Raw genomic sequence first — 41,704 nt, 5'->3', positions numbered from 1 at the left:
GCCGATGCTGAGGATTCCTGAGCCGAAGACCGCGCATCTTGATCGTGGGCTTGAGGGTGGGGGACCAACGTGATGGTCATCGTCGATGACCGGGGGGCGTCGTCGAGGGAAGACCGACAACCTCTGACCTCGAAGGACCCCGAACCCCATGGCATTCAGCAAACTGTCCGCAACGACCACCAGCCTCGTCGCCGGCGGCGCGGCCGGCGTCCTCGGTGTCGCGCTGCTGACCAGCGGTGGTGGCACCTTCGCGGCGTGGTCCGACTCCAAGACGGTGGAACCCGGGACGATCCGGTCCGGGTCCCTGAAGATCGACGGTGCCTTGACCGGCACGTGGACCGACGCGGGCGTCAAGATCCCGGACATCGCGGCCTACAAGATCGTGCCCGGCGACACCATCACCTACACCGTGAAGATCCCGGTGAAGGTGGAGGGGGACAACCTGAACGCGAAGATCACCACCAACATCGGTGACATCGGCGACCATGGGCTCGCGCAGTACCTGACGTCCCAGGTTGCGGTGGAGGGGCCGGGCACCTCCACCACGACGATCGTCGACGGGGACTCCGCTGCCGATGGGCAGCTCCAGATCGAAGGCGTCGGGACTGGTACCTACACGGTGGCGGCAACGATCACGTTCAACGACTCCACGGAGAACCTCGCTGGTCAGGGCGAAAGCCTGAACCTCGGAAAGCTGGCCGTCACGCTCGAGCAGGTGCTCTGATCGAGCGTTGATCCTCGGTCGGTCACCATCATCTCGATAGCGAAGGGCGAGTCATGGCACGCGCGGAGGTGAGCGCCTCGCCCGGTGCACGGCACCGGGCGGGTGCTCGCCGCCGCACGTCCGGCATCCTCGCGCCGGCCCGCCGGTCACGCTCCCGCCGGTCCGGCGGCCGGTCGGTCCTGGCGATCCTGGGGCTCGCGCTGCTCACCGTCGTCGTCGCACCGTCCGGCACGACGATGGCGCGCTGGCAGGACTCGGCCACGCTCGCGCTGTCGACCATCCAGGCCGACAGTCCCGGAATCACCGTCACCGGGAAGCCTGACGGCACGTTCACCGTCACGAACACCTCGGCTCGAACCCTCCTGGACTGGTCGGTGGCCTCACTGAGCTTCGACGTCCGGGGCGCCGAGGGCCGGGCCTTGGACCACGGAGGGCCCGGCAAGGGCTGGGACCACAAGAACTCGTTGATCAAGGTCAGTGCCATGGGTGCGGGTGGCGATTGCACCCGCGAGATCGCCAAAGGACACGCCGGCCTGGACGAGGCGACCGAGTTCATCAGTTCCCAGAGCTCGCCCCTGTCGGCCGGAGCCTCCGCGAAGGTGTGCATCGAGGTCATGAACGGCAGCCTCGACCGGTGGATGGCGGATCACGACGTGACCGTCACGCTGTCGGTCGCCGCCGATTCCCACCCGGCGGGGTGGACCGCGGCCGGATCCGGCGTCGCGTCCTACGGGGTGACCGGCGGGGACGAGGAACCGTCGTCGAGCGACGACGAGTCCACCGGAAACGATCGGGATGAGCCGAGCGGCCACGAGCAGACCGGCGAGGACGCGGACCGCGAGGCCCGCGCCGCCGCCGCCGTACCGGGTGCGCTCGCGGCGGACACGACGACGACCGGGGTGGCCGACCCCACGCCCACCCCCACCGCCGACCCGACGCCCAGCCTCGCTGCCGAGGCACCGGCCGCGCCGGCGACGGACGTGGCTCCCGACGTCGCCCCCGCGACCACCAGGTCCGGCGACCGGACCGCCGCCGCCGAGAACCGGGCGTCCGACGCCACCGAGACGTTCAGCACTGCCGACAACACTGAAGTTCCCGGCGCTCAGGCCGATGAGTCGGGTGTGGTGACGGACGAGAAGGTGACGACCCCGGCGGCAGGTCGATGATCCGGGTGCTGCGCGCCGTCGGCAGGGTCCTGGAGGCGGCGGTCGTGGCGGTGGTCATCTTCGTCCTGCTGGCGGTGGTCGTCGTGCCGCGGGTGATGGGGTGGACCCCGCTGACGGTGCTCTCCGGATCGATGGAGCCCGCCATCCCGGCGGGGAGCCAGGTCGTCGTCGTCCCCGTCGCAAACGTCGACGCGGTGGCCGACATCCAGCTCGGTGAGGTCGTCACGTTCATGCCGCTGCCGGGCGACCCCACCCTGGTCACCCATCGCGTCATCTCCCGGGCCTTCAGCTCGGACGGCACGGTGACGCTGACCACCAGGGGCGACGCCAACAGCGCCGCCGATGATCCGATCGCGGCCAAGCAGGTGCGCGGCGTCGTCCGGTACTACGTCCCCTACGTCGGCCACGTCGCCAACCTGCTCAGCAACCAGCAGAAGAACGTCGGCGTCACGGCCGTCGCCCTCGCCCTCATCGCGTTCGCCGTCGTCCAGCTCGTGCGGTTCACCCGGACCCGCAACGCCGCACCCACCGCACCCGTAGAGCCGGCTGCACCTGCTGAGCCAGCTGCACCCGCTGAGCCTGCCGCACCCGCTTTACCCGCTGAGGAACCGCTGCCCGACACCCGGCGCGCCCGCCGGATCGCCGCCGCACGCCGCGAGGGGACCTGATGGCCCCGGAGACCCCGGCCAGCCGCCCCGGCCACGAGCGGCGCGGACAGTGGCCGGTCCCGGGGCCGGTCCGCGAGTACACGCCGTACATACCGGACGTCACGCTCTCGATGCACCAGCCGGTGCTCACCCGGCAGCTGCCCTTCGCGGCTGTCCTCCTGCTCCTGGTGGTCTCCTACCTCCTCAGCCGGCCGGCGGTGTTCGCCGAGACGCGGGTGGTCGGCGGGGTCGCCATCGCCCTGGTGGCCATCACGCTGGCCCTCACCGTCCCCTGGCACCGCGCGGCCCCCCGGTGGGCGGCAGCGGTGCCCATCCTGGACATCGTCGCGGTCGGGTTCCTGGAGTCCGGCGGGCTCCGGGTCGGCGCCATCCTCATCCTGCCGGTGCTGTGGATGTCCACCGCCTTCGGCACCGGCGGCATCATCGCCTCCGTCGCCGGCGGCACCGCCGCGATCTGGGTCGGGACCATGCTCGCCGACCAGCCGGCCGCGGTGTTCGACATCCCGACGTTCATCCTGCTCCCGGTCATCCTCGCGGCCACGGGCCTCTACCTCAACGTCACGGAGCGGCTCTCGGCGGCCCGCCAGGCGCTGATCTCCCGGCAGAGCGTCCTCCTCGCGGAGACGCTCGACGATTCACGCCGCCGGGAGCAGATGTTCGCCACCATCCTCAACACCATCGACGTCGACGTCATCGCGCTCGACGAGACCGGCCGCATCAACATGGTCAACCGGGCGCACAACCAGACCTGGAACGGCAGCCTCGCCGTCGGGGACACCATCGACGACCTGCCGCCCGAGCACCGCGGGTACCGCTCCGACGGCGTCACCGCCCTCCTCGTGGAGGAGGAGCCGTTCACCAAGGCGGTCCACGGCGAGGCGATGACCGCCGAGCTGCTGTGGTGGGAGCGGGGCGAGCACGAGCGCATCGCGCAGCGGACCACGGTCAGGCAGCTGCGGGACGGTGACGGCGGCATCACCGGCGCCGTGATCGCCGCCCACGACCTCACCGCCGAGCTGCACGCCCTCAACCAGCTCGAGGACTTCGTCTCCTCCGTCACGCACGAGCTCCGCACCCCACTGACCTCGATCCTCGGCTACCTCGAGCTGACGATCGACGACGACCGGACCCCGCCGGACCTGCGGGACCAGCTCAAGATCGCCGAACGCAACGCCGAGCGCCTCCTCGGCGTGATCTCGAACATGCTGACCGCGGCCCACACCCGCCGCGGCAGCATCGAGCTCGGACGCGAGGAGTTCGACCTGCGCGACGTCATCGCCGAGGTCATGGAGAACCAGGCGCTGCGGGTGGAGCGTGCGGGCCTGACCATGGGCAGCCACGGCGAGCGGGCGTGCCCGGTCTGGGCCGACCGGGCACGCCTGACCCAGGTCGTGGAGAACCTCGTCACCAACGCCGTGAAGTACTCCAAGAAGGGTGGACACATCGAGATCGGTGTCGAGTGCGACGACGACGCCGTCCGCCTCGAGGTCCGCGACGACGGTATCGGCATCGCGGAGTCCGAGCAGGACAAGATCTTCGACCGCTTCTACCGGGCGGACGCCGTGCGGAAGTCCTCCGTCTCCGGCATGGGCCTGGGGCTGAACATCAGCCGCGGCATCGTCCAGACGCACCACGGCACCATCGAGGTGCGCAGCAGCAAGATCGGCGTGGGGACGACGATGGTCGTCAGCCTCCCCGTCTCCGGCAGGGCGGCCTCGTGAACATCGAGCTCGCGGAGATCGAGATGCTCGTGGGATCCGCGGTCCTGCTGAGCGGCGTCCTGTTCATCGCCGACTCCTGGGGCCGACGCCGTGACACCTCCGACCAGATGTGGGCCCTGGCCCTCATGAGTGCCGTCGGCGCCAGCCTCGCCGGGGTCTTCTGGAGCCTCCACCCCTCGGCGTGGACCCTGGCCTTCCACCATGCCGGCCTGGTGACGGCCGTCGGCTCCGTGTGGAGCGGGGCGCGCGCCGCCGAGGGGCGGAACCCGTTCACCTGGTTGGCCGTGGCCCCGGCCGTGCCGGTCGCGCTGGTGGTCGTCCTGCTCGGGCCGGACGCGGCGCTCCACACGAGCCTCCCGGTGCTGCTGGTCGCGGTGGCCGCCGCCGCGGTGGGCACCGGGGTCCTGGTGTCCCGGGGCAGCCTGCGCACCCGCCGCGGTGGCCCGGTGCTGGGCACCGCGATGTTCCTGCTCGGCGCCTACTCGCTCTTCCGCCTCGCCCTCTACCTCACGGTGGGACCGACGTCGGAGGTCTACCACGCTCTCGCCGGCTCCACGGTGACCGCCCTGCTGACCGGGCTCGCGTTCATCGCCGCAGCCTTCGGCATGGTGATGCTCCGCTCGGCACACACCCCCGACGCCGGCACCGAGCGTTTCGACTGGCTCACCGGGGCGCGCCTGCCCCATGCGTTCGCGGTCCGCGCCAGACAGGTGCTGGCGGAGAGCGACCGGATGGGGCACACCGTGACCCTGGCGCGGATCGAACCCGAGGACGTCGCCGCCATCGACGTCGCCTTCGGGCGCGGCGCGGGGGCGGTAGCGCTCGCGACCGCCGGTGAGATCACCGCGATGCTCGAGCCGGCGGGGGCCGTCCTCGGGCTCACCACCACTCACGGCTTCGAGGTCCTCCTGCCGGCCATGCAGGCCTCCGACGGGCACCGGTGGGCGACCACCCTGCGCAAGGCCCTCATCGACACGCCGCTGGACGTCACCGGCGGGCACCTGCGCCTGACCATCAGCGTGGGCCTCGCCTCGAGCTCGGTGCACGGGTACTCCCTCGCGGCGCTGCGCGCCGGCGCCGAGGCCGCCGTCGGCGAGGCGCTGTCCGCCGGCGGGAATCGTGTCCGGGTCGCCGAGCTGCCCGTGGCAGCCCCGGCATGACCGACCTCGGCGGGAACGCTCCCGGGTCCTGGGGCGGGGTGGCCGGCGCGCTGGGGGTCGGCACGCTCGGCGTCGCGCTGCTGGCCGGGGCCGGCCCGGCGCCGCTCACCGACGGACCGGACGCACCCAGGGTCCGGGACGCCGTCGCGAGCGTCAGCCGCGCCGGGCAGCGGGAGCCGATCGAGCTCGGCCGGCTCGGCGACCTGCGGATCCAGCTCGCCGCGCCGGATGGCACCTGGACCGTGAACGGCACCGAGGTCGACCTCGACACCTATCGTCTGGTGCCGGGTGCGGTGCTGACCTACTCGGCGGACGTGGGCGTGCACGCCGACGAGCCCGCGGTCGCGGCGCTGAGTGCGCGGGCCACCGAGTCGTTGCCGGCCTCCGTCCTGGTGACCCACCTCGGCGTCGACGTCGACGGCGGGGCCGTGCTGGGCGACAGCACCGTCGTCGCCCTCGACGGGGAGGCGACGGTACGGGTCTCCCTGGACGTGGCGTTCGGACCCGGGGCGGTGGGCCGGACGCTGCAGGGCGCGACGCTCGCCATGCCCGAGGTGGTGGTGCGCGTGCAGCCGGCGGGGACCGGACTGATCGAGGGCGTGGTCACGCTGGACGGTGCACCCGCCCCCGGGGCGACGGTGCTGATCGAGGCGCAGGGCGCCGGTGCCTTCGCGCCCGTGTGCGACCCCGTCCTCGTCGACGGGCACGCCAACCCGAAGACCACCGGCAAGGCCGGCACGTTCGACTGGCCGGTGGTGGACGGGACGTACCGGATCACGGCCGTCTCCGGCGCCCGCGTCGCGTCGGATGTCGTCCGGGTCCTCGGTGGCGTCGCCGCCCCGGTGCTCGCCCTGACCGCCGGGGCCGTGGGCGGGGTGCCCACGGCCTGTGCCCCCGCGGGTCCCGGCGCGGTCGGCGCGGACCCCGCCGGGATCGACGAAGCCCAGCCGGCCGGTGTCCCCGCCTCCGGCGTGGGCACGAGCAGCGCGGGCCCGGAGGGGCTCTCCGGCCCCGCCGCCGGCGGCGGCGGGGCAGCACGGGGCGGGACCGGCCACGCCGGGAACGGGCAGGCCACGGCGTCCGTCCCGGCGGGGGAGCTCGGTGTCGTCGACCAACCCGGCGTGATCCTGACGCTCTCCGCCCTGATCGCGCTGCTCCCGCTCACGTGGTTCCGGCGCCGAACCCGCCGACTCACCCCCACCTCACCCCTCACCCCCGAGGGTGAGGACGGGACTTCATCACGCCCTCACCCGGAAAACCGGAGCGTGGTCCGGCAGTCGCTGGTGAAGTGAGATCGGACAGGACGCGGAGGCTGTGGCGGATGCCGTCGAGATGGCGGGCGGTACCGGACGTGACGGGGAGTGCGGGATGAGCGGGCAGATCGTGATCGACAGGACGGCCCAGCGGGCGCTCGACGAGCAGGCCGGGCCGCAGGGTGCGCGGGAGTTCGTCGCCCGGTACCTGGCGACCCTCGACGACCGCCTCTACCTGCTGCGCGCCGCGCTGGCCGCGCAGGACACGGCCCGCGCGCTCGTCTCGCTCCGCGGCCTGCAGAGCACGTCGGCGATGGTGGGGGCGGCCGACCTGGCGGAGCTGGCCCGTCAGGCCGAACCTTCGCTGCGGCACGGGAACTTCAAGCCGGTGCGCGACCTGCTCCCCGAGATGGTGGAGCTCGCGTCGAGGACGGCGACCGCCCTGCGGTCGACGGCTCACCTGGCGGGCGTGAGCCGGTAGCCGACCCCCCGGACCGTCTCGATGAAGCGAGGGGCCGCCGCGTCGTCCCCGAGTTTCCGGCGCAGGTTGGCGACGTGGACCTCGACGGTCCGCGTGTCGGCCTCGGACACGGCGGCACCGGTGATGTAGTCCTCGCCCCAGAGCCGGCGGACCAGCTCGGGCTTGGCGAGCACCCGGTGCGGTGCCTCGAGCAGTGCCTCGATGATGAGGTACTCGCTCTTGGTGAGGTGGACGGGCTCACCGTCCAGCTCGGCCAGCCGCGCCGGAGTGTCCAGCACCAGGGCGTTGTGTGCCAGCACCCCGTCGCGCCGGACCCCGGGCCAGCCGGGCGTCGCGGCCTCCGCGGGCACCGACGGGGTGTAGGCGGTCGGCGCGGACGGGCCGGACGCCATGCCCGGTAGCCGGATCGCGCGTGGCCGCCGCAGCAGCGCCTCGGTACGGGCGCGCAGCTCGCGGGGTCGGAACGGCTTGGTCAGGTAGTCGTCCGCCCCCGCCTCGAGGCCGAGCAGCGTGTCGATCTCCTCGTCGCGCGCCGTGAGCATGACGATGTAGGTGCTCGAGAAGGTGCGCACCCGCCGGGCCACCTCGAAGCCGTCGATGTCGGGCAGCGAGAGGTCCAGGGTCACCACCATCGGGTCGGTCTCGCGGACCAGCTCTACCCCGGCGAGCCCCGTGCTCGCCGTGTGGACCGTGAAACCCGCCTGACCGAGCACGGAGGCGATCAGACCTTGGATGTCCTCATCGTCCTCGACGATCACGGCGGTCCGTATCTCGCTCGCCTCGCTCATCTCTCCCTCGCCCCGATCATCCTCCGACGCTAGCAAGCCCCGGTGAACCGTGCCGAGGCATGATGAGTGAACCATGAGCCAGCACCCGCCCACGCAGGGGTACGCCCCGACGTTCCCGCTCCGCACCGTGGTGCTCGGCACCTTCCTCCCCTCGCTCGTGTTCGAGGTCGGGGTCGGGGCCATGATGCCGATCATCGCCCCGACCGCGACGGGGCTCGGGGCGAGCCTCGCGCTCGCGGGCGTGGTCGCCGCGCTGCTGCCGGTCGGCCAGATCCTCGCCGACATCCCCGCCGGGGCGCTGGCCTCCCGCATCGGGGACCGAGCGGCCATGATGACCGCCGGTGCCGTCGCGCTCGTGGCCTTCGCGGGCGCGGCGCTCGCGCCGAACCTCCTCACGCTCGGGCTGGCGGTGCTCTGGACCGGGGCGGCGTCCTCGGTGTTCAACCTGGCCCGGCACTCCTACCTCACCGAGATCACCCCGCCGCTGCGCCGGGCCCGGGTGCTGTCCACGCTCGCGGGCGTGCACCGCATCGGTATCTTCCTCGGCCCGTTCGTCGGCGCCGGCCTGATCCTCGCCGGCTCGGTGCGCAGCGCGTACTGGCTCGGTGCCGCGGCGGCGGCCGCGGCGACGGTGACGCTCGCGCTGGTGAGCGAGGACGGCGGGGGCACCCGCGCCACCCGCCGGGCGGCGCGGTCCGCGCGTCGGGCGGCCCGCGTGGCCGCCCCCGGTCCGCCCCTCCTCCAGGTGCTCGCCGAGCACCGCAAGGTCTTCCAGACCCTCGGGATCGCGGTGCTCCTGGTCGGCGCGGTCCGCGGCGCCCGGCAGACGGTGCTGCCGCTGTGGGGCGAGCACCTCGGCCTCGACGCGGCCACCACCTCCTTGGTGTTCGGCCTCGCCGGGGCCGTGGACATGCTGCTCTTCTACCCGGCCGGGAAGGTCATGGACCGGATGGGCCGGCTGTGGATCGGGGTGCCGTCGATGCTCATGATGGGCGTCGGCATGGTCGTCCTGCCGTTCACGACGACGGTCGCCGGGATGTCCTGGGCCGCCGTCGTGCTCGGCCTGGGCAACGGCATGAGCTCCGGGATCCTCATGACGCTCGGCGCCGACGTCGCGCCGGCCCCCGGTCGGGCCCGGTTCCTCGGCGTCTGGCGCGTCTTCCAGGACGGCGGCGCCGCACTGGGGCCGCTGGTCGTCGCCGCCGGGGCGGCGGTCGGCTCCCTCGCGGCCGGGATCTGGGTCACCGCCGGACTCGGCACCGCGGCCTCTGCCGCGCTCGCCCGCTGGGTGCCGCGATGGTCCGTGCACGCCAACCGGACGACACGCCGTCGGGCGGGGCTGCTGCCCGAGCGCGAGCGAGAATGACGCCGTGCCCTCCTACCGCGTGCGCCTGACCATCGGCCGCCTCCACCCGGGCGTCTCCCCCGAGCGGCTGCTGCCCGCGGCCGCGGCGGCGGCCGCGGAGACCGCGACGGTCGAGGCGAAGGATGTCGGCATCGTCGCGGGCCGGCCCGAGATCACGGTGCGGTTCACTGCGCCCGACGACCGCGAGGCCCACGGGATCGCCGCTCGTGTCCACCACCGGGCCGAGGACCTGGCCCAGGTGAGCGGCCCGGCCGTGGCCCGGCGGCGCGGCGCCCGCTGGGAGCCGGTGTAGGAGCCGCGGGCCCGCTCCACGCCGGGGTCCGGCCCCGACGGCCCCACGGCGGCCTATCCTGGGGGCGGAGGTCCGCCATGGCAGCGCAGCCCACCCTGATCGGCTCGGTCGTGCGCGCCCTGAACCTGCTCGACGCGGTCGGGGCGTCGGGTGCACCGGTGCCTGCCAAGAAGCTCGCCCACGCGGTCGACATCCCGCTCTCGACCGCGTACCACCTGTTGCGCACCCTGGTCCACGAGGGCTACCTCGTCCGCACCCCCGCCGGGTACGAGCTCGGCGACCGGGTCGACTCCCTCGCCGGCGGCACGGCCCAACCGCGCCGGGTACGCCGCGTGCTGGAGCAGCTGCACGACGAGCTCCACGCCGCCGCCTACCTCTCCGTCCTCGACGACGGCGAGATCCGCCTGGTCGAGATCGTCGACTCCCCGGCCGCGCCCCGCGTGGACCTGTGGGTCGGCTTCCACGACGCCGCCCATGCCACGGCCCTGGGCAAGGCGGTCCTGTCCTCCCTGCCCGAGCCGGACCGGCGCGAGTACCTCCGGACCCACCCCCTCGTGGACCTCACCCCGCGCACGGTGACCTCCCGGCAGGTGCTCGAGCGCGAGCTCGCCGACGCCGGGGCCGTGGCGGTCGACCACGAGGAGTACGCCGTCGGGACGGTCTGCCTGGCGGTGCCCGTGCCGGGCTCGGCGCAGGCGGTGGCCGTCTCGGTCCCGGCCCGGCGCGGCCCGGCCGTGCTCGCCCGGACCGATGCGCTGCGCCGCGCCGCACGGCTCGTCGCCCTCGCCGACGGCCCGCCTCGACCGGGCGGCCCCCGTATCACCATCTGAGAATCTCGCCCTTGTCCCACCGCGGGTCGGTGGCAGGGTGGAAGCCACAGACATCACGCCAATGGAGGCAACCATGTCGACCGATGTGTCCCAGCCGGCACCCGTCCCGGCCCGAACCGACGCCGGTTCACCGGCGCCCGACCTGCCGGACGAGGTCCGGATCCGGCTCTACGAGACGATGGTGCTCTCCCGCACCTACGAGGAGGCGATCCTGCGGGAGTACCACGCGGACAAGGGCCCCGGTTTCGACATCGGCAAGGGCCTGGTCCCCGGCGAGATGCACCTCTCCGCCGGGCAGGAGCCCGTCGCCGCCGGTGTCTGCGCCCACCTCACCGGCGACGACGCCGTCAGCGCGACCCACCGCCCGCACCACTTCGCCATCGCCCACGGCGTCGACCTCGACGCGATGACCGCCGAGATCTTCGGCCGGGAGAACGGCCTCGGCCGGGGCCGGGGCGGGCACATGCACCTCTTCGACCCCGCCGTGCACTTCTCCTGCTCGGGCATCGTCGGCGAGGGCTACCCGCCCGCGCTGGGCGCGGCCTTCGCCTTCACACGTCGCGGGACCGGCGGGATCGCCGTCGCCGTCGGTGGCGAGGGCTCCGCCAACCAGGGCGCGTTCCACGAGTCGCTCAACCTCGCCGCCCTGTGGAAGCTGCCGGTCGTGTTCGTCGTCGAGGACAACGAGTGGGGCATCTCGGTGGCCCGCACCGCCTCGACGGCCGTCACCTCCAACGCCGACCGCGCCGCCGGCTACGGCATCCCCGGCGAACGGGTGGAGGACAACGACGTCGACGCCGTCTACGCCGCCGCCGGCCGCGCCGTCGCCCGTGCCCGGGCGGGGGAGGGGCCGAGCCTCATCGAGGTCGCCACCCTGCGCCTGTGGGGCCACTTCGAGGGGGACGCCCAGGGGTATCGCCCCGAGCTGGCCGACGTCGCCTCGTTCGACCCCATCCCGCGCTACGAGGCCAGGCTCCGCGAGGCCGGCGTCCTGGACGACGCCACCGTCGCCCGCGTCAAGGACCGGGCCACCGACCGCGTCGAGGCCGCCGTCGCGTTCGCGAAGAGCGGCGCCGTCCCCGACCCCGCCGACGTCATGAAGTACGTCTTCGCCGAGGAGATCCGATGACACTCACCGACACCGCCACCCAGTCGGCCACGCGCCGGCTCAACACGTCCAAGGCCATGGTCGAGGCCATCGCCCAGGAGATGGAGCGCGACGACTCGGTCGTCTACCTCGGGGAGGACGTGGGTGCCTACGGCGGCATCTTCTCCTCCACCACCGGCCTGCTCGAGCAGTTCGGCAAGGACCGCATCATCGACACCCCGATCTCCGAGACCGCGTTCGTCGGCCTGGGCATCGGCGCCGCCACCGAGGGCATGCGCCCGATCGTGGAGCTCATGTTCGCGGACTTCATGGGCGTGTGCCTGGACCAGCTCTACAACCACATGGCCAAGATCCACTACTTCTCCGGCGGCAACGTCAAGGTACCCATGGTGCTCACGACGGCGGTCGGCGGCGGGTACTCCGACGGCGGGCAGCACTCCCAGACACTGTGGGGCACCTTCGCCCACCTGCCGGGCATGAAGGTCGTGGTCCCGGCCACCCCGGCGGACGCCAAGGGCCTGATGGCCTCGGCGATCCGGGACGACAGCCCCGTCGTCTACATGTTCCACAAGGGCATCATGGGGCTGCCGTGGATGGCGAAGAACCGCCGCTCGATCGACGTCGTCCCCGAGGGGGAGTACCTCGTCCCGATCGGCAAGGCCAACGTGGTCCACCCAGGGGCCGACGTCACCGTCGTCACGCTCTCGCTCTCGGTGCACCACGCGCTCGACGTCGCCGAGCGGCTCGCCGGGGAGGGCATCGGCGTCGAGGTGCTCGACCTGCGCTCACTGGTGCCGCTGGACCGTGAGGCGATCCTGGAGTCGGTGGGCAAGACGGGCCGCCTCGTCGTCGTCGACGAGGACTACCTCTCCTTCGGCCTGTCCGGCGAGGTGGTCGCGACCGTCGCCGAGCACGATCCCACGCTGCTCAAGGCGCCACCCGTGCGGGTGGCCATGCCCGACATCCCCATCCCGTACGCGCACGACCTGGAGTACGCGGCGCTGCCGCGGGAGGACCGCATCGAGGCCGCCATTCGGAAGGTGCTCGGATGACCGACGTCCTCTTCCCGCCGCTGAACGAGTCCGTGCCCGACACCGAGGGCGTCCTGGCCACCTGGTACGTCGCCGAGGGGGAGACCGTCGCGGCCGGTCAACTCCTCGGCGAGGTCCAGGTGGACAAGGTCGACGCCGAGATCACGGCCCCGGTGGCCGGGACGGTCCACCTACTCGTCGCCGAGGACGAGGCGGTCAGACAGGGGGCGCCGATCGCGCGGATCGAGTAGCCGCGCGGATCGGGTAGTACGGGCCGGTTCCGGCGGGATCAGCCCCCGGTTCCGGCGGGACCGGCCCCCCGACGACTCGACCCCCGACGACGTTGCGCAGCGGGCGACCAGCCACCAGCGCGGACAGGTTCTGCGAGATCAGCCCGTCCGAGCCGACCGGCCGGCCGCCCGCCGCGTGCGGGGTGATGAGGAGGCGGGGGGCGTCCCACAACGGGGAGTCGGCCGGCAGCGGCTCGACGGCGGTGACGTCCAGCGCCGCCCCGGCGAGCCGACCGCCGGTGAGCGCGGCGACCAGGGCGTCCTCGTCCACCGTGGCGCCGCGGCCGACGTTGACCACCAGGGCGTGCTCGGGCAGGGCCGCGAGGCGCTGTGCGTTCAGCGCCTTCGCGGTCGCCGGCGTGGCGGGCAGCACCATGACGAGGATGTCGGTCGTCGTGAGCAGCTCCTCGAGACCGTCCTCGGTGACCACCGGGAAGCCGCCGCGCGCACCGTCGCTGCGAGCCACCCCCGTCACCTCGGCACCGAGGGCGCGGAACAGGCCGGCCAGACGCTGACCGATCGAGCCGAATCCCCAGATCACGACGCGGGCGCCGAGCAGGGTGGTGACCTGCCCGGCCGGGTGCAGGGGCTGCGTCCCGCCGAGCTCGTCGGCCCACCGGTGGGCGCGCTGCGCATCGCGGGACTGGGCCAGGCGCCGCACGAGCGCGAGCGTCAGCGCGATCGTGTGCTCGCTGACCGTGGCGTCGTGCAGGCCACGCCCCGAGGTGATGAGCGTCCCCGCCGGGAAGCCGGCCGCCACCACGGCATCCGGGCCGGCCATGAGCGCCTGCACCCAGCGCACGCGCGGCAGGTCGCGGGCGAGGGCGGCGATGGACGCGGGGGAGCTGCCCCAGACGACGACGGCCTCGGCGTCGCGGTGCTCTGCGGGCACCGGGTCGTTGGGGCCGTACGGCACGGCCTCGACGCCGTCCGGAAGCGTGATGTCGAGGTCGACGCTCGTGGGGAGCAGGATCTTCATGGGTGTCGCCATCCTTCGGTGTTCGCCTCCGGCGCGGTGGTCCCCGGCGTGGTGGTCCCGGGTGCGGTGGTCTCGGTGGGGCGCCGGGCCCGCCTGCTCGCGCGGTATTCGTGCACGTACCCCCACGCGATGCCGACGACGCCCATCGTCAGGGCGGCGAGGCAGACGTCGAGCGCACGGTCGGGCAGCCTGCCGGCCTGGATGAGCACGAAGACGACGATGGTCGCGACGGCCCACCCCAGGGTGCCGGTGACCGTGAGCGTGACGGCGTTCACCCGGGCCGGTGGCGGGTCCGCCCGGCGGTCGAACAGGTGCAGGTCGGGCATGCCCAGATCGTAGGGCAACGCGTTCGGGACACAGCGGGTCTGCCGCGGCCCGGGACGATGCGCTCCGGACCGGGCCCGGGACGGTCGGGGCCGCCGGGCCCGAGACGGCCGGGGCCGCGCGGCCGAGACGATGCGGGCCGTGCGGCCGAGACGATGCGGGCCGTGCGGCCGAGACGTCCCGGGCCGCGCGGTTGAGACGGACGTCCGTGGCGCTCGGGCGTTGTGGGACCATCGTGCGCCGTGAGCACCTCTGCGCCGAGCGCGCCCCCCACGAACACGTCCTCGGACTGGAAGAACACCTCCTCGGGCTGGCTGGACCGCACCTTCCGCATCACGGAGCGGGGTTCCACCGTCGGTCGCGAGGTCCGCGGCGGCATCGTCACCTTCTTCGCGATGTCCTACATCCTCGTGCTCAACCCGCTGATCCTGTCCACCCCGGACAGCACGGGCGCCTTCCTGGGCGGCGGCACGGACGGTCCGAACCTGCCCGCCGTCGCCGCGGGCACCGCGCTCGTGGCCGGCCTCATGTCCATCCTCATGGGCGCCGTCGCCAACTTCCCGCTCGCGCTCGCGGCCGGGCTCGGCATCAACGCCCTGCTGGCCTACACGATCGTCGGTATGCCCGGCATGACGTGGGGCGACGCGATGGGCCTCATCGTCCTCGAGGGTGTGGTCATCCTCGTCCTGGTGCTGACCGGGCTGCGCGAGGCCATCTTCAAGGCCGTCCCCACCCAGCTCAAGGTCGCCATCTCGGTGGGCATCGGCCTCTTCATCGCCCTGGTCGGGCTCGTCAACGCCGGCATCGTGCGCGCCGGCGGGGGCACACCGCTCGGGCTCGGCGTCAACGGCTCCCTCACCGGGTGGCCGTCGATCGTGTTCGTCGTCGGGCTCTTCCTCATCGGCATCCTCATGGTCAAGAAGGTGCGCGGGGCGATCCTCATCGGCATCGTCGTCGCCACGGTGCTGGCCGCGATCGTCGAGGCGGCCGCCGATCTCGGGCCGCTCGGCGCGGAGAACCCCGGCGGCTGGGGCCTGAGCGTCCCCGCACTCGAAGGCTCCCTCGTGCAGGCGCCCGACTTCGCGACGTTCGGCACGTTCTCGCTGTTCGGTGCGTTCGAGAAGATCGGCCCCGTCGCCGCACTGCTCCTCATCTTCTCCATCATGCTGGCCGACTTCTTCGACACCATGGGCACGATGGTCGCCATCGGTGCCGAGGGCGACCTGCTCGACGAGGACGGCAACCCGCCGAACACCAGCCGCATCCTCATCGTCGACTCGATCGCCGCGGCGGCGGGCGGCGCGGCCGGCGTCTCGTCCAACACGAGCTACATCGAGTCCGCGACCGGCGTCGGCGACGGCGCCCGGACCGGCTTCGCCTCGATCGTCACGGGCGTGGCGTTCCTGCTGGCGACGTTCCTCTCCCCGCTCGCGGCCTTCGTGCCGTACGAGGCCGCGACGCCGGCGCTCGTGATCGTCGGCTTCCTGATGATGCAGCAGGTCACCGAGATCTCCTGGCGCGACATCACGATCGCCATGCCGGCGTTCCTGACGATCGTGCTCATGCCGTTCTCCTACTCGATCACGGTGGGCATCGGCGCCGGGTTCATCGCCTACGTGGTGCTGTCCGCCGCGAAGAAGGGCGGCGCCCGCCAGGTGCACTGGCTCATGTGGATCGTCGCGGCGCTGTTCGTCGTCTACTTCACGCTCGGCCCGATCCAGCAGGCACTCGGCATCTGACGACCCCCGGGCGGGCAGCCCGCCCGCCCGGGCCGGCCGCCGACGGCGCGGAGCCGGCATGTGACGCTTACCTCTGGTAATTAGCAAAGGTAATGACCTAGACTAAGCGACGATGACTGCTGCGACTGCTCCCCCGACACCCAGGACCGAACGGCGCCCCGACCTCGCCACGAACGTGCGCATCGCGGTGCTGCGACTCTCGCGGCGCCTGCGCACCGGGTCGACGCTCGAGGTGACCGAGGCGCAGCACTCCGTGCTCTCCGCGCTCTACCACCTCGGCCCGATGACGGCCGGGAAGCTGGCCGAGCACGACCACGTGCAGCGCCCCTCCATGACGCGCACCATCGCCTCCCTCGAGGAGCGCGGCCTCGTCTCCCGCGGGACCGACCCCGCCGACAAACGCTGCGTCGTCGTCGCCGGGACCGACGCCGGGCTCGATCTCGTCAAGGAGATCAAGCGACGACGCAACGCATGGCTCGACAAACGGCTCGCGAAGCTGACGCCCGCGGAGCGCGAGACCCTCGCGCAGGCCGCGACCATCCTGCGAAGGATGGTGGAGGATTGAGCAAGACCTTCTACTCGCTCCGCTACTTCAACTACCGGCTCTGGTTCGTCGGGGCCCTGGTCGCCAACATCGGCACGTGGATGCAGCGCGTGGCCCAGGACTGGCTCGTGCTGGCCATCCTGCCCAACGGCTCCGGGCTCGCCGTCGGCATCGTCACCGGCCTGCAGTTCCTGCCCGTCCTCCTGCTCAGCCCGTACGCCGGACTGCTCGCCGACCGGCTGCCACGGCGTAAGATGCTCATCGCCACCCAGAGCTCGATGGGCGTCCTCGCGGCCGCGCTCGGCGTCCTCGTGCTCACCGACCAGGCGGCGCTGTGGCACGTCTATGTGTTCGCCTTCCTGCTCGGCGTGGCCAGCGCGCTCGACGCACCCGTGCGGCAGACGTTCGTGGCGGAGATGGTGCCCGCGCAGGACCTGCCCAACGCCGTCGGGCTGAACTCGACCTCGTTCAACATCGCCCGCCTGATCGGCCCGGGGGTTGCCGGACTGCTCATCGCCGCCGTCGGGCCGGGCTGGGTGTTCCTCATCAACGCCGTCTCCTTCGGCGCCACGATCTTCTCCCTGACGTTGATGCGCGGGACCGAGCTGCACGAGCTGCCGCACACCACGCGAGGCAAGGGGCAGGTGCGTGAGGGCCTGGCCTACATCAGGCGGCGGACCGACGTCATGGTCATCCTGCTCGTCGTGGGCGTGGTCGGTGCGTTCGGGCTGAACTTCCAGCTGACGTCCGCCGTCATGGCGCGTGAGGAGTTCGGCAAGGGGGCGGGGGAGTACGGCATCCTCGGTTCGATCCTCGCCATCGGCTCGCTCGCCGGGGCGCTGCTCGCGGCGCGGCGCAGGCGCCCGCGGGTGCGGCTCGTGATCGCGGCGGCCTTCGCCTTCGGCGTCGCCATGGGGGTCCAGGCGCTCATGCCCACGTACGAGCTGTACGCGCTGCTGTCCATCCCGGTGGGGTTGTTCTCGCTGACGATGATGACCGCGGCGAACACCACGGTGCAGATGTCCACCGAGCCCGCCATGCGTGGGCGGGTCATGAGCATCTACATGATGGTCTTCCTGGGGACCACGCCGATCGGGTCGCCGATCGTGGGGTGGATCTCCGAGGCGTTCGGGCCGCGCTGGTCCGTGGGTGTGGGGGCCATCGCCTCGATCGTCGTCGCCGTGGTGGCGGCGCTGTGGGTCAAGCGGTCCTGGCACATCGAGGTGCACTACTCCCGCACCCGACCGCACCTGGTGCTGGACGGGCCGGGCGAGCGGAACGAACGGGCCGAGGAACGGGCCGAGGAACGGGCCGAGCGTGAGCTGACGGCGCTGGCCCTGGCGAGCGAGGACGCACAAGAGCGCAGTGCCTCCGCCTGACCGCGGGGTGTGGGACGCCCGGTTGCGCCCCGAGCGGGGCTGTCGGTGGCGCCGCGCTGCCGGTGGCGCCTACGAGGCGGCGACCTGGCACTCCACCGGCGTCCTGCCGAAGAGCATGATCTCGTACCGTGCGGCGCCGCCGGCGGCGACGCTGGGGATACGCCCGTGGCCGGCGGCCACCTCCGCGCCGTCCTCGTCCACGCAGACGGCGGCGACGGGCACGGCGGTCCGCTCGCGCGGGTAGCTCGAGGTCACCGTCCCGCGCAGGACCGGGTTGATCGGCTCGTCGAGGATGGTGCTGCTCCGCGCCGTGATCGCGGGCTGGTCGAGAGAGGCCTCGACGGACGTCACGGCGTGCTGCGCCTCGATCGAGGCGACGGTCGTGCCCGGCGGTGGGAAGACGTCCAGGACGAACGGCGTCGACCCGCCGCCCGCCGCGCGCACCTCCGTCACGTCCTGGGTCAGGATCTGGCCCGCGTCGTCGTGCGTGGTGACGGTGACGCTCACGTACGCCACGTGCGGGTCGTCGTTGCGGACGGTGCCGAACGCGACGTCGTGCTGCTCGGTGTCGACGAACCCGAGATCGGTGACGGTGGACGTCCGCGCGGGGCCGGCCCGGTGCGCGAACAGCTGGACCGAGCTCGCGGCCGCCGCCGGGGAGGGGTCCGCCGCGGCGCCGGAGACCTGCTCGGCCACGAGCACCGACGGCCCGCCCGAGCTGCACCCGGCCAGGAGAGCGAGCGCGATCAGCACCGTGGTGGCGGCGGCGTGCGGGGCCTGGTGCATCGGCGAGTCTCTCGGGCTGGTGGTGGGATCTCTCCCTCACAGTCTTCGGCAGACCGCACGAAGATGTGACGCGAATCCCCCCGTGAGCGGGCCCGATCGGAGCGGTCAACCCAGGTGCTCGACCACCCAGTCCACGCACGCCGTCAGCGCCGCGACGTCGGCCGTCTCGACGGCGGGGAACATCCCCACCCGTAGCTGGTTGCGGCCGAGCTTGCGGTACGGCTCCGTGTCGATCACGCCGTTCGCCCGCAGGGTCGCCGCCACGGCCGCCGCGTCCACCTGCTCGGCGAGGTCGACCGTGCCCACCACCGGTGAGCGGTGTGCCGGCTCGGCGACGAACGGCGTCGTGAACGCGCGCCGCTCCGCCCAGTCGTACAGCACCGCCGCCGACGCCGCCGAGCGCGCCGCGGCCCAGGTGAGGCCCCCGTTCTCCAGCAGCCACTCCACCTGCTCCGCGAGCAGCACCAGCGTGGCCACCGCCGGGGTGTTCAGCGTCTGGTCCAGGCGTGAGTTCTCCACCGCGAGCTGCAGGTTCAGGAAGTCCGGGACCCACCGCTGCGCGGTGAGCTCCGCGATGCGGGTGAGCGCGGCGGGGGAGACGACGGCGAGCCACAGCCCGCCGTCGGCCGCCAGCACCTTCTGCGGGGCGAAGTAGTAGACGTCGGTCTGCGCCAGGTCCACCGCCACGGCACCCGCGATCGACGTCGCGTCCACCACCGTGAGGTCGCCGCCGCCGCCGAAGCGCCGCACCGGTGAGACGACGCCGGTGGAGGTCTCGTTGTGCGGGTAGGCGTACACGTCGACGCCGGTAACGGTGACGCACTCGGCCAGGCCGCCGGCCGGGACCGTCCGGCTGTCCGACGCCTCGAGGAACGGGGCCCGGTCGGTCGCGGCGGCGAACTTGTGGCCGAACTCCCCGAAGTCGGCGTGCTGGGCACGGGTACGTACGAGGGAGAACGTGGCCGCGTCCCAGAACGCCGTCGACCCGCCGTTGCCCAGGATGACCTCGTACCCCGCCGGCGCACCGAGGAGCTCCGCGAGGCCCACCCGGATGCGGCGCACCAGATCCCGCACCGGTGCCTGCCGGTGGGAGGTGCCCAGCAGCGTGGGCGCCAGCGCGGCGAGCATCTCGACCTGGGCGGGGCGGACCTTGCTGGGGCCGCAGCCGAGGCGGCCGTCGGTGGGGAGGAGGTCGGTGGGGATGACGAGGGTCTCCATGACCGGGATCATCCCACCGCGCGGCGGGCGGGCGCTGCGGTGTCCGCCGGCCGAAGGCTTCGGCCGGACCAGGCGGACGGACTCTCGCCCAGCGCCCCGCCGCCGTCAGAGCTGCCGGCGCACCTCGAGCACGTGTGCCGACCACCCGGCCGTGCGCGCGCACATGTACATCGCGCTCATGAGGTTCGGTGCCACGCCGGCGTGGTCCAGCAGGATCGCGCCCCAGAACAGCGCGTTGGGGCGGGTGGCGGGCTCACCCGCCGGTGCCCGCACGGCGAGCGCCTCCCGGGCCGCGCGGACGAACTCGTCGGCGACCTCGACGTGGCGCGCCCCGAGCCGCACGCAGGCGTCCCGCAGGAGCATCACCCGGTTGTCCAGCGGCAGGGCCACGTCCCCGAAGCCCGGCAGGCTCGGGTGCGTGGCGAGGTAGTCGGACACCACCGCGGCGCAGTCCCCGTCGCGTTCGGCCCGCTCGACCAGGGCGAGGCCGCGGGCGACGGCGCCGCCACCGAAGGGGCCGCTGGCGACCGCGACCGCCGCCGCCAGGCACGAGGCGACGTCGGTGCCGACCTCGGCGGCCAGGCGCGCCGTCCGGGTGGAGGGGACGAGCCCGTTCTCCGCCATGACCAGCCAGAACATGTCGAGGGCGGCCACGGCGACCGGGTCCGCCGCGCCCCGCCAGCGGACGAGGAAGCGTTCGGCCGCGGTGCTGACGAGGTCGATCTCGCGCTGCGGGACGGCGGGCACCTGGTCCCCGCGCGCCGACTGCGCGACGAAGCTGCACGCCATCACCGAGGCGCGGACGAGGTTCTCCCGAACCTCGGCGGCCGGGATCTCGTGCAGCGGCCGGAAGGACCACACGGCGGTCAGCTGCGCGAGCGCGGACTGCACGTCGACCCGCACGTCGCCCGTGCGCACCGGCAGGTTGAACGGCTCCGCCGGTGGCAGCAGCGGCGTCCGGACACCGTCGACCAGCAGGCCCCAGACCTCGTCGAACGGCGTCCCGACGAGCGAGGAGACATCGACCCCACGGTAGGCGGGCATCCCGGAGGCCTCGTCGGGCGTGAAGATCGGTACCGCGCCGGCACGGTCAGGGGGAGGGGATGTGAGCGTCATCACGCGCACCATAGACACGTCTCGATCGCCGGGCGAAATCGTCGCGGCCGCCGGTGCGGGGCCCGGCCGCCAAGCCGCCTGAGCGCATGTGCGCCGACCTCTCTATCCTGGACGCAGAACGGCGCCGCATCGGGCGTGGTGCCACGCCATCGTCGCCGCAGACCAGAGAGAACGGGGAACGCGTGAGCGACCTGATCGACACCACCGAGATGTACCTGAAGACGATCTTCGAGCTCGAGGAGGAGGGTGTGCCGGCGCTGCGCGCCCGTATCGCGGAGCGCCTGGGGCACTCCGGCCCCACGGTCTCGCAGACCGTGGCTCGGATGGAGCGAGACGGCCTCCTGGTGCTCACCGACAACCGCCGGCTCCGGCTGACCGAGGCCGGCCAGGCCAAGGCGACCAGGGTGATGCGCAAGCATCGGCTGGCCGAACGGCTGCTCACCGACGTGGTCGGCCTCGAGTGGCCCTTCGTGCACGAGGAGGCCTGCCGGTGGGAGCACGTGATGAGCGAGCGGGTCGAGCGTCGGCTCCTCGAACTGCTCGACCACCCCGACTTCGACCCGTACGGCAACCCGATCCCGGGCCTGGCCCAGCTGGGCGAGGCGGGCCCCGCCCGGGCCACCCCGGTGCGCTCCCTGGCCGACGTCGTCGCAGAGACGAGCCGCGACGACCCGCCCACCGAGCCACGAACCCTCGCCGGGGAGTCCCTGGTGCGTCTCGATGTCGAGCTCACGCGTATCGGCGAGCCGCTCCAGGTCGACGTCGAGCTCCTCGGGCGGCTGGCCGACGCCGGGTTGCGCCCAGGCATCCGGGTCGAGGTGGCGGTCCGCGGCGACGGACATGACGTCGTCTCGCTGCGCGCCCCCGGCGCCGAGGTGGTGCTCGACCTGCCCGACGAGATCACGCGGCACCTCTACGTCCGTCCGTGACCGGGACACCCGGCAACGCCGCAGGTCAGGCTGTGACGTGCCGCACTCCCGTTATCGGGATGTGACATTTGGGGGTGTGTGGCTCTACTGTCGGGGGTGCTCGCCGGTTGGTGGCGGGTCTCCGGGTTGTTGTTCGAGCCCTGCCGGGCCCGGGGTGTGTGATGTGTGCCGGCAGGGACGGGGGACCCAGGTTCGTGGTTCCGGAGGTCCGCTCTTGTGGGGCGGGGTTTTCGGGGTCTTGGGGTGTAGTACCGGTCGGCCTCCTTGGGGGGTGGGGCGGTGCCGGGTGTGGTTGCCCGAACCCGACAGCTCACCTCGTAGGGCGGCCATTGGAGAGGTTTTCTCTTGAGCAGCACGGTTTCTGCGCGGCATCGCGCGGCGCGTCGTCCGGTGATGGTGTGGTCGGGATCGGCGGCGCAGGTGCGTCGGTCGGTGGCGGTGGTGGCGTCTTCTGGTCTGGTGTTGACGATGGCGGGTACGGCCGCGTCGGCGGCGGAGGTCTCGGCCCTGCCGCGGGTGGATGTCTCGGCGGCGGTTGCCCCGGCCCTGTCCGTGTTGGCGACGGCGTCGGTGTCGGTGCCGGCGGAGTTGACCTGGTCCCTGGCCGGTGAGGTCGCCGCGGAGGCGACCCCGGCCCCGGTGGTCCGCCGCACGGTGGTGGTGGCCGCGCGCACGGGTGCGCGTGCGCCGCTGGCCGATGCCCAGGCCGCGGCCCCGGCCCAGTCGGCGGCTCCCGCCCAGGAGGCTGCCGCGGTGCCGGCACCGGTCGCGTCGGCGTCCGCGATCGTGGACTATGCCCGCCAGTTCGTGGGGACCCCGTACGTGTACGGCGGGTCGACCCCGGCCGCGTTCGACTGTTCCGGGTTCACGTCCTACGTCTTTGCCGCGTTCGGGATCTCCTTGCCGCGTTCCTCCTCCGCGCAGGCGGGTGCGGGGGTGGTCGTCTCCGCGGACCAGGCCCGCCCCGGTGACCTGGTCTGGTGGCCCGGCCACATCGGGATCTACACCGGTGGCGGCAACCACATCGCCGCCCGCAACCCCGGCACCGCCCTGTTCGAGGGCCCCATCCCACACTCCTCCCCCACCTTCATCCGCGTCGCCTGACCCCACCCGACGCCATGGCGGCCCCACCCGGGCCGCCATCGTCGCCCGGCCGACGGTGCCGTCATCGCCGGCCGGCCGACAGTCACGCACCGGGCGCGGGGTCGGGCGCGCCGTCGCACACTGTCCTGGCTTCACCAAGACCACCCCGTAGGATTCCCCTGTGATGTTCAAGTCCGTGGGCGACGTCCGCCCGTACCCGGACCACGGGCTCGTCAGCCCACGCGACTGGGCCGCCGTCCCTCCGCGCCAGGTGCGACTCGACCAGCTCATCACCACCAAGAGCCAGCTGGACCTGCGGTCCCTGCTCTCCTCGGACTCGACGTTCTACGGCGACCTCTTCGCGCACGTGGTCTCCTGGCAGGGCAACCTCTACCTCGAGGACGGCCTGCACCGCGCACTCCGGGCCGCCCTCCAGCAACGCCTCGTGCTGCACGCCCGCATCCTCGAGCTCGACGCTGACGGGCGTCGGACCAACTGAGCACTACCGTGTCCGCATGATCGCCACCGCCACCTCGGACGCCGAGCGGCGTCGCCAGGCCAGAAGGCACCGACTGCAGCAGCGGCAGACCATCATCTTCGGTGGACTGATCACCGCCCTGCTCCTCGTCGGCCTCATCGCCCTGGCGATGTGGAGCGGCGTCCTGCCCGCGCCGTTCGGCCGCGACTTCTCGCGTCCGGCGCCGAAGGCCGATGCCGTCGTCGTGCCGTGCGTGCCCGAGGGTGCCATCCCGGTGGCCTTCACCGAGATCACCGCGAACGTCTACAACGGGACCGACCGCGCCGGGCTGGCCGGGGAGACGGGGCAGGCGCTGGTGCAGCTGGGGGTCGTCGTCAACCAGCAGGCGAACTGGCCCGACCCGTATGAGGAGGCCGTCCTGATCAGGGTCGGGCCGCTGGGTGTCACCGCGGGCTATTCCGCGGCGAGACTGTTCCCGGCCGCCACCGTCACGCTCGACTCCACCCGGACGGACGAGACCATCGACGTCGTGCTCGGCTCTGCGTACACGGCGATGGCCGCGCCCGAGGAGGCGGCCGCGCTCGACCCCGCCGCGCCACTCGCCTCCCCGGAGGGCTGCACGCCCGTCGAGACGCAGCCCGCCGAGGAACCCGCCGCCACGTGACGGTCGTCGGATTCCTCGGCCTGCCACTCGCCCACATAGCCGTCGGGCTCGGCACGCCACCCGCCCGGCCGCACGGGCGCCGTCGGGTCCGGGCCGCGCCGGCACCGCCTACGGCTCCCGGCGGAGCTCACCCGCCAGCTCGGCACCGGCCGGCGCGGACGCCGGGCTGGCAGCCTCCTGGACCGTCCCGCGGGCCCGCGCGATCTGCCGCATCACGTGGTAGACGATGATCGCAGCGGCCGACCCCAGGGCGATGCCCTCCAGCCGCACGTCGCCGATCACCCAGGTGTAGTTGGCGATGCCGATGATCAGCGCGATGGCTGCGGTGTTGAGGTTCACCGGGTCGGAGAAGTCGACACGGTTCTGCACCCAGATGCGCGCGCCGAGCATGCCGATCATGCCGTAGAGCACGGTAGCGGCCCCACCGAGCACGCCCACGGGTATGGTCGCGATGATCTCCCCGAACTTCGGCGAGAGGCTCAGCAGCAGCGCCGTGAGGCCCGCGACCAGGTAAGCGGCGGAGGAGTACACGCGGGTGGCCGCCATCACGCCGATGTTCTCGGCGTACGTCGTCGTGCCCGAGCCGCCGCCGGAGCCGGCGAGCACGGTGGAGAGACCGTCGGCGATGAGTGCGCGGCCGGTGACGTCGTCGAGGTCCCGGCCCGTCATCGCGGCGACGGACTTCACGTGACCGACGTTCTCCGCCACGAGCACGAGCACCACCGGCAGGAACAGGCCGAGCGTGGCCGGCTCGAACGTGGGTGCGGTGAAGTCGGGCAGCCCGACCCACCCGGCCGCGGCGACGGCGTCGAAGTCGACCTCACCGCGCACGATGGCGGTCGCGTACCCCACGAGCACGCCGACCAGGATGGACAGTCGCCCGAGCAGGCCGCGGAACAGCACCGTGCACAGGATGATCGCGGCGACGGTGACGGTCGCCGTCGCGGGCGCTGCCTGCACGTTGCCCCAGGCGCTGGGCGCCAGGTTGAACCCGATGAGCGCGACGATCGCGCCGGTCACGGTCGGCGGCATGATGACGTTGATCCACCGCGCGCCGGCGACGTGCACCACCACGCCGATGAGCGCGAGCAGGATGCCGACCGAGATGATACCGCCGAGCGCGGAGGACATCCCGAACAGGTCGGTCGCCGCGGTGATCGGCGCGATGAACGCGAAGCTGGAGCCGAGGTAGCTCGGCACCCGGCCGGCTGTGATCACCAGGAACAGCAGCGTCCCGGTGGCCGAGAAGAACAGCGTCGTCGCCGGGTCGAACCCGGTGATGAGGGGCACGAGGAACGTCGCCCCGAACATGGCGACGACGTGCTGCGCACCGATGCCGATGGTCGCCGGCCAGGACAGCCGCTCGTCCGGTGCGACGACCTCACCCGCCCCGATGTGCCGGCCGTCGCCGTGCAAGCGCCAGCCACGCCGTACGGTCCCGACCTGCTCCGGCGCGTTCTTCCCCGATGCGCCCATGGCGCCTCCCGTCGTCGTCTCCGCGCCCGACGGGCCCGGTCGGGAGACAAGGGTAGTGAAGCGTCCAATACGCTCGCGCCATGAAGCCATTCCTGCTGCTCGCCTCGCGGCCCGAGGACGCCGTCGCCGACACCGAGTACGCGGCGTTCCTGCGTTACGGCGGGCTCGCCGAGCGCGAACTCGTGCGCGTCCGGCTCGAAGCGGGGCCGATGCCGCGGCTCGACCTGACCGACTACTCGGGCATCGTCGTCGGCGGCAGCCCCTTCACCGGGTCGATCCCGATCGAGCACAAGAGCGACACCCAACGCCGGGTCGAGGCCGAGCTGGACGCGCTGCTCGACGACGTCGTCGCCGTCGACTTCCCGTTCCTCGGGGCCTGCTACGGCGTCGGCACGCTCGGCCGGCACCAGGGTGCGGTCATCGACGGCACATACAGCGAGCCGATCGGCGCCCCCCTGATCGAGCTGACCGACGCCGGTGCCGCGGACCCGCTGCTCGACGGCCTGCCGCCGACGTTCCGTGCCTTCGTCGGGCACAAGGAGGCGATCACGCGCCTGCCCGGGCACGCCGTCCGGCTCGCCGGCTCGGCCGGCTGCCCCGTCCAGATGTTCCGCGTCCGCTCGAACCTGTACGCCACCCAGTTCCACCCCGAGCTCGACGCCGAGGGGCTGCTCGAGCGGATCCGGGTCTACCGCGACGCGGGGTACTTCTCGCCGGAGGAGCAGGACGAGGTGGAGCGCGCTGCGGTGCGCCACCCGGTGTCGGTGCCGGCGCACATCCTGCGCGCCTTCGTCGAACGCTACGCGCGGGACCGAGGAGGCGACCGCGTGCTCGCGTGACACCGGGCAGATCGTCGTGGGCTGCGCACGGGACCGAGGAGATCGCCCGGGCCGTCCGCGCCACTCGTGTGCCTCGGCTCTCGACCTGACCGAGCTCGCCGCGGTGCGCTGCCGCTGGGGAACTGCGCCGGATCGTCGCCGGATACCGTGCGGGACGGCGGCGCAGGGTCACCGGATACCGTGACGGCAGCCGGAGAGAGAGTTGGCCCATGAACCTGCCCGAGGACCTGCTGGCCGTCCGGGCCATCGCTTTCGACGTGGACGGCACGCTGGCCGGCACCGACCACCGGATCAGCCCTCGTACCCTGCGGGCGCTCGCCGATCTCGATGCCGCCGGGATCGAACCCATCATCATCACCGGCCATATCCTCCACGCCGCGACCCGCATCCTGGCCGACGCCGGGATCGACGGCTACGCGGTCGGCTCCAACGGCTCCATCGCCGCCGACACCCGCGACCCCGTCCCGCTGTACACGTCGATGATGGACGTCACCGAGGTGGCGGCGGTGGTCGGGTTCTGCCACGGCCGGGCGATCGAGCCCGCCCTGTTCACCCCGGACGCCATGGTCGTGGAGTCGGGCAGCGTGATCGACGGGCTGCTGCGCACCGCGGACCCGCTCTCCGTGACGCTCGCCGTCCCGCACGAGAAGCTGCCGCTCACGGAGACGACCAAAGTCGCCGTCTTCGGCGACACCGTCACGCTGGACGCCCTCGACGGCGAGATCCGGTCCACGTTCCCCCGGATGGTGCGCTCGATGGACACCGCGTTCGAGATGAGCGCGGTCGGTACGGACAAGTGGGCGACGCTCGCGGCGGTGCTCGAGCGGATCGGGATCACGCCCGAGCAGGTCGCCGGCGTGGGGGACGGCGAGAACGACGTCGTGTGGCTCTCCCGCATCGGGTTCCCGATCGCGATGGGCAACGCCCGCGGGCCGGTGCGTGCCGTCGCCCGGCTTCAGATCGGTCACCACGGGGACGATGCGGTGGCCGAGCTGGTCGAGTCGATCGTGGCCGCGCGCGAGACGAAGCCTGGACCCAGGGGCTGAGATGTGCCGGCACCGGCCGGCCCGAGCGGTGCCTGCCGGCCACCCGTGACGGCTCGGCCGGCGTGCGGCCACCGCCCGCACACGACGAAACCCCCCGCTCGAAGCCCTTCCGGGCCCCTCACAGAGGGTTCTGTCACTACGAGGGCCTGAGCTTCGTCAGCACCCTTCGGCGGTAGCGGTGGGATTTGAACCCACGGTGGCTTGCACCACACAGCATTTCGAGTGCTGCACCTTCGGCCGCTCGGACACGCTACCTCGCCGGGCGATGTTACCTGCCGCCGTCGCCGCCGCCCAAACCTGCGGCGAGTGCCACCGGTCACCCGGCCGTCAGTCGGTCAGCGTGAGCTCGCCCCAGGTGCGCAGCAGGGGCCGGATGTCGGAGTCGTTCAACAGCACGAGCTCGACCTGGGCCAGATCGGGGAGCGGTTCGTCAGCCCGCTCCACGAGCACGATCTCCCTCAGGAGCTCACGCACGTCGTGCTCGGGCGCCAGGTACACCTCGGACTCGCGCACCCCCGCCGGGTCCACCCGCACGAAGGCCCACCAGCCGTCGGCGGCCAGCGGCGGCTCCGCGCCGGCGAAGGCCAGCGGTACCGCCCACCCGTCCGTCTCGGTCACGGACAACCTGATACGCCGGTGCCGGCCGGACCGGCTGAGCACCTCGAGGATGCCCTCGTCCTCCCCGTCCCACGCCACGTCGGCGCCCGTGAGGTACGACGTCACCACATCGCGGCCGCGCACGTACAGCTCACTGGCGGCCGTGGCCCGCTCCGCGTCCATACCTGGACGGTAGAGCGGTCCGGCGGATCCGGCATCACGGCACACCGAATCGTTACCTGCCGGCGGATTCCCGCCGCCGTGACCCGTTTCCGGCGCCCACGGTCGTAGCCTGTCGTGGTGAGCGAAGCGACCGAGGATGCCTTCCAGCCCGACCTGCGCCGCCACGGCCACCACACCGTCGAGGCGCTCTTCCCCGGTGGGGTGCCGGTGTCCCGGTTCGTCGTGAAGCCCGCCCCGTTCCCGCCCGGGCCCGCGGACCTGCCCGCCGACCCTGACGACGTCGCGGCGGCCCTGGCTCCGGCGCTCGGCGTCCTCCGCGGCCGCAGGGTCACGGCGCTCACGGGGGCGGGGCTGTCCACGGACTCGGGCATCCCGGACTACCGCTCGCCCGGCTCGCCACCACGGCACCCGATGACGCACCAACAGTTCCTCTCCTCCCCCGCGTTCCGCCGCCACTACTGGGCACGCAACCACCTCGGCTGGCGCCACCTCCTGGCCGCAGAGCCGAACGCCGGGCACATCGGCCTCGCACGGCTCGAGCACGCCGGTGTCCTGACCGGTCTGATCACGCAGAACATCGACCTCCTGCATCTCCGCGCAGGGTCGAACCGTGTGGTCCACCTCCACGGCCGATACGACACGGTCCTGTGCCTGCGGTGCGGCGCCCGGTTCACCCGGGCGGAGCACGATGCTGCGCTGGTGGCGCTGAACCCGGGCTGGCGGGAGCGATTCGGCGGCGTCGCCGACGTCGAGGTGGCACCGGACGCCGACGCGGTCCTGGAGTCCACGGCCGACTTCGTGATCGCGGACTGCCCCCGGTGCGGCGGCGTCCTCAAGCCGGACGTGGTGTTCTTCGGCGACAACACCCCGCGGGAGCGGGTGGCGCGGGCCTACGCGTTCCTGGACGACGCCGAGGCCCTCCTGGTGGCCGGGTCGTCGCTCGCGGTGATGAGCGGGCTGCGTTTCGTCCGCCGCGCCGCGAAGGAGGGCAAACCCGTGGTGATCATCAACCGCGGCCCCACGCGTGGGGACGAGCTCGCGACCGTGCGCGTGCACGCCGGGACGTCCGCCGCACTGCCGGTGCTGGCCGGGCAGCTCGCCGGATAGGCGGCTCCTACCGGTCCCGCCAGGAGTGCCGCGGCGCGTAACCGAGCACCCGCCGGGCCTTGTCGATGGACAGCAGGGTGTCGTTCGTGCCGAGGTCGCCGCGCACCGGCACACCGGGGAACTGCTCGGCCACCAACTCGGCGTCGGGCCGGGTCATCACCGTGTCCGGGGAGGCGATGATGAACACGTCGTGCCCGGTGACGTCGAGCTCGAGGGCGCGGAGGACGGCCTGAGCGCCGTCACGGGCGTCGATGTAGCCCCACAGGTTCCACCGCCGCAAGGCGGCGTCGTCGTCGAACGACGGGAACGCGGCGTAGTCCTCGGGGTCCATGACGTTGGAGAAGCGCAGCGAGATGATCTTCAGCGACGGGTCCCACCGCACGAACTCCGCCGCCATCGTCTCCTCGAGGTGCTTGACCAGGGAGTAGCTGGACTCGGGCCGGGCCGGGTACTCCTCGTCCACCGGGACGTACGGCGGCGGCGTCTCGAACGGCAGCCCGAGGACGGTCTCGCTCGAGGCGTGCACGACGTTCTTGATGCCGAGCCGACGGCACGCCTGGAACACGTTGTGGGTGGCGAGGATGTTGTTGCGGAACGTGGCGGTGTCGCTGTGCATACCGGCCGCCGGGATCGCCGCCAGGTGGACGACGGCGTCGACCCCGTCGTGCTGGTCGTCGACGCCGGCGAGCGCGTCGACGACCTGGCCGTAGTCCGTGAGCTCGATCCGGACGAAGCCCGGGCCACGCTCCCCGACGGCGTCGAGGTTGACCACCGTGTGCCCCTGGGCCCGCAGCGTGGCGACGACGGCCTTGCCCAGCTTCCCGGATCCCCCGGTGACGGCGATACGCATGCTCGAAGGCTACCCCGGGCCTGGTCAGGGGCCGCGGCGGGGTCGTCAGCGGATCCGCAGCGGGAGCGTGGCGAACCCGCCGGCCGGGTACGCCGCCCGCGCCGGCTCGCCCGAGCCGGCGGGCTCCACCGCCGTCGTCCCGGCGAAGAGCTCCTCGAGGAACACCCGCAGCTCCAGGCGCGCCAGCGGTGCGCCTGGGCAGTAGTGGACGCCGTGGCCGTAGAGGAGGTTGTCGGCGGGGTCACGGTCGAGCCGGAACTCGTCGGGATCACCGAACACGGACTCGTCGCGGTTGGCCGACGCCCACAGCACCATGACGCGTTCCCCGGCCGGGATGTCCCGGCCGGGGACGGTCACCGGGCGGGTGGTGCGCCGGCGGTTGGCGATGAGCGGCGCGTGGATGCGGAGGATCTCGTCGCAGGCCTCCTCGAGCCGGCTCCGATCGGCGCGGAGCGCCGCCTGGATCTGGGGCCGGGTGGCGAGGAAGTCGGCGATGATCCCCACACCGGCGGCGATCGTGCCGAGCTCGCCGACGCTCCAGTTGCGCACGATGGAGACGATCTCCTCGTCGGTGAGCGGCCGGCCGTCGACGGTCTCGCCAAGGAGCGCGGTGGTGGCGTCCTGCGCGGCGCCGGCCGCGCGGCGGAGGTCGAGCTGCTCGCGGATGTAGCCGTCGAACTCCATGGCGACGGCGGACATGGCGGCCCGGTCGAGCGCGAGCGTGGCACGATGGTTCTTCTTGGTCCACTCCCTCAGCGGCTCGCGCAGGCTGTCCGGCCAGCCCATGAACGCGCACTGCACATGGTTCGCGAAGGGTTCCGCGAACGCCGCCATGAGGTCGACGTCGCCGTCGGTGGGCAGCGCCGCGATCAGCTCGGCGGCGATCGCACGGCACGTCGGCTCGAACGCGGCCATCCGGTCGGGTGTGTAGTACCTGTCGACGATCGCCCGGAACTTCCTGTGCTCGGGCGGGTCCATGCCGTTGGGGACGGAGAGGTGGGCGGAGACGTCGTTGGAGTACGTCTCGTGGTCGCGCAGGATCTCGAGGGTGTCCGCGTGCCCGAACACGGTCCAGTTGCCGTACCCGCTGTGCGCGACAGGGCATCTCCCGCGCATCTGGTCGTACGCGGCGATCTGGTCGGCCTGCACCTCCGCCGATCGCGGGTCCCAGTCGATGCGCTGCGAGTCGTCCATGCTGTTCTTCCCTTCGTCGCGGCCCATCTTGTCGCGTCGCACGCGGTCGGGGCTCATCGCGTCGTGAAACCCGCGAGTCCCTCGGGCTCCTCCTCGGTCACCGCGACGCGGACGACCGAGGCGTGGCGCGGTCCGCGCCCGGCCCATTCCACCAGCCCGGCGACCGCGTCGGCGGGGCCCTCCACGACGACCTCGACGGCGCCGTCGTCGCGGTTGCGCACCCAGCCGCAGACCCCGAGGCGTTCGGCCTCGTGGACGCACGAGTACCGGTAGCCCACGCCCTGCACGCGGCCGTGGACCACGAGACGACGGCGGATCATGAGGAGAGTGTGGCGCGCCGGCCTCAGCGGTGCGCGTCGAAGAAGCCGCGCAGCAGGGCCGCGCACTCCGCCTCACGCACCCCGCCGACCACCTCGGCGCGGTGGTTGAGCCGAGCGTCGCGGACGACGTCGCGCACCGAGCCGGTGGCGCCGGCCTTGGGGTCCCATGCCCCCAGCACGACCCGCGGCACCCGGGCGAGGACGAGCGCCCCGGCGCACATGGTGCACGGCTCGAGGGTGACGACCAGTGTGCAGCCCGCCAGGCGCCACGTGCCCAGGGCCTGGGCGGCCTGGCGCAGGGCGAGCATCTCGGCGTGGGCGGTGGGATCGCCATCGGCCTCGCGGCGATTGCGGCCCCGGCCCAGCACCGCACCGTCCGGCCCGAGGACGACGGCGCCGACGGGGACGTCGTCGCTCGTCAGAGCCTCCCGGGCGAGGTCGAGCGCGAGACCCATGGCGCCGTCGAGATCCTCGTTCACGGACCCCATGATGGCGCAGCCGGACGTTGGTCACGGTCGCAGCCGACAGGGACGGTAGATTCCCCTCATGCGCCTGCACGTCGCGGACCACCCGCTGATCGCCCACAAGTTGACCGTCCTGCGGGACCAGAACACCGAGTCCCCCACGTTCCGGCTGCTGGTCGACGAGCTGGTCACGCTCCTCGCCTACGAGGCCACGAGGGACGTCCGCGTCATCCCGATCGAGATCACCACCCCGGTCGCCACGACGGTCGGCACGCACCTCGCGGCGCCGCGCCCCATCGTGGTCCCGATCCTGCGGGCCGGGCTCGGGATGCTCGAGGGCATGACGCGCCTGCTGCCCACGGCGGAGGTCGGGTTCCTGGGCATGCAGCGCGACGAGACCACCTACGAGGCCATCACCTACGCCAACCGGCTGCCCGAGGACCTCTCGGGGCGCCAGTGCTTCGTGCTGGACCCGATGCTCGCGACCGGGCACACCCTCGTCGCCGCGATCGACTACCTGCTCGAGCGTGGGGCGCGCGACGTGACCGCGATCTGCCTGCTCGCCGCGCCCGAGGGGCTGCGCACGCTGGACGAGGCGATCGGCGACCGGGGCGACGTCACGATCGTCACCGCCGCGGTGGACGACCGGCTGAACGAGCAGAAGTACATCGTGCCGGGGCTCGGCGACGCGGGCGACCGCCTCTACGGCGTCGTCGACTGATCGGAGCGGGACATGGACGCACCGGAGTTCGCCGAGGACCTGCTCGGGCCGCCGTGGGTGGCCCGGACCATTCCGCTGGGCGACCGCACCGACGGGGGTGAGGAGCCCGGCGCGCCGGACGTCGCGACGCTGGTGCACCGGGCCGACGCGGGCGGGCGGCGGCAGGCCGTGCTGTACCTGTCCGGCTTCGTCGACTACTTCTTCCAGACCGAGCACGCCCAGGCGTGGACCGACGCGGGTTACGACTTCTACGCCCTGGACATGCGCCGCGCCGGCCGGTCGACCAACGGGCACCCCCGGCCCGACGACGTGCGCGATCTGCGGGTGCACGAGGAGGAGATCGGGGCGGCGCTGCGGCTCCTGCGGGCCGGCGGCGCCGACCAGGTGGTGCTGCTCGGCCACTCCACCGGCGGGTTGCAGGCGGTGCTGTGGGCGGCCGACCACCCGGGCACCGTCGACGCCGTCGTGCTCAACTCACCCTGGCTCGACCTCAACCGGGGCTGGTTCGACCGCGTCGTCGCCACGGCGCTCGTCGACCGCCTCGGGGCGCGGTGGCCGAGCCGACAGGTCGGGAGCCTCGGCGAGGCGTACGGCCGCGCGCTCCACCGCGACACAGGCGGCGCCTGGGACTACGACCTCACGCTCAAGCCCCATGCGGGCTTCCCCGTGCGGGCCGGCTTCTTCCGCAGCGTGCGCCGCGCGCAGGCGGAGATCGCGCGCGGCCTCGACGTCTCGGTACCCGTGCTGCTCGCCTGCTCCACCCGGTCCGGCGACCGGGTCGCCCCGGGCCCCGCCGAGCTGACCAGCACGGACGTCGTGCTCAGCGTGGAGCAGATGCTCGAACGGGCGCCGATGATCGGCGACGACGTCACGATCATGCAGGTCCCCGGCGGCATCCACGACCTCGCGCTCTCGCCGTCCACGGCGCGGGAGCACTACACGCGCGGCGCAGTCGAGTGGGCGAACTCGCGATTGCGGGAGCTCGAGGCCCCGGCGGGGTGAATCAGCACCGCTCGAGCACGGCGACGGCGGCCCCGGCCGGGTGAATCGCCACGGCCCGAGCCCGACGGCGGCGGCCGCCCCGGCCGGGCGAATCAGCACGACCCAGGCCCGACGGCGGCAGCCCCGGCAGTGGTGCGCCGGGCCGGCGCTACGGCGTCGGATCGTCACCGCGAGCCGATCGCGACGATCAGCTGCGCGCTCCTGGACCGCCGTCGTCGCGGACCGGGGGCTCGGGCTCCGTTGCCGCCTCCGACGCCGACTCCTCCTCGCCCTCGCCCTCTTCGAGGATGACCTCGAGGGTGTGCCGTGCCTCCTCGGGAACGTCCCATGTGTCGCGCAGCTCGGTGCCGCGCATGAGGCTCACCGCGACGACCCCGATGACCGCGAAGACCGCCGCGATGCCGAACACGAGGCCGATGCCGTCGCCGTAGGCACGGTGGATCACGTCCGCCGCCGCGGGGGGCAGGGCGCTGAGGTCGAGGGAGGACGTCGATGCGTCCAGGTGCGAGGTGTCCACGCCGAGCCGGCTGAACCCGTCCATGGTCAGCCCCGTCACGCGCTGGGCGTAGACGGCGCCGAGCACCTGGATGCCGAGCGCCCCGCCGAGCGTGCGGAAGAACGTCACCGAGGAGGTCGCCGCCCCCACGTGCGCGACGGAGACGGTGTTCTGGACGGCGAGCACGAGGTTCTGCATCGCCGCCCCCAGTCCGAGGCCGGCGATGAGCAGGTAGACGCCGATGAGCCCCAGGGAGGTGTCGGCGCCGACGGTCGCCATGAGGCCGATACCGACCATGAGCAGCACCGTGCCGGCCATCACGGACGGCTTCCACCGTCCACTGACGGTCACGATCCGGCCCGCCACGGTCGAGGACACGAGGAGCCCCACCATGAGCGGGAGCCCCAGCCAGCCGGCCACCGTGGGCGAGTAGCCGCGGCCGATCTGGAAGTACTGGCCCAGGAAGACGTTGGCGCCGAACATCACGGTCCCCACGGCGAGGCTGGCGACGATGGCGAGGGCGGTGGTGTGCTCGGTGACGATGCTCATCGGCACGATCGGCTCCTCGACCCGCTGCTCGACCAGCACGAAGGCGACGGCGCCGACGAGCGCGCCACCGACCATCGCCGCGCTCTGCCAGGAGATCCACGGGAAGGCATGGTTGGCGAAGGAGACCCACATGAGCAGTAGGACGGCCGCGGAGGAGATGAGCGCGGCGCCGACCCAGTCGATCTTGGCCTTGCGGCGCCCCGCGTCGGGAACCTTGAGGTTCCTGGTGATGACGACGATCGCCACCAGCATGAACGGCACGGCGCTCCAGTACGTCCAGCGCCACCCGAGCCAGGGAATGTCGACGATGACGCCGCCGATGAGGGGGCCGGAGACGGTCGCGACCGCCAGGACCGCGCCCATGTAGCCGTTGTACCGGCCCCGCTGCCGCGGCGGGATGATCGTGGCGATGATGATCTGGACGAGCACCTGCATGGCGCCCATCCCCAGGCCCTGGACCACGCGGACGGCGATGAGCATCCCGGCGGAGGTGGCGGACCCGGAGAGCAGCGAGCCGAGGGTGAAGACCCCCATCGCGATCAGCAGGAGCCGCTTCTTGTCCATGAGGTCCGCGAGCTTGCCCACGATCGGCGTCACGGCCGTGGAGGCAAGGATCGCCGCGGTGATGATCCACGTGTACTGCTGCTGGGTGCCGCCGATCTCCTCGACGATCACCGGCAGGGCGTTGGCCACGATGGTGTTCGCGAGCATGGCGACGAACAGTGCCAGCAGCAGACCGGTGAGGACCTTGAGGATCTGCTGGTGCTCCTTGTGTGCGGCCTGGGCCGCTGCCGGGCTCATCCCGGCATAGGCGCGCCCGGACACCGGGTCCTTCGTCTTCGCGGGCTTCTTGGGGGCCCGTGCGCGGGTGTCACGGTTCTCGCGTTGCGTCACGCGTGGTCCTTCGTCTGGATCGGGTGGGTCGGGGAATCGAGCGGCGGGGCCGGCGGCAGGAGCGGCTGGGTCGTGGCGAGCCGGCCGTAGACGGTTTCCGCTGTGCTGGTGAGCTCCTCGAAGTCCTTCGCGAACTGGGCGATGCGCTCGGTGGACCAGTCCTGGAGCGTCTCGGAGATCACCGCGAGGTGCGCGGCCCGGACCCGCGCGAGGCGGTCACGCCCCAGGTCGGTCAGGGAGACCAGCGAGGCGCGGCGGTCCTCGGGGTCGGGGCGCCGGCGGAGCAGGCCGTCACGCTCGAGCGTGCCGATCTGCCGGCTGATGACCGAGGGGTCGACGAACTGCTGCTCGGCGATCGCGGTCAGCCGGCACTCGTTGGCGCGGTGGACCAGGGAGAGCAGGTAGACCTGAGTGGGCTGCAGCCCGCACGCCCGCGCCACCGTGGCACCGAAGTGCCGGACCCGGCGGCCGTAGAGCACGAGCTGTTCCAGGACCCGGTCGACGTCGGTCCCGCGCTGGTCGGCGGTGGAGGGAGGATCTCCGGTTGCGGACATTCCGCCGAGTGTACGCGTACATGCACCATGCATCTATTGATCGAAGGTGTTCCTTTCCCCACACCGCGGTCGCCGGCCCGGGACCCCGCTGCAGCCGGCTCGTGGCCCGGCTACGGCCGGGCACGAGGTGTGGTCCGGCTCAGCCGCGCACGTCGTGCAGGTGGTGCAGCACGTCGTGGATGAAGTACTGGCTCAAGGTGCGCACGGTGAACGCTGAGCCGTCGCTGCGCAGCCCGCGGCGCTCCCACCGGCCCTGCGGCACCGCGGCGAAGGCGTCGGCCAGCCGGTGCGCGTCGGCCTCGAGCCCCTCGGCCACCACGGAGGGGTCCATCGCGCCGTACGCCTGCTCGACGGCGGCCGCGTCCTGGTCCCAGTTCGGGAACGTCGGCTCGTCCTCCTCGAGCATGAGCCGCAGCCGCTCGGTGAAGACGCGGCAGACGTCACGCACATGCGCCGCGTACTCGAGCGGGGACCACGTGCTCGCGTCCGGCCGCTCCGCGACGTCGGGCCGGCGCAGCACGTCCCGCCAGCGCCCGACGGCGCCGCGCAGCGCCGCGGCCACCGTCCCGGGGTCTTCGCCCGCAGGCTCCACGCCACACTCCGGGCACCGCTCGCGCAGCACCCAGGTCCAGTCCTTCGTGTCCGGCTCGATGCCCATACCCGCTCCCGTCGCCCGGCACGCCCGGACATTCCAGACCATCGACCCGGCTCCGCCGTGCCGTTGAGACCTACAGTGTGGTCATGCCCGCGCCCCTGGTCGACCCCGGCCCCGACCTCACCCGGGAGCAGATCCAGCGCTACTCCCGGCACCTGCTGCTCGACCGGCTCGGTCCCCTGGGCCAGCGCCGCCTGCTCGCCGCGCGGGTCCTCGTCGTCGGCGCCGGCGGCCTCGGCACCCCGATCCTGCAGTATCTCGCCGCCGCCGGCGTGGGACACCTGGGCATCGTGGACGACGACGTCGTCGACGCCTCGAACCTCCAGCGCCAGGTCATCCATGCCCTCGCCGACGTCGGCCGGCCCAAGGTGGACTCGGCCGCCGAGAAGATCGCCGCCCTGAACCCGGATGTGACCGTCACGCGCCACCACCTGCGCCTCGACGCCGCCAACGCCGGCGGCGTCGTCGCCGGCTACGACCTCGTGCTCGACGGCACCGACAACTTCCCCACCCGCTACCTCGTCAACGACGTGTGCGCCGAGCTCGGTGTGCCGCTCGTGTGGGGCTCCATCCTGCGCTTCGACGCCCAGGTCTCGGTGTTCTGGTCCCGCCCCACCGACGGGCGGCCGGGCATGACGCTGCGTGACCTGTTCCCCGCCCCGCCCCCCGCGGGCTCCACCCCCTCGTGCGGAGAGGCCGGTGTGCTGGGCGCGATGTGCGGCCAGGTCGGCTCCGTGATGGCGGCCGAGGCCGTCAAGCTCGTCACCGGCGCGGGTGACCCGCTGCTCGGCCGGGTGCTCGTGCTGGACGCACTCGGGGCCCGCTGGACCGAGCTGCCGGTCCGCCCCCGCCCGGGCGCCACCGCGCCCACCACGGTCGCCGAGCTCGGCTACGACCCGACCGGCAGCCCGGCCGGGTCGCTCGGCGCCCCGCTCTGTGCCCTGCCCGCCGCCGCAGAGCCGGAGCCGACACCGGTGCCCGGGATCGACGTCGGCACGCTCGCGCGGCGCCTGGCCGCCCGCGGGCGCGGGGCCGATGCCTTCGTGCTGCTGGACGTGCGCGAGGCGGCCGAGCGCGACATCGTCATCATCCCCGGCGCGGTGCACGTCCCCCTCGCCCAAGTGCTGGCGGATCCGACGGCGGTCGTCGAGCGGATCGGCGCCGCCGTCGCGGGCACACCAGGCGCGCCGGACGCCCCGGACGCGCCCGAGATCCTCGTGCACTGCCGCAGCGGAGCGCGTTCGGCCCGGGCCGCCCGGGCCCTGGCGGCGGTCGGCGCCCGAGCCACGAACGTGGACGGCGGCGTCCTCGCCTGGGCCGCCGAGATCGACCGAGCCGCACCCGTCTACTGACCCGAGCCCGCCCCACGACCCGAACGCCCGGTCCCCGCCCACCGCCCGGAGGAGCCTGATGATCACCGTCGAGCAGCACCTCGACCACGTGCTGACCACCGTCCCCGTCCTCGCCCCGCGCCACCTCACGCTCACCGAGGCGCTGGGGTGCGTCCTGGTGGAGGACGTCGTCGCGACCCTGGCGGTGCCACCGTTCGACAACTCGGCCATGGACGGCTACGCCGTGCGCGCGGCCGACATCGCCGCCGCGAGCGTCGAGGCTCCGGTGCGGCTACGGGTGGTCGCCGACCTGCCGGCCGGCTCACCCGAACGGCCCGAGGTGGGTCCGGGGACCGCGGTGCGGATCATGACCGGTGCCCCCGTCCCGCCGGGCGCGGACGCCGTCGTCCCCGTGGAGGCGACCGACCAGCCCGCCGGGCCAGGCGCCGGGAGCGCGTTGCCCGAGCACGTGGAGATCCGCGAGGCGCCCGTGCTCGGCGCCCACATCCGCCGTGCGGGCGGGGACATCCGCCCGGGGGACCCGGTGCTCGCCCTGGGTTCGATGCTCGGCCCGCGCGACCTCGCCGCCGCCGCCTCGACCGGGCACGGCACCGTCCTGGTGCAGCCGCCGGTGCGCGTGGGCGTGCTCTCGACCGGCGCCGAGCTCGTCCGCCCCGGCATGCCCCTCGGCCCCGGGCAGATCCCCGACTCCAACAGCACGCTCGTGACCACCCTCGTCGCGACGCTCGGCTCCCGGCCCGTCCCCCTGGGTTCGGTACCCGATGACGCCGAGACGCTGCGGGTCCGGCTGCGCGAGAGCCTGGCGGACGTCGACGTCGTCGTCACGACCGGTGGCGTCAGCGCCGGCGCCTACGACGTGGTCAAGGAGGTGCTCGCCCCGCTCGGCGACGTCACCTTCACCAGCGTCGCGATGCAGCCCGGCAAGCCCCAGGGTTTCGGCGTCCTGCACGCCGACGACGGCCGGGCCGTGCCGATCTTCGCCCTGCCGGGCAACCCAGTGAGCGTGTTCGTCAGCTTCGTGCTGTTCGTCGACCCCGCGCTGCGGGTGATGGGCGGGCTCGCCCGGCCCGACCAGCGCGACCGGCTCGCCCCGCTCCACCTCGACGCCGTCGCGGACGCCGGGTGGCGCACGTCGGCGAACCGGCGCCAGTACATGCCGGTGGTCATCGAGGAGCGCGACGTCGACGGCGAGGCGGTGCGCGTGGTCCGGCCGGCCGCCGCGGGGGGCTCCGGATCGCATCTGGTGGGCTCGCTGTCGCGCGCGGCCGGGCTCGCCGTGGTCGAGGCCGAGGTCGACAGGGTGCACCCGGGCGACGCCGTGCGCGTCATGATGGTCCCGTGACCGACCCGGCCCCGCCCCCGCTCCGCCTCACCCATCTCGACGACGCCGGCCATGCCCGCATGGTGGACGTCACCGGCAAGGTACCGACCGTCCGCGAGGCCGTCGCCGTCGGCGAGGTCCGCTGCAGCAACATCGTCATGACGGCACTGCGGGAGGGCACCGTGCCCAAGGGTGACGTGCTCGCCGTCGCCCGGATCGCGGGGATCGCGGCGGCCAAGCGCACGCCCGAGCTCCTGCCCCTGGCGCACACCATCGGCGTGCACGGCGCGACGGTGGACCTCGACCTCGCCGCAGACCGGGTGCTCATCACCGCCACGGTGCGCACCGCGGACCGGACCGGGGTGGAGATGGAGGCGCTCACCGCCGTCTCGGTGGCGGCGCTGGCCGTGGTGGACATGGTCAAGGGCGTGGACCGCTCGGCGGAGATCACCGGGCTGAAGATCGTGGCGAAGTCCGGCGGTCGCTCCGGCGACTGGCGCCGGCCGGGGTACTGACCGTGGCGGTCGTGGATGCTGACGGCGCGCCCACCGGGGCGGTCCGGGGGCGAGGGTTCGACGCGATCGTCCTGGCCGGGGGGACGGCCCGTCGCCTCGACGGCGTCTCCAAGCCCGACGTCGAGCTCGGTGGGCGTCGGCTGCTCGACCACGCCCTCGCGGCGACGTCGGGCGCGCGCGCCGTCGCCGTCGTCGCACCGGATTCCGTCCGGGTGCCCGAGGGCGTACACCGCACGCTCGAGGACCCGCCGCACGGCGGACCCGAGGCCGGGATCGCGGCCGGGATCGCCGCGCTCGACGCCGGCGCCCCGGATCCCGTTCGGGTGCCCGAGGGTGTACGCCGCACGCTCGAGGACCCGCCGCACGGCGGACCCGTGGCCGGGATCGCGGCGCTCGACGCCGGCGCCCGCCCGGCCGAGGGCGTCCCGGAGCCCGGGTCTGCCCCTGGCACCCGGGACCCGATGGCCGACAGCACCAGGGACGGCGCGCCATGGGTGCTCGTCCTCGCGTGCGACGTCCCGTTCGCCGCCGGGGCGGTCCCCCGCCTGCTCGACGCCGTGGCCGCGGACGCCGAGGTGGACGGCGCCTGCCTGCGGGACTCCTCCGGCTACCTGCAGTGGCTCGTCGGCGTCTACCGCACCGGGAGCTTGCGCGCCTCCCTCACCGCGCTGGGTGGGCGCACCCGCGGCGCGTCCGTCAAGGCCCTGGTGGCTCCGCTCACGGTCGTCTCGGTCGCGGCCACGGGCCACGAGGCGCTCGACGTCGACACGTGGGAAGACCTCGGCGCGCTGGAGGAGTGACCTCAGGCGTCGTGCGCGCCGCCGCCGAGCTGGTCGATGACGTGGCGGACGATCGGTGCGAGGACGCCGACGGCGTCGCGCACCCCACCGGTCGAGCCGGGGACGTTGACGACGAACGCCTCACCCGCGCTGCCCGGGGCGATCCCGGCCAGTCCGCGCGAGAGGATCGCGGCCCGGACGGTGCCCGCGGCACGGATCGCCTCGGCGACGCCCGGCAGCTCACGGACCAGCAGCGGGCCGGTGCCCTCCGGCGTGAGGTCGCGGGGCCCGATGCCGGTTCCACCAGTGGTCAGGACGACGCGCGCCCCGCGGGCGAGGGCCCTCTGGATCGCGGCGCGGACGCTCTCGACACCGTCGGGGACGACGGTCACCGCCGCGGCCACTCCCACCTCGGCGAGCAGGGCGGCCGCGAGCGGGCCGGAGCGGTCCTCGGCCTCGCCGCGCGAGCACCGGTCGGAGACGGTGATCACCGCACCCGGGATGCTGTCGGGGGGGGCTACGCTCGGGCGCTCCGGGGGTTCCACGCGCAGGTGGTCCGGGGGTTCCACGCGCAAGTGGTCCGGAGCACGCCCGGGCAGGTGGTCCGGGGCACCCGTGCCTGCGAGGGCGGGAGTGCTCGACGACTCGGTGCTCACCGCGCCACGTTAGCGCC

45 protein-coding genes and 1 tRNA gene are annotated in these 41,704 nt (G+C 73.1%); 29 read left to right on the top strand and 17 right to left on the bottom strand.

Annotated features, from left to right (window positions below; translation table 11 throughout):
- Positions 1-148: 148 nt before the first annotated feature.
- The 7 genes from ACYC1Z_RS03145 to ACYC1Z_RS03115 all read left to right on the top strand — a co-directional run bounded on the left by ACYC1Z_RS03145 (position 149) and on the right by ACYC1Z_RS03115 (position 7,173).
- Entirely contained in the window at positions 149-724 is a 576-nt protein-coding gene (locus tag ACYC1Z_RS03145) for an alternate-type signal peptide domain-containing protein (RefSeq protein ID WP_461408076.1), read from the top strand.
- Between the two features lie 53 nt (positions 725-777).
- The gene (locus ACYC1Z_RS03140) at positions 778-1,890 is read left to right on the top strand and encodes a hypothetical protein (protein WP_461408075.1); all 1,113 of its coding nucleotides are present in this window, start codon (positions 778-780) and stop codon (positions 1,888-1,890) included.
- Complete coding sequence (locus tag ACYC1Z_RS03135; RefSeq protein WP_461408074.1) at positions 1,887-2,558, top strand: signal peptidase I; 672 nt, start codon at positions 1,887-1,889, stop codon at positions 2,556-2,558. Before ACYC1Z_RS03140 ends, ACYC1Z_RS03135 begins: the two co-directional genes overlap by 4 nt.
- Positions 2,558-4,279 carry a sensor histidine kinase gene (locus ACYC1Z_RS03130; RefSeq protein ID WP_461408073.1) on the top strand — a complete coding sequence of 574 codons (1,722 nt, stop codon included), beginning with the start codon at positions 2,558-2,560 and terminating at the stop codon, positions 4,277-4,279. The genes ACYC1Z_RS03135 and ACYC1Z_RS03130 overlap by 1 nt, the downstream gene beginning before the upstream one ends.
- On the top strand, positions 4,276-5,439 hold the full coding sequence (locus ACYC1Z_RS03125) for a hypothetical protein (RefSeq protein WP_461408071.1): 1,164 nt from the start codon (positions 4,276-4,278) through the stop codon (positions 5,437-5,439). The genes ACYC1Z_RS03130 and ACYC1Z_RS03125 overlap by 4 nt, the downstream gene beginning before the upstream one ends.
- A complete protein-coding gene (locus ACYC1Z_RS03120; protein ID WP_461408070.1) occupies positions 5,436-6,731 on the top strand; it encodes a hypothetical protein in 1,296 nt (431 codons plus the stop codon). Before ACYC1Z_RS03125 ends, ACYC1Z_RS03120 begins: the two co-directional genes overlap by 4 nt.
- 76 nt (positions 6,732-6,807) lie before the next feature.
- Positions 6,808-7,173 carry an Hpt domain-containing protein gene (locus ACYC1Z_RS03115; protein WP_461408069.1) on the top strand — a complete coding sequence of 122 codons (366 nt, stop codon included), beginning with the start codon at positions 6,808-6,810 and terminating at the stop codon, positions 7,171-7,173.
- Here ACYC1Z_RS03115 and ACYC1Z_RS03110 read toward each other — a convergent pair.
- Positions 7,149-7,961 (bottom strand): response regulator transcription factor, encoded by an 813-nt coding sequence (locus ACYC1Z_RS03110; RefSeq protein ID WP_461408068.1) that lies wholly within the window; start codon positions 7,959-7,961, stop codon positions 7,149-7,151. The two genes, ACYC1Z_RS03115 and ACYC1Z_RS03110, sit on opposite strands and share 25 nt — an antisense overlap.
- A 73-nt stretch (positions 7,962-8,034) precedes the next feature.
- Between ACYC1Z_RS03110 and ACYC1Z_RS03105 the strand changes: the two genes are divergently transcribed.
- The 6 genes from ACYC1Z_RS03105 (at position 8,035) to ACYC1Z_RS03080 (ending at position 12,839) form a co-directional block, all read left to right on the top strand.
- A complete protein-coding gene (locus ACYC1Z_RS03105; protein WP_461408067.1) occupies positions 8,035-9,327 on the top strand; it encodes an MFS transporter in 1,293 nt (430 codons plus the stop codon).
- Between the two features lie 4 nt (positions 9,328-9,331).
- Positions 9,332-9,619: a hypothetical protein gene (locus tag ACYC1Z_RS03100; RefSeq protein WP_461408066.1), complete on the top strand. Its 288-nt coding sequence runs from the start codon at positions 9,332-9,334 to the stop codon at positions 9,617-9,619.
- Positions 9,620-9,696: 77 nt separating this feature from the next.
- Entirely contained in the window at positions 9,697-10,449 is a 753-nt protein-coding gene (locus tag ACYC1Z_RS03095) for an IclR family transcriptional regulator (protein ID WP_461408065.1), read from the top strand.
- 142 nt (positions 10,450-10,591) lie between these two features.
- Positions 10,592-11,578, top strand: a complete 987-nt coding sequence (locus ACYC1Z_RS03090; RefSeq protein ID WP_461408082.1) for a thiamine pyrophosphate-dependent dehydrogenase E1 component subunit alpha — start codon at positions 10,592-10,594, stop codon at positions 11,576-11,578.
- Positions 11,575-12,609, top strand: coding sequence for an alpha-ketoacid dehydrogenase subunit beta (locus ACYC1Z_RS03085; RefSeq protein WP_461408064.1), 1,035 nt, complete (start codon positions 11,575-11,577; stop codon positions 12,607-12,609). Before ACYC1Z_RS03090 ends, ACYC1Z_RS03085 begins: the two co-directional genes overlap by 4 nt.
- On the top strand, positions 12,606-12,839 hold the full coding sequence (locus tag ACYC1Z_RS03080; protein ID WP_461408063.1) for a biotin/lipoyl-containing protein: 234 nt from the start codon (positions 12,606-12,608) through the stop codon (positions 12,837-12,839). The genes ACYC1Z_RS03085 and ACYC1Z_RS03080 overlap by 4 nt, the downstream gene beginning before the upstream one ends.
- Here ACYC1Z_RS03080 and ACYC1Z_RS03075 read toward each other — a convergent pair.
- Both ACYC1Z_RS03075 and ACYC1Z_RS03070 read right to left on the bottom strand, forming a co-directional pair.
- Positions 12,805-13,857 carry a phosphoglycerate dehydrogenase gene (locus tag ACYC1Z_RS03075; protein ID WP_461408062.1) on the bottom strand — a complete coding sequence of 351 codons (1,053 nt, stop codon included), beginning with the start codon at positions 13,855-13,857 and terminating at the stop codon, positions 12,805-12,807. The genes ACYC1Z_RS03080 and ACYC1Z_RS03075 overlap by 35 nt on opposite strands.
- Positions 13,854-14,183 (bottom strand): DUF2530 domain-containing protein, encoded by a 330-nt coding sequence (locus tag ACYC1Z_RS03070; RefSeq protein ID WP_461408061.1) that lies wholly within the window; start codon positions 14,181-14,183, stop codon positions 13,854-13,856. The genes ACYC1Z_RS03075 and ACYC1Z_RS03070 overlap by 4 nt, the downstream gene beginning before the upstream one ends.
- Before the next feature lie 240 nt (positions 14,184-14,423).
- On the opposite strand from ACYC1Z_RS03070, the gene ACYC1Z_RS03065 reads away from it, so the two are divergent.
- The 3 genes from ACYC1Z_RS03065 to ACYC1Z_RS03055 all read left to right on the top strand — a co-directional run bounded on the left by ACYC1Z_RS03065 (position 14,424) and on the right by ACYC1Z_RS03055 (position 17,843).
- Positions 14,424-15,920 (top strand): NCS2 family permease, encoded by a 1,497-nt coding sequence (locus ACYC1Z_RS03065; protein ID WP_461408060.1) that lies wholly within the window; start codon positions 14,424-14,426, stop codon positions 15,918-15,920.
- Positions 15,921-16,032: 112 nt separating this feature from the next.
- Complete coding sequence (locus ACYC1Z_RS03060; RefSeq protein WP_461408059.1) at positions 16,033-16,485, top strand: MarR family winged helix-turn-helix transcriptional regulator; 453 nt, start codon at positions 16,033-16,035, stop codon at positions 16,483-16,485.
- Entirely contained in the window at positions 16,482-17,843 is a 1,362-nt protein-coding gene (locus tag ACYC1Z_RS03055) for an MFS transporter (RefSeq protein WP_461408058.1), read from the top strand. The genes ACYC1Z_RS03060 and ACYC1Z_RS03055 overlap by 4 nt, the downstream gene beginning before the upstream one ends.
- A 69-nt stretch (positions 17,844-17,912) precedes the next feature.
- Here the strand turns inward: ACYC1Z_RS03055 and ACYC1Z_RS03050 are convergent, their stop codons facing one another.
- The 3 genes from ACYC1Z_RS03050 to ACYC1Z_RS03040 all read right to left on the bottom strand — a co-directional run bounded on the left by ACYC1Z_RS03050 (position 17,913) and on the right by ACYC1Z_RS03040 (position 20,963).
- The gene (locus ACYC1Z_RS03050; protein WP_461408057.1) at positions 17,913-18,629 is read right to left on the bottom strand and encodes a hypothetical protein; all 717 of its coding nucleotides are present in this window, start codon (positions 18,627-18,629) and stop codon (positions 17,913-17,915) included.
- A gap of 105 nt (positions 18,630-18,734) precedes the next feature.
- Entirely contained in the window at positions 18,735-19,847 is a 1,113-nt protein-coding gene (gene serC / locus ACYC1Z_RS03045) for a phosphoserine transaminase (protein ID WP_461408056.1), read from the bottom strand.
- Between the two features lie 105 nt (positions 19,848-19,952).
- The gene (locus ACYC1Z_RS03040; protein ID WP_461408055.1) at positions 19,953-20,963 is read right to left on the bottom strand and encodes a citrate/2-methylcitrate synthase; all 1,011 of its coding nucleotides are present in this window, start codon (positions 20,961-20,963) and stop codon (positions 19,953-19,955) included.
- A 182-nt stretch (positions 20,964-21,145) separates the two neighbouring features.
- Here ACYC1Z_RS03040 and ACYC1Z_RS03035 point away from each other — a divergent pair, with 182 nt between their 5' ends.
- From ACYC1Z_RS03035 to ACYC1Z_RS03020, 4 genes are all read left to right on the top strand, one after another.
- Positions 21,146-21,892: a metal-dependent transcriptional regulator gene (locus ACYC1Z_RS03035; RefSeq protein ID WP_461408054.1), complete on the top strand. Its 747-nt coding sequence runs from the start codon at positions 21,146-21,148 to the stop codon at positions 21,890-21,892.
- Between the two features lie 468 nt (positions 21,893-22,360).
- Positions 22,361-22,996, top strand: coding sequence for a C40 family peptidase (locus ACYC1Z_RS03030; RefSeq protein WP_461408053.1), 636 nt, complete (start codon positions 22,361-22,363; stop codon positions 22,994-22,996).
- A 160-nt stretch (positions 22,997-23,156) separates the two neighbouring features.
- Complete coding sequence (locus ACYC1Z_RS03025; protein ID WP_461408052.1) at positions 23,157-23,474, top strand: type II toxin-antitoxin system VapB family antitoxin; 318 nt, start codon at positions 23,157-23,159, stop codon at positions 23,472-23,474.
- Positions 23,475-23,490: 16 nt separating this feature from the next.
- Entirely contained in the window at positions 23,491-24,117 is a 627-nt protein-coding gene (locus ACYC1Z_RS03020) for a LytR C-terminal domain-containing protein (protein WP_461408051.1), read from the top strand.
- A 108-nt stretch (positions 24,118-24,225) separates the two neighbouring features.
- Here the strand turns inward: ACYC1Z_RS03020 and ACYC1Z_RS03015 are convergent, their stop codons facing one another.
- On the bottom strand, positions 24,226-25,593 hold the full coding sequence (locus ACYC1Z_RS03015) for a uracil-xanthine permease family protein (protein ID WP_461408050.1): 1,368 nt from the start codon (positions 25,591-25,593) through the stop codon (positions 24,226-24,228).
- A gap of 80 nt (positions 25,594-25,673) precedes the next feature.
- Between ACYC1Z_RS03015 and ACYC1Z_RS03010 the strand changes: the two genes are divergently transcribed.
- Together ACYC1Z_RS03010 and ACYC1Z_RS03005 are read left to right on the top strand one after the other, a co-directional pair.
- Positions 25,674-26,432 carry a glutamine amidotransferase gene (locus ACYC1Z_RS03010; protein ID WP_461408049.1) on the top strand — a complete coding sequence of 253 codons (759 nt, stop codon included), beginning with the start codon at positions 25,674-25,676 and terminating at the stop codon, positions 26,430-26,432.
- Between the two features lie 209 nt (positions 26,433-26,641).
- Positions 26,642-27,478: an HAD hydrolase family protein gene (locus ACYC1Z_RS03005; RefSeq protein WP_461408048.1), complete on the top strand. Its 837-nt coding sequence runs from the start codon at positions 26,642-26,644 to the stop codon at positions 27,476-27,478.
- A gap of 170 nt (positions 27,479-27,648) precedes the next feature.
- Here ACYC1Z_RS03005 and ACYC1Z_RS03000 read toward each other — a convergent pair.
- Both ACYC1Z_RS03000 and ACYC1Z_RS02995 read right to left on the bottom strand, forming a co-directional pair.
- Positions 27,649-27,733: transfer RNA gene (locus ACYC1Z_RS03000), tRNA-Ser, on the bottom strand.
- A 72-nt stretch (positions 27,734-27,805) separates the two neighbouring features.
- Positions 27,806-28,258 (bottom strand): hypothetical protein, encoded by a 453-nt coding sequence (locus tag ACYC1Z_RS02995; RefSeq protein ID WP_461408047.1) that lies wholly within the window; start codon positions 28,256-28,258, stop codon positions 27,806-27,808.
- 258 nt (positions 28,259-28,516) lie between these two features.
- On the opposite strand from ACYC1Z_RS02995, the gene ACYC1Z_RS02990 reads away from it, so the two are divergent.
- Positions 28,517-29,365, top strand: coding sequence for an NAD-dependent protein deacetylase (locus ACYC1Z_RS02990; RefSeq protein WP_461408081.1), 849 nt, complete (start codon positions 28,517-28,519; stop codon positions 29,363-29,365).
- Positions 29,366-29,372: 7 nt separating this feature from the next.
- On the opposite strand, the gene ACYC1Z_RS02985 is transcribed toward ACYC1Z_RS02990, so the two are convergent.
- Genes ACYC1Z_RS02985 through ACYC1Z_RS02970 form a run of 4 tightly spaced genes read right to left on the bottom strand, consistent with a single transcriptional unit; the run spans position 29,373 to position 32,184 of the window.
- Positions 29,373-30,215: an NAD-dependent epimerase/dehydratase family protein gene (locus ACYC1Z_RS02985; protein WP_461408046.1), complete on the bottom strand. Its 843-nt coding sequence runs from the start codon at positions 30,213-30,215 to the stop codon at positions 29,373-29,375.
- 45 nt (positions 30,216-30,260) lie between these two features.
- On the bottom strand, positions 30,261-31,409 hold the full coding sequence (locus ACYC1Z_RS02980) for a cytochrome P450 (protein WP_461408080.1): 1,149 nt from the start codon (positions 31,407-31,409) through the stop codon (positions 30,261-30,263).
- A 53-nt stretch (positions 31,410-31,462) separates the two neighbouring features.
- Positions 31,463-31,729, bottom strand: coding sequence for an acylphosphatase (locus ACYC1Z_RS02975; RefSeq protein WP_461408045.1), 267 nt, complete (start codon positions 31,727-31,729; stop codon positions 31,463-31,465).
- A gap of 23 nt (positions 31,730-31,752) precedes the next feature.
- Positions 31,753-32,184, bottom strand: a complete 432-nt coding sequence (locus ACYC1Z_RS02970; protein WP_461408079.1) for a nucleoside deaminase — start codon at positions 32,182-32,184, stop codon at positions 31,753-31,755.
- Between the two features lie 91 nt (positions 32,185-32,275).
- Here ACYC1Z_RS02970 and upp point away from each other — a divergent pair, with 91 nt between their 5' ends.
- Entirely contained in the window at positions 32,276-32,914 is a 639-nt protein-coding gene (gene upp, locus ACYC1Z_RS02965; RefSeq protein ID WP_461408044.1) for a uracil phosphoribosyltransferase, read from the top strand.
- A gap of 12 nt (positions 32,915-32,926) precedes the next feature.
- A complete protein-coding gene (locus ACYC1Z_RS02960; RefSeq protein ID WP_461408043.1) occupies positions 32,927-33,916 on the top strand; it encodes an alpha/beta fold hydrolase in 990 nt (329 codons plus the stop codon).
- A 187-nt stretch (positions 33,917-34,103) separates the two neighbouring features.
- Here ACYC1Z_RS02960 and ACYC1Z_RS02955 read toward each other — a convergent pair whose 3' ends face one another.
- The 3 genes from ACYC1Z_RS02955 to ACYC1Z_RS02945 all read right to left on the bottom strand — a co-directional run bounded on the left by ACYC1Z_RS02955 (position 34,104) and on the right by ACYC1Z_RS02945 (position 37,067).
- Complete coding sequence (locus tag ACYC1Z_RS02955; RefSeq protein WP_461408078.1) at positions 34,104-35,762, bottom strand: MDR family MFS transporter; 1,659 nt, start codon at positions 35,760-35,762, stop codon at positions 34,104-34,106.
- Between the two features lie 89 nt (positions 35,763-35,851).
- Positions 35,852-36,409 (bottom strand): MarR family winged helix-turn-helix transcriptional regulator, encoded by a 558-nt coding sequence (locus ACYC1Z_RS02950; RefSeq protein WP_461408042.1) that lies wholly within the window; start codon positions 36,407-36,409, stop codon positions 35,852-35,854.
- 139 nt (positions 36,410-36,548) lie between these two features.
- On the bottom strand, positions 36,549-37,067 hold the full coding sequence (locus tag ACYC1Z_RS02945) for a DinB family protein (protein WP_461408041.1): 519 nt from the start codon (positions 37,065-37,067) through the stop codon (positions 36,549-36,551).
- 83 nt (positions 37,068-37,150) lie between these two features.
- Between ACYC1Z_RS02945 and moeB the strand changes: the two genes are divergently transcribed.
- Genes moeB through mobA form a run of 4 tightly spaced genes read left to right on the top strand, consistent with a single transcriptional unit; the run spans position 37,151 to position 41,052 of the window.
- Entirely contained in the window at positions 37,151-38,416 is a 1,266-nt protein-coding gene (moeB, locus tag ACYC1Z_RS02940; RefSeq protein ID WP_461408040.1) for a molybdopterin-synthase adenylyltransferase MoeB, read from the top strand.
- Between the two features lie 58 nt (positions 38,417-38,474).
- Positions 38,475-39,758 (top strand): molybdopterin molybdotransferase MoeA, encoded by a 1,284-nt coding sequence (locus ACYC1Z_RS02935; protein WP_461408039.1) that lies wholly within the window; start codon positions 38,475-38,477, stop codon positions 39,756-39,758.
- Entirely contained in the window at positions 39,755-40,252 is a 498-nt protein-coding gene (gene moaC / locus ACYC1Z_RS02930; protein WP_461408038.1) for a cyclic pyranopterin monophosphate synthase MoaC, read from the top strand. Before ACYC1Z_RS02935 ends, moaC begins: the two co-directional genes overlap by 4 nt.
- Before the next feature lie 11 nt (positions 40,253-40,263).
- Positions 40,264-41,052, top strand: a complete 789-nt coding sequence (mobA, locus tag ACYC1Z_RS02925; protein ID WP_461408037.1) for a molybdenum cofactor guanylyltransferase — start codon at positions 40,264-40,266, stop codon at positions 41,050-41,052.
- A 2-nt stretch (positions 41,053-41,054) separates the two neighbouring features.
- Here the strand turns inward: mobA and ACYC1Z_RS02920 are convergent, their stop codons facing one another.
- Positions 41,055-41,576, bottom strand: a complete 522-nt coding sequence (locus tag ACYC1Z_RS02920; protein WP_461408077.1) for a MogA/MoaB family molybdenum cofactor biosynthesis protein — start codon at positions 41,574-41,576, stop codon at positions 41,055-41,057.
- Positions 41,577-41,704 lie beyond the last annotated feature (128 nt).

The sequence above is a fragment of the Georgenia sp. genome, assembly GCF_054605595.1.
The sequence above is the reverse complement of the archived record's forward strand: the minus strand, read 5'-3'. Positions and strand labels throughout refer to the sequence as shown.

Excerpts from the sequence above, each read along its gene's own strand:
- ACYC1Z_RS03145 (WP_461408076.1), top strand. The coding sequence starts at position 149 with ATGGCATTCAGCAAACTGTCCGCAACGACCACCAGCCTCGTCGCCGGC.
- ACYC1Z_RS03140 (WP_461408075.1), top strand. The coding sequence starts at position 778 with ATGGCACGCGCGGAGGTGAGCGCCTCGCCCGGTGCACGGCACCGGGCG.
- ACYC1Z_RS03135 (WP_461408074.1), top strand. The coding sequence starts at position 1,887 with ATGATCCGGGTGCTGCGCGCCGTCGGCAGGGTCCTGGAGGCGGCGGTC.
- ACYC1Z_RS03130 (WP_461408073.1), top strand. The coding sequence starts at position 2,558 with ATGGCCCCGGAGACCCCGGCCAGCCGCCCCGGCCACGAGCGGCGCGGA.
- ACYC1Z_RS03120 (WP_461408070.1), top strand. The coding sequence starts at position 5,436 with ATGACCGACCTCGGCGGGAACGCTCCCGGGTCCTGGGGCGGGGTGGCC.
- ACYC1Z_RS03115 (WP_461408069.1), top strand. The coding sequence starts at position 6,808 with ATGAGCGGGCAGATCGTGATCGACAGGACGGCCCAGCGGGCGCTCGAC.
- ACYC1Z_RS03110 (WP_461408068.1), bottom strand. The coding sequence starts at position 7,961 with ATGAGCGAGGCGAGCGAGATACGGACCGCCGTGATCGTCGAGGACGAT.
- ACYC1Z_RS03105 (WP_461408067.1), top strand. The coding sequence starts at position 8,035 with ATGAGCCAGCACCCGCCCACGCAGGGGTACGCCCCGACGTTCCCGCTC.
- ACYC1Z_RS03095 (WP_461408065.1), top strand. The coding sequence starts at position 9,697 with ATGGCAGCGCAGCCCACCCTGATCGGCTCGGTCGTGCGCGCCCTGAAC.
- ACYC1Z_RS03085 (WP_461408064.1), top strand. The coding sequence starts at position 11,575 with ATGACACTCACCGACACCGCCACCCAGTCGGCCACGCGCCGGCTCAAC.
- ACYC1Z_RS03080 (WP_461408063.1), top strand. The coding sequence starts at position 12,606 with ATGACCGACGTCCTCTTCCCGCCGCTGAACGAGTCCGTGCCCGACACC.
- ACYC1Z_RS03075 (WP_461408062.1), bottom strand. The coding sequence starts at position 13,857 with ATGAAGATCCTGCTCCCCACGAGCGTCGACCTCGACATCACGCTTCCG.
- ACYC1Z_RS03070 (WP_461408061.1), bottom strand. The coding sequence starts at position 14,183 with ATGCCCGACCTGCACCTGTTCGACCGCCGGGCGGACCCGCCACCGGCC.
- ACYC1Z_RS03060 (WP_461408059.1), top strand. The coding sequence starts at position 16,033 with ATGACTGCTGCGACTGCTCCCCCGACACCCAGGACCGAACGGCGCCCC.
- ACYC1Z_RS03050 (WP_461408057.1), bottom strand. The coding sequence starts at position 18,629 with ATGCACCAGGCCCCGCACGCCGCCGCCACCACGGTGCTGATCGCGCTC.
- serC (WP_461408056.1), bottom strand. The coding sequence starts at position 19,847 with ATGGAGACCCTCGTCATCCCCACCGACCTCCTCCCCACCGACGGCCGC.
- ACYC1Z_RS03040 (WP_461408055.1), bottom strand. The coding sequence starts at position 20,963 with ATGACGCTCACATCCCCTCCCCCTGACCGTGCCGGCGCGGTACCGATC.
- ACYC1Z_RS03030 (WP_461408053.1), top strand. The coding sequence starts at position 22,361 with ATGGCGGGTACGGCCGCGTCGGCGGCGGAGGTCTCGGCCCTGCCGCGG.
- ACYC1Z_RS03020 (WP_461408051.1), top strand. The coding sequence starts at position 23,491 with ATGATCGCCACCGCCACCTCGGACGCCGAGCGGCGTCGCCAGGCCAGA.
- ACYC1Z_RS03015 (WP_461408050.1), bottom strand. The coding sequence starts at position 25,593 with ATGGGCGCATCGGGGAAGAACGCGCCGGAGCAGGTCGGGACCGTACGG.
- ACYC1Z_RS03010 (WP_461408049.1), top strand. The coding sequence starts at position 25,674 with ATGAAGCCATTCCTGCTGCTCGCCTCGCGGCCCGAGGACGCCGTCGCC.
- ACYC1Z_RS03005 (WP_461408048.1), top strand. The coding sequence starts at position 26,642 with ATGAACCTGCCCGAGGACCTGCTGGCCGTCCGGGCCATCGCTTTCGAC.
- ACYC1Z_RS02995 (WP_461408047.1), bottom strand. The coding sequence starts at position 28,258 with ATGGACGCGGAGCGGGCCACGGCCGCCAGTGAGCTGTACGTGCGCGGC.
- ACYC1Z_RS02985 (WP_461408046.1), bottom strand. The coding sequence starts at position 30,215 with ATGCGTATCGCCGTCACCGGGGGATCCGGGAAGCTGGGCAAGGCCGTC.
- ACYC1Z_RS02980 (WP_461408080.1), bottom strand. The coding sequence starts at position 31,409 with ATGGACGACTCGCAGCGCATCGACTGGGACCCGCGATCGGCGGAGGTG.
- ACYC1Z_RS02975 (WP_461408045.1), bottom strand. The coding sequence starts at position 31,729 with ATGATCCGCCGTCGTCTCGTGGTCCACGGCCGCGTGCAGGGCGTGGGC.
- ACYC1Z_RS02970 (WP_461408079.1), bottom strand. The coding sequence starts at position 32,184 with ATGGGTCTCGCGCTCGACCTCGCCCGGGAGGCTCTGACGAGCGACGAC.
- upp (WP_461408044.1), top strand. The coding sequence starts at position 32,276 with ATGCGCCTGCACGTCGCGGACCACCCGCTGATCGCCCACAAGTTGACC.
- ACYC1Z_RS02960 (WP_461408043.1), top strand. The coding sequence starts at position 32,927 with ATGGACGCACCGGAGTTCGCCGAGGACCTGCTCGGGCCGCCGTGGGTG.
- ACYC1Z_RS02955 (WP_461408078.1), bottom strand. The coding sequence starts at position 35,762 with ATGAGCCCGGCAGCGGCCCAGGCCGCACACAAGGAGCACCAGCAGATC.
- ACYC1Z_RS02950 (WP_461408042.1), bottom strand. The coding sequence starts at position 36,409 with ATGTCCGCAACCGGAGATCCTCCCTCCACCGCCGACCAGCGCGGGACC.
- ACYC1Z_RS02945 (WP_461408041.1), bottom strand. The coding sequence starts at position 37,067 with ATGGGCATCGAGCCGGACACGAAGGACTGGACCTGGGTGCTGCGCGAG.
- moeB (WP_461408040.1), top strand. The coding sequence starts at position 37,151 with ATGCCCGCGCCCCTGGTCGACCCCGGCCCCGACCTCACCCGGGAGCAG.
- ACYC1Z_RS02935 (WP_461408039.1), top strand. The coding sequence starts at position 38,475 with ATGATCACCGTCGAGCAGCACCTCGACCACGTGCTGACCACCGTCCCC.